The sequence below is a fragment of the Serratia quinivorans genome (genome assembly GCF_052113645.1).
GTDB lineage: Bacteria > Pseudomonadota > Gammaproteobacteria > Enterobacterales > Enterobacteriaceae > Serratia > Serratia quinivorans_B.
Window position 1 is genome coordinate 284,334 of the sequence record NZ_JBIEIU010000003.1, and the last position, 57,671, is coordinate 342,004.

At 58.0% G+C, this 57,671-nt stretch carries 45 protein-coding genes (2 of these 45 cut by a window edge); 28 read left to right on the forward strand and 17 right to left on the reverse strand.

What is annotated here, in order from left to right:
- Together parE and ACGS9J_RS08690 are read left to right on the forward strand one after the other, a co-directional pair.
- A protein-coding gene (parE, locus tag ACGS9J_RS08685; protein ID WP_442230532.1) for a DNA topoisomerase IV subunit B crosses the window boundary here: on the forward strand, nt 1-366 show its 3' portion. Its footprint begins 1,530 nt before the window's first position; 366 of the gene's 1,896 nt are visible here — the last part of the coding sequence; its start codon lies off the left edge, out of view; the stop codon is at nt 364-366.
- A gap of 84 nt (nt 367-450) precedes the next feature.
- Nucleotides 451-1,347, forward strand: a complete 897-nt coding sequence (locus ACGS9J_RS08690) for a LysR substrate-binding domain-containing protein (RefSeq protein WP_442230533.1) — start codon at nt 451-453, stop codon at nt 1,345-1,347.
- A 26-nt stretch (nt 1,348-1,373) separates the two neighbouring features.
- On the opposite strand, the gene ACGS9J_RS08695 is transcribed toward ACGS9J_RS08690, so the two are convergent.
- Both ACGS9J_RS08695 and ACGS9J_RS08700 read right to left on the reverse strand, forming a co-directional pair.
- The gene (locus tag ACGS9J_RS08695; RefSeq protein WP_442230623.1) at nt 1,374-1,682 is read right to left on the reverse strand and encodes a putative quinol monooxygenase; all 309 of its coding nucleotides are present in this window, start codon (nt 1,680-1,682) and stop codon (nt 1,374-1,376) included.
- A gap of 33 nt (nt 1,683-1,715) precedes the next feature.
- Nucleotides 1,716-2,297 carry an NAD(P)H-dependent oxidoreductase gene (locus tag ACGS9J_RS08700; protein ID WP_442230534.1) on the reverse strand — a complete coding sequence of 194 codons (582 nt, stop codon included), beginning with the start codon at nt 2,295-2,297 and terminating at the stop codon, nt 1,716-1,718.
- 316 nt (nt 2,298-2,613) lie between these two features.
- On the opposite strand from ACGS9J_RS08700, the gene parC reads away from it, so the two are divergent.
- From parC to ftsP, 3 genes are all read left to right on the forward strand, one after another.
- Nucleotides 2,614-4,887 carry a DNA topoisomerase IV subunit A gene (parC, locus tag ACGS9J_RS08705; protein ID WP_442230535.1) on the forward strand — a complete coding sequence of 758 codons (2,274 nt, stop codon included), beginning with the start codon at nt 2,614-2,616 and terminating at the stop codon, nt 4,885-4,887.
- A 234-nt stretch (nt 4,888-5,121) separates the two neighbouring features.
- Nucleotides 5,122-5,856: a 1-acylglycerol-3-phosphate O-acyltransferase gene (locus ACGS9J_RS08710; RefSeq protein WP_442230536.1), complete on the forward strand. Its 735-nt coding sequence runs from the start codon at nt 5,122-5,124 to the stop codon at nt 5,854-5,856.
- A 132-nt stretch (nt 5,857-5,988) separates the two neighbouring features.
- A complete protein-coding gene (ftsP, locus tag ACGS9J_RS08715) occupies nt 5,989-7,404 on the forward strand; it encodes a cell division protein FtsP (protein WP_442230537.1) in 1,416 nt (471 codons plus the stop codon).
- On the opposite strand, the gene ACGS9J_RS08720 is transcribed toward ftsP, so the two are convergent.
- The gene (locus ACGS9J_RS08720; protein ID WP_442230624.1) at nt 7,401-8,318 is read right to left on the reverse strand and encodes a LysR family transcriptional regulator; all 918 of its coding nucleotides are present in this window, start codon (nt 8,316-8,318) and stop codon (nt 7,401-7,403) included. The genes ftsP and ACGS9J_RS08720 overlap by 4 nt on opposite strands.
- Before the next feature lie 151 nt (nt 8,319-8,469).
- On the opposite strand from ACGS9J_RS08720, the gene xapA reads away from it, so the two are divergent.
- The gene (gene xapA / locus ACGS9J_RS08725) at nt 8,470-9,291 is read left to right on the forward strand and encodes a xanthosine phosphorylase (protein WP_442230538.1); all 822 of its coding nucleotides are present in this window, start codon (nt 8,470-8,472) and stop codon (nt 9,289-9,291) included.
- Nucleotides 9,292-9,372: 81 nt separating this feature from the next.
- Entirely contained in the window at nt 9,373-10,632 is a 1,260-nt protein-coding gene (locus ACGS9J_RS08730) for a nucleoside permease (protein ID WP_442230539.1), read from the forward strand.
- 37 nt (nt 10,633-10,669) lie between these two features.
- On the opposite strand, the gene ACGS9J_RS08735 is transcribed toward ACGS9J_RS08730, so the two are convergent.
- On the reverse strand, nt 10,670-11,557 hold the full coding sequence (locus tag ACGS9J_RS08735) for a PfkB family carbohydrate kinase (RefSeq protein ID WP_442230540.1): 888 nt from the start codon (nt 11,555-11,557) through the stop codon (nt 10,670-10,672).
- A 182-nt stretch (nt 11,558-11,739) separates the two neighbouring features.
- Between ACGS9J_RS08735 and ACGS9J_RS08740 the strand changes: the two genes are divergently transcribed.
- Nucleotides 11,740-13,905 (forward strand): YgiQ family radical SAM protein, encoded by a 2,166-nt coding sequence (locus ACGS9J_RS08740; RefSeq protein ID WP_442230541.1) that lies wholly within the window; start codon nt 11,740-11,742, stop codon nt 13,903-13,905.
- Between the two features lie 63 nt (nt 13,906-13,968).
- On the opposite strand, the gene ACGS9J_RS08745 is transcribed toward ACGS9J_RS08740, so the two are convergent.
- Both ACGS9J_RS08745 and ACGS9J_RS08750 read right to left on the reverse strand, forming a co-directional pair.
- A complete protein-coding gene (locus ACGS9J_RS08745; RefSeq protein WP_442230542.1) occupies nt 13,969-14,574 on the reverse strand; it encodes a transglycosylase SLT domain-containing protein in 606 nt (201 codons plus the stop codon).
- A 37-nt stretch (nt 14,575-14,611) separates the two neighbouring features.
- Nucleotides 14,612-15,814: an ROK family protein gene (locus tag ACGS9J_RS08750; protein ID WP_442230543.1), complete on the reverse strand. Its 1,203-nt coding sequence runs from the start codon at nt 15,812-15,814 to the stop codon at nt 14,612-14,614.
- 107 nt (nt 15,815-15,921) lie between these two features.
- Between ACGS9J_RS08750 and ACGS9J_RS08755 the strand changes: the two genes are divergently transcribed.
- The 11 genes from ACGS9J_RS08755 (at nt 15,922) to ACGS9J_RS08805 (ending at nt 29,954) form a co-directional block, all read left to right on the forward strand.
- Nucleotides 15,922-19,212, forward strand: coding sequence for a DUF5107 domain-containing protein (locus ACGS9J_RS08755; protein WP_442230544.1), 3,291 nt, complete (start codon nt 15,922-15,924; stop codon nt 19,210-19,212).
- Between the two features lie 18 nt (nt 19,213-19,230).
- Nucleotides 19,231-20,652, forward strand: a complete 1,422-nt coding sequence (locus ACGS9J_RS08760; RefSeq protein ID WP_442230545.1) for a sugar porter family MFS transporter — start codon at nt 19,231-19,233, stop codon at nt 20,650-20,652.
- A gap of 157 nt (nt 20,653-20,809) precedes the next feature.
- Nucleotides 20,810-21,799 carry a substrate-binding domain-containing protein gene (locus ACGS9J_RS08765; protein WP_442230625.1) on the forward strand — a complete coding sequence of 330 codons (990 nt, stop codon included), beginning with the start codon at nt 20,810-20,812 and terminating at the stop codon, nt 21,797-21,799.
- Nucleotides 21,800-21,813: 14 nt separating this feature from the next.
- Nucleotides 21,814-23,337: a sugar ABC transporter ATP-binding protein gene (locus ACGS9J_RS08770; RefSeq protein ID WP_442230546.1), complete on the forward strand. Its 1,524-nt coding sequence runs from the start codon at nt 21,814-21,816 to the stop codon at nt 23,335-23,337.
- A gap of 30 nt (nt 23,338-23,367) precedes the next feature.
- On the forward strand, nt 23,368-24,351 hold the full coding sequence (locus tag ACGS9J_RS08775) for an ABC transporter permease (protein WP_442230547.1): 984 nt from the start codon (nt 23,368-23,370) through the stop codon (nt 24,349-24,351).
- A 51-nt stretch (nt 24,352-24,402) separates the two neighbouring features.
- Nucleotides 24,403-25,461 carry a zinc-dependent alcohol dehydrogenase family protein gene (locus tag ACGS9J_RS08780; protein WP_442230548.1) on the forward strand — a complete coding sequence of 353 codons (1,059 nt, stop codon included), beginning with the start codon at nt 24,403-24,405 and terminating at the stop codon, nt 25,459-25,461.
- Between the two features lie 14 nt (nt 25,462-25,475).
- Nucleotides 25,476-26,363 carry an aldose 1-epimerase gene (locus ACGS9J_RS08785; RefSeq protein ID WP_442230549.1) on the forward strand — a complete coding sequence of 296 codons (888 nt, stop codon included), beginning with the start codon at nt 25,476-25,478 and terminating at the stop codon, nt 26,361-26,363.
- 146 nt (nt 26,364-26,509) lie between these two features.
- On the forward strand, nt 26,510-26,821 hold the full coding sequence (locus ACGS9J_RS08790; RefSeq protein WP_442230550.1) for a PTS sugar transporter subunit IIB: 312 nt from the start codon (nt 26,510-26,512) through the stop codon (nt 26,819-26,821).
- A gap of 87 nt (nt 26,822-26,908) precedes the next feature.
- Complete coding sequence (locus tag ACGS9J_RS08795; protein WP_442230551.1) at nt 26,909-28,228, forward strand: PTS sugar transporter subunit IIC; 1,320 nt, start codon at nt 26,909-26,911, stop codon at nt 28,226-28,228.
- Nucleotides 28,225-28,554 carry a PTS lactose/cellobiose transporter subunit IIA gene (locus ACGS9J_RS08800; protein WP_099063311.1) on the forward strand — a complete coding sequence of 110 codons (330 nt, stop codon included), beginning with the start codon at nt 28,225-28,227 and terminating at the stop codon, nt 28,552-28,554. Before ACGS9J_RS08795 ends, ACGS9J_RS08800 begins: the two co-directional genes overlap by 4 nt.
- Entirely contained in the window at nt 28,551-29,954 is a 1,404-nt protein-coding gene (locus tag ACGS9J_RS08805; protein WP_442230552.1) for a GH1 family beta-glucosidase, read from the forward strand. The genes ACGS9J_RS08800 and ACGS9J_RS08805 overlap by 4 nt, the downstream gene beginning before the upstream one ends.
- 150 nt (nt 29,955-30,104) lie before the next feature.
- On the opposite strand, the gene dkgA is transcribed toward ACGS9J_RS08805, so the two are convergent.
- Together dkgA and yqhD are read right to left on the reverse strand one after the other, a co-directional pair.
- Nucleotides 30,105-30,929, reverse strand: a complete 825-nt coding sequence (gene dkgA, locus ACGS9J_RS08810; protein WP_442230553.1) for a 2,5-didehydrogluconate reductase DkgA — start codon at nt 30,927-30,929, stop codon at nt 30,105-30,107.
- 285 nt (nt 30,930-31,214) lie between these two features.
- Nucleotides 31,215-32,378, reverse strand: coding sequence for an alcohol dehydrogenase (gene yqhD, locus ACGS9J_RS08815; RefSeq protein ID WP_442230554.1), 1,164 nt, complete (start codon nt 32,376-32,378; stop codon nt 31,215-31,217).
- A gap of 224 nt (nt 32,379-32,602) precedes the next feature.
- Here yqhD and ACGS9J_RS08820 point away from each other — a divergent pair, with 224 nt between their 5' ends.
- Nucleotides 32,603-33,490 (forward strand): AraC family transcriptional regulator, encoded by an 888-nt coding sequence (locus ACGS9J_RS08820; protein WP_442230626.1) that lies wholly within the window; start codon nt 32,603-32,605, stop codon nt 33,488-33,490.
- Nucleotides 33,491-33,509: 19 nt separating this feature from the next.
- Here ACGS9J_RS08820 and ACGS9J_RS08825 read toward each other — a convergent pair whose 3' ends face one another.
- On the reverse strand, nt 33,510-34,538 hold the full coding sequence (locus tag ACGS9J_RS08825) for a zinc-dependent alcohol dehydrogenase family protein (protein ID WP_442230555.1): 1,029 nt from the start codon (nt 34,536-34,538) through the stop codon (nt 33,510-33,512).
- A 108-nt stretch (nt 34,539-34,646) separates the two neighbouring features.
- Here ACGS9J_RS08825 and ACGS9J_RS08830 point away from each other — a divergent pair, with 108 nt between their 5' ends.
- The gene (locus ACGS9J_RS08830) at nt 34,647-35,567 is read left to right on the forward strand and encodes a LysR substrate-binding domain-containing protein (protein WP_442230556.1); all 921 of its coding nucleotides are present in this window, start codon (nt 34,647-34,649) and stop codon (nt 35,565-35,567) included.
- 27 nt (nt 35,568-35,594) lie between these two features.
- Here ACGS9J_RS08830 and ACGS9J_RS08835 read toward each other — a convergent pair whose 3' ends face one another.
- Together ACGS9J_RS08835 and metC are read right to left on the reverse strand one after the other, a co-directional pair.
- Entirely contained in the window at nt 35,595-36,257 is a 663-nt protein-coding gene (locus ACGS9J_RS08835) for a DedA family protein (RefSeq protein ID WP_442230557.1), read from the reverse strand.
- 154 nt (nt 36,258-36,411) lie between these two features.
- Nucleotides 36,412-37,608 carry a cystathionine beta-lyase gene (gene metC, locus ACGS9J_RS08840; protein ID WP_442230558.1) on the reverse strand — a complete coding sequence of 399 codons (1,197 nt, stop codon included), beginning with the start codon at nt 37,606-37,608 and terminating at the stop codon, nt 36,412-36,414.
- Between the two features lie 458 nt (nt 37,609-38,066).
- Between metC and exbB the strand changes: the two genes are divergently transcribed.
- The 4 genes from exbB to ACGS9J_RS08860 all read left to right on the forward strand — a co-directional run bounded on the left by exbB (nt 38,067) and on the right by ACGS9J_RS08860 (nt 40,156).
- A complete protein-coding gene (gene exbB, locus ACGS9J_RS08845) occupies nt 38,067-39,038 on the forward strand; it encodes a tol-pal system-associated acyl-CoA thioesterase (protein ID WP_442230559.1) in 972 nt (323 codons plus the stop codon).
- 3 nt (nt 39,039-39,041) lie between these two features.
- Nucleotides 39,042-39,464 carry a TonB system transport protein ExbD gene (gene exbD / locus ACGS9J_RS08850; protein WP_020828649.1) on the forward strand — a complete coding sequence of 141 codons (423 nt, stop codon included), beginning with the start codon at nt 39,042-39,044 and terminating at the stop codon, nt 39,462-39,464.
- Nucleotides 39,465-39,602: 138 nt separating this feature from the next.
- On the forward strand, nt 39,603-39,863 hold the full coding sequence (locus tag ACGS9J_RS08855; RefSeq protein WP_442230560.1) for a type II toxin-antitoxin system ParD family antitoxin: 261 nt from the start codon (nt 39,603-39,605) through the stop codon (nt 39,861-39,863).
- Nucleotides 39,863-40,156 (forward strand): type II toxin-antitoxin system RelE/ParE family toxin, encoded by a 294-nt coding sequence (locus tag ACGS9J_RS08860; RefSeq protein WP_442230561.1) that lies wholly within the window; start codon nt 39,863-39,865, stop codon nt 40,154-40,156. Before ACGS9J_RS08855 ends, ACGS9J_RS08860 begins: the two co-directional genes overlap by 1 nt.
- A 48-nt stretch (nt 40,157-40,204) precedes the next feature.
- Here the strand turns inward: ACGS9J_RS08860 and ACGS9J_RS08865 are convergent, their stop codons facing one another.
- The 6 genes from ACGS9J_RS08865 to ACGS9J_RS08890 all read right to left on the reverse strand — a co-directional run bounded on the left by ACGS9J_RS08865 (nt 40,205) and on the right by ACGS9J_RS08890 (nt 47,535).
- Nucleotides 40,205-41,023: a shikimate 5-dehydrogenase gene (locus tag ACGS9J_RS08865; RefSeq protein WP_442230562.1), complete on the reverse strand. Its 819-nt coding sequence runs from the start codon at nt 41,021-41,023 to the stop codon at nt 40,205-40,207.
- A 36-nt stretch (nt 41,024-41,059) separates the two neighbouring features.
- The gene (locus ACGS9J_RS08870) at nt 41,060-42,103 is read right to left on the reverse strand and encodes a substrate-binding domain-containing protein (RefSeq protein WP_442230563.1); all 1,044 of its coding nucleotides are present in this window, start codon (nt 42,101-42,103) and stop codon (nt 41,060-41,062) included.
- Between the two features lie 21 nt (nt 42,104-42,124).
- Complete coding sequence (locus ACGS9J_RS08875) at nt 42,125-43,534, reverse strand: sucrose-6-phosphate hydrolase (protein WP_442230564.1); 1,410 nt, start codon at nt 43,532-43,534, stop codon at nt 42,125-42,127.
- Entirely contained in the window at nt 43,534-44,904 is a 1,371-nt protein-coding gene (locus ACGS9J_RS08880) for a sucrose-specific PTS transporter subunit IIBC (RefSeq protein WP_442230565.1), read from the reverse strand. The genes ACGS9J_RS08875 and ACGS9J_RS08880 overlap by 1 nt, the downstream gene beginning before the upstream one ends.
- Nucleotides 44,905-44,969: 65 nt before the next feature.
- Nucleotides 44,970-46,376, reverse strand: a complete 1,407-nt coding sequence (locus ACGS9J_RS08885; protein ID WP_442230566.1) for a carbohydrate porin — start codon at nt 46,374-46,376, stop codon at nt 44,970-44,972.
- A 229-nt stretch (nt 46,377-46,605) separates the two neighbouring features.
- Nucleotides 46,606-47,535, reverse strand: a complete 930-nt coding sequence (locus tag ACGS9J_RS08890) for an aminoimidazole riboside kinase (protein WP_442230567.1) — start codon at nt 47,533-47,535, stop codon at nt 46,606-46,608.
- A gap of 581 nt (nt 47,536-48,116) precedes the next feature.
- Between ACGS9J_RS08890 and ACGS9J_RS08895 the strand changes: the two genes are divergently transcribed.
- The 3 genes in view from ACGS9J_RS08895 to ACGS9J_RS08905 are tightly spaced (at most 10 nt apart) and all read left to right on the forward strand, a layout consistent with a single transcriptional unit that may run on beyond the window.
- On the forward strand, nt 48,117-49,832 hold the full coding sequence (locus ACGS9J_RS08895) for a ShlB/FhaC/HecB family hemolysin secretion/activation protein (RefSeq protein ID WP_442230568.1): 1,716 nt from the start codon (nt 48,117-48,119) through the stop codon (nt 49,830-49,832).
- A 10-nt stretch (nt 49,833-49,842) separates the two neighbouring features.
- The gene (locus ACGS9J_RS08900; protein WP_442230569.1) at nt 49,843-50,373 is read left to right on the forward strand and encodes a toxin-activating lysine-acyltransferase; all 531 of its coding nucleotides are present in this window, start codon (nt 49,843-49,845) and stop codon (nt 50,371-50,373) included.
- A gap of 10 nt (nt 50,374-50,383) precedes the next feature.
- Nucleotides 50,384-57,671: the 5' portion of a hemagglutinin repeat-containing protein gene (locus ACGS9J_RS08905; protein WP_442230570.1), read on the forward strand. Its footprint extends 2,660 nt past the window's final position; 7,288 of the gene's 9,948 nt are visible here — the first part of the coding sequence; the start codon lies at nt 50,384-50,386; its stop codon lies beyond the right edge, outside the window.

The following is a 57,671-nucleotide window of genomic DNA, read 5'->3' on the forward strand; positions in this document are numbered from 1 at the left end:
TTCAGTTCGGTGGTGAAGGGCGGCCACGTGTATGTGGCGATGCCGCCGTTGTACCGAATCGACCTCGGCAAAGAGGTTTACTACGCGCTGGATGAAGAAGAAAAAGCCGGCGTGCTGGAACAGTTGAAACGCAAGAAGGGCAAGCCTAACGTTCAGCGCTTTAAAGGGCTGGGCGAGATGAACCCACTGCAACTGCGTGAAACCACGCTCGATCCGAATACCCGCCGCCTGGTGCAATTGACGGTGAGTGACGACGACGTGGATCAAACGCTGGCGATGATGGACATGCTGCTGGCCAAGAAGCGTTCTGAAGACCGCCGTAACTGGCTGCAGGACAAAGGCGATATGGCCGAGCTCTCTGTCTGATCGACTGTCAGGCCCGGCGTCCTTGCCGGGCCTTCTTCCCGCAGGGGCGCTGCGTGCGGCACCCGATCACTCTGGGCGGAATGCATGAAAATCACCCTCGAAGAATTACTGGCTTTTACCACCGTCGTTGACAGTGGCTCCATCACTGCCGCCGCCGAGCAGCTCGGCCAGACCACCTCAGGCATCAGCCGCGCACTCAGCCGGTTGGAAAAAAAGCTCGATACAACTTTGATGCGCCGCACCACGCGTCGGCTGGAGCTGACCGAAGAAGGCCAAAACTTTCTCAACCACGCGCGCGAAATTATCCACTCGGTGGAGAACGCCGAAGAGCAAATGGCGTTGCGCAGGCTGATCCCGGCCGGCAAACTGCGGGTCAATGCCGCCGCCCCCTTTATGGAACACGTGATCGTGCCGCTGGTGGCCGGTTTTCGGCAAAGTTACCCGCAGATTGAGTTGGAGCTGAATACCGATAACCTGATTATCGATCTGCTGGAGAAGCGCACCGATATTGCTATTCGCATTGGCGCACTGCGGGATTCGACCATTCATGCCCGCCTGTTGGGTGCCAGTCGCTTGCGTATTCTCGCCAGTCCGGACTATCTTGCGCGTTACGGTACCCCGGGCAGCGTGGAAGCGCTGCGCGATCACTGCTTGCTCGGTTTCACCCAGCCGGAGTCGCTTAATCTGTGGCCGCTGCGCTATCAGCAGGCACAGCATTTCGCCATCACTCCGACCCTGTCGGCCTCCAGCGGTGAAACCTTGCGCCAGTTGGCGTTGCGGGGGGAAGGAATAGTGCAATTGGCTGATTTTATGACGCGTGACGATCAACGTGCAGGGCGGCTGGTGCCGTTGCTGGAGCAGGATACGCTGGATGTGCGCCAGCCGATTAATGCGGTTTATTACCGCAATACCCAGCTGGCGGCGCGTATTACCTGTTTTCTGGACTACGTCAGTGCGCATATTGATGCGCAGACATTGTAGGAGCCGTCTGGCGGCCCCAGCAGGTCTTACAGGGCGTTACCCAGTACGTGAATGGTCACGCCCAGCACGCTGTCTTTGATGGTGTCACGGTGCCGGTGCATGTGAGCGATATCCAGGTGTTTTTCCAGATGTGCCTGGCTGGCCCATTTTTCCATCATAAACACCGAGTCCGGCGACAGTTTCTGCCATGGCGCCTGAGTGTGGCTGTCGATCATCGGCGTATATTCGCTACAGCCGTCTTCTGCCAGTACCAGCGGGACCAGCTTCTCAATCGCCTTCAGCACCGTTTCACGGTGGCCCGGTTTGGTTTTGATTTCTGCAATTACGGTGATCATCATTACCTCATTGATTAACGTGCATCGTACCAGTTAAGCAAAAATTTCTGTCAGATGCGCGCGATAACGTGCGATGTCGCTGTCGATATCCGGTTGTTTAATCACATCATTACAGATAAAGGTCGGCAGCGCATCCATCCCCAGGAACTGATTGGCCTTATGGAAATGCAGATACACGCCGTCAACGCCGACGCCATGGAAGAATTGGTCGGGGTCGGTAAAGGCTTCCAGGGGGGCGTTCCAGGTCAGGCTCAGCATGTATTTCGTGCCCTGGATCAGGCCGCCGGAGCCGTATTTCTTGCCGGCGTCGGAGCGGGTGCGGCCATCGCTGGCGTACAGGCTGCCGTGTCCGGCGGTGAACACTTCGTCGAGGTATTTTTTCAGGATCCAGGGCTCGCCCATCCACCAGCCAGGCATCTGATAAATCACCACGTCAGCCCACAGGTATTTTTGTACCTCGGCTTCGATGTCGTAACCGTCGTCGACCACGGTGACCTGTACCTGGTGTTGCACATCGCGCAGGAAGCTTTCCGCCACGTCGCTCAGAGTTTGGTTGAGTTCGCCGTTGGAATGGCCAAACTGTTTTTTAGCATTGATAATCAGGATATTGCTCATCTTTCACGGCTCCTGTCAGAAGATAAAATAGGGGATGTTCTCCGCAGCAGGCGCGGGAAACATTTCGCTGACAAGGAGTGTAATCGTTAGCAATGCAAGTAAAAATGCGATCCAGCGCACAACAGTGTTGACTCTGAGTCAATAAATGCGCCGCTGGATAGCGCTATTTTGCATAAAATCGACCTATGCAGCGGCTTCACCGGATGATTGCTGCGCCACCTGTGACAGCTACCCTGCTGATGGGGTACTATCGCAGGCAGAATCAACCCTTTGTCGTCCAGGGATTGCCAAGCCACGGTCTGAGGATAATTGAGTAATGAGTGATCTGACTCATGACGGTGTAGAGCGTTTACCGCTGCACACATTCACTGAAAACGCCTATCTGAACTATTCCATGTACGTCATCATGGATCGGGCGTTGCCGTACATCGGTGACGGTTTGAAGCCGGTACAACGCCGCATCATCTACGCCATGTCGGAACTGGGGCTGAGCAACAGCGCCAAATTCAAAAAATCCGCCCGTACCGTCGGTGATGTGCTGGGTAAATACCATCCGCACGGCGACAGCGCCTGTTATGAAGCGATGGTCTTGATGGCGCAGCCATTCTCTTATCGCTATCCGCTGGTAGACGGCCAGGGGAACTGGGGTGCGCCGGACGATCCGAAATCCTTCGCAGCGATGCGTTATACCGAATCGCGTCTGTCCAAATATGCGGAAGTGTTGCTGGCCGAGCTGGGTCAGGGCACCGTTGACTGGGTACCGAACTTCGACGGCACCCTGCAGGAGCCGAAGATGTTGCCGGCGCGTCTGCCCAACATCCTGCTGAACGGCACCACCGGCATTGCCGTGGGCATGGCGACCGATATCCCTCCGCACAACGTGCGTGAAGTGGCCGCCGCCGTGGTGGAGCTGATCGAACGGCCGGGCGCTTCGCTTGAAGACCTGCTCGAGTTCGTGCAGGGGCCGGACTTCCCGACCGAAGCCGAGATCATCACGCCGCGCGACGAAATTCGCAAAATTTATCAGAATGGCCGTGGTTCGGTGCGTATGCGCGCCGTTTGGAAGAAAGAAGACGGCAGCGCGGTGATCACCGCCTTGCCGCACCAGGTTTCCGGCGCCAAGGTGCTGGAGCAAATTGCCAGCCAGATGCGCGCCAAAAAACTGCCGATGGTTGAAGATCTGCGTGATGAATCCGACCACGAGAACCCAACGCGGCTGGTGATTGTGCCGCGCTCCAACCGTATCGATCTGGAGCAGGTGATGAACCACCTGTTCGCGACCACCGATCTGGAACGCAGCTACCGTATCAATATGAACATGATCGGTCTGGACAACCGCCCGCAGGTTAAAGGGCTGGTGGAAATCCTGACCGAGTGGCTGGCGTTCCGTCGCGACACGGTGCGTCGTCGCCTGAACTACCGCCTGGAAAAAGTGCTGAAACGCCTGCATATCCTGGAAGGTTTGCTGGTCGCGTTCCTCAATATCGATGAAGTGATCCACATCATCCGCAGTGAGGACGAGCCCAAGCCGGTGTTGATGGCGCGTTTTGGCATCTCCGACACCCAGGCCGAAGCGATCCTCGAGCTGAAACTGCGTCATTTGGCGAAGCTGGAAGAGTTCAAGATCCGCGGTGAGCAGGATGAGTTAGCCAAGGAGCGCGATCAACTGCAGGCGCTGCTGGCCTCCGAACGCAAGCTGAACACCCTGATCAAGAAAGAGATCCAGGCCGATGCGCTGGCCTATGGCGACGATCGCCGCTCGCCGATTACCGAGCGTGCGGAAGCCAAGGCGATGAGCGAGCACGACTTTGTGCCTTCCGAGCCGGTGACCATTGTTCTGTCTGAAATGGGCTGGGTGCGTAGCGCCAAGGGCCACGATATCGATCCAAGCGGCCTGAGCTACAAGGCCGGTGACAGTTACCGCAGTGCAGCGCGCGGCAAGACTAACCAGCCGGTGGTGTTTATCGACTCCACCGGTCGCAGTTACGCACTGGATCCGCTGACGCTGCCTTCGGCCCGCGGGCAGGGCGAACCTTTGACCGGCAAGCTGACACCGCCGCCGGGTGCGACCATTGAGCAGGTGCTGATGGCCCCAGACGACCAGAAATTGCTGATGGCTTCCGACGCCGGTTACGGCTTCGTCTGTACCTTCAACGATCTGGTGGCGCGTAACCGTGCCGGTAAGGCGATGATAACCCTGCCGGACAATGCCAAAGCGCTGGCACCGATGGAAATTCACGGTGACGATGACATGCTGTTGTCGATCACTGCCGCCGGACGCATGCTGTTCTTCCCGGTTGCCGATCTGCCGCAGCTGTCGAAGGGCAAGGGCAACAAGATTGTCTCTATCCCGTCGGCACAGGCCGCCTCCGGTGAAGACAAACTGACATGGCTGTTCGTGTTGCCGCCGCAAACCTCCGTGACCCTGCATGTGGGTAAACGCAAGCTGACGCTGCGTCCTGAAGATTTGCAGAAGTTCCGGGCGGAACGTGGCCGTAAAGGCACCTCATTGCCACGCGGCTTGCAGCGCATCGATCGCGTAGAGATCGACGCCCCTGCACGAGCGCCGACGGGCGACAGCGAAGAGTAACCCTGAGGGAATAGCAAGCGGGCGCAGCATATTGCGCCCGCTTTTTTTCACGCCAGCGTCAATTATTTTCAAATAGTTAACATTTCTCTGCATAAAATTATTGTGCGTATCGCCGGCTGGCGGGAAAATAGCAAAAAAATGCAGGGCATGTTTTCGGCCCCTGCAATCAAAGAATGAGTAAAGGGATCTGCGCAGCGCTTCAGGCTGCGTCGGCAGTGTGCTAATGAGGTTGTTATGTTATTAATTTTGCGTGCCATTCTTGCCACTCTGTATTGTATTTTGGTGTGCATCTTCGGTTCTATTTACTGTTTATTCAGCCCACGTGATCCCCGCCATGTGGCGACGTTCGGTCACCTGTTTGGCCGCCTGTCCGGGTTATTCGGTCTGAAGGTGGAAATTCGCGTACCGGCCGATGCGGCCAAAAATGGCAATTGCATTTACATTGCCAACCACCAGAATAACTACGATATGGTGACGGCCGCCAAAGCGGTACAGCCGCGCACCGTGACCGTGGGTAAAAAAAGCCTGCTGTGGGTTCCGTTCTTCGGCCCGCTGTATTGGCTGACCGGTAACCTGCTGATTGACCGCGATAATCGCGCCAAAGCGCACGGCACCATCGCTCAGGTAGCGGAACAGTTTAAAAAACGCGATATTTCGATCTGGATGTTTCCTGAAGGCACCCGCAGCCGCGGGCGCGGGCTGATGCCGTTTAAAACCGGCGCATTCCATGCGGCTATCGCCGCCGGGGTGCCAATTGTGCCCATCTGCGTTTCCACCACCAGCGGTAAAATTAATCTTAACCGTTGGAATAACGGTCATGCGATCGTCGAAATGTTGGAGCCGGTCGATATCAGCGGTTATGGTAGAGAAAATGTGCGTGAGCTGGCAGCCCATTGCCACGAGCTGATGCTGGCGAAAATCGCCGAGCTGGATGCGGAAGTCGCCCAGCGCAACGCAGCCGGAAAATAATATTCCTACCGGCTTCAAAGAATGAACTTTTAAACGGCACCCAATGCCGTTAACGCCGGGGCTCCTGCTAATCTGATTAACAGGAGCCCGGTCTTTGCATACGGTTTAGTCATTGCTTTTCATGGAGAAAATATGTCACTCAGTCGACGTCAGTTTATTCAGGCATCGGGCTTGGCGCTGTGCGCGGGAGCCGTGCCGCTGAGGGCTGAGGCGAGCGGAACGCAGACCCCATTACCGATCCCCCCGTTGCTGGAATCCCGCCGTGGCCAGCCGCTGTTTTTAACCTTACAACGCGCCCACTGGGCATTTATGGATAACCGTAAAGCGTCGGTGTGGGGCATCAACGGCATGTACCTTGGGCCGACGGTGCGGGTTTACAACGGCGATGACGTTAAGCTGATCTACAGCAACCGCCTGCCGGAGCCGGTGGCGATGACCATCAGCGGCCTGCAAGTCCCGGGGACGTTGGTCGGTGGCGCACCCCGCATGATGTCTCCCAACGTTGACTGGTCGCCGGTGTTGCCGATCCGCCAGAACGCGGCGACGTGCTGGTATCACGCCAGCACGCCCAACCGCATGGCGCCGCATGTCTACAACGGTTTGACCGGGCTGTGGCTGGTTGAAGACGAAGTCAGCAAGGCGCTGCCGTTGCCGAACCACTATGGCGTCGATGACTTCCCGTTGATCATCCAGGACAAACGGTTGGATAACTTCGGCACGCCGGAATACGATCCGCCGTCGCAAGGGGGCTTTGTCGGCGATACGCTGCTGGTTAACGGCGTGCAAAACCCGTATATCGAAGTTTCCCGTGGTTGGGTGCGCCTGCGCCTGCTCAATGCTTCCAACTCCCGCCGCTATATGCTGCAACTGAGTGACGGCCGACCGCTTAACGTGATCGCCAGCGATCAGGGATTCCTGCCTGCGCCGATCGCGGTACAGCAGCTTTCGCTGGCACCGGGCGAACGTCGCGAAGTGCTGATCGACATGTCAAAAGGCGATGAAGTGACGATTACCGCCGGCGAAGCCGCAGGCATTATGGATCGTCTGCGCGGCCTGTTTGAGCCCTCGAGCATCCTGGTGTCTACCCAGGTACTGACGCTGAAACCGACCGGATTGTTGCCGCTGGTAACCGACAATCTGCCGATGCGCCTGCTGGCGGATCAACTGCTGGACGGCAGCGTCAGCCGCACCCGCGAATTCCGTTTGGGCGACAGCCAGGCCGGGATCAACGGGGCTGTCTGGGACATGAACCGCATTGATGTGCAAACTCAGCAGGGCAGTTGGGAACGTTGGAATATCCATGCGGATACGCCGCAGGCGTTCCACATCCAGGGCGTGCAGTTCCTGGTGAAACGCGTTAACGGCGCACAGCCGATGGCGGAAGATCGCGGCTGGAAGGATACCGTGTGGATCGACGGCGACGTTGAGCTGCTGGTGTACTTCAATCAGTCCACCTCGGAACACTTCCCGTTCCTCTACTACAGCCAAACGCTGGAAATGGCGGATCGCGGCAGCGCCGGCCAGTTCATGGTGCAGCCGGCGCTTTAAACTCCCCCGGCACGGTTCTGAGAGGGCGTACGCAGCATCTCCAGAAAGGCCTGCACCACCGGCGTCGCGCTGTCGGCATGATAAATGGCGTACAAATCCGCTGACGGCGCCTGCTGCAGCGGGCAGAAACGCACGCCGGGCCAGGGGATACGGCCGTAGCTGTCCGGCAACAGCGTAATGCCATAGCCTTCGGCCACCAGCGCCATCAGGGTTTGCGGTTCGTTGACCTGATAGGCGATATCCGGCTTGAAACCCTGCTGCAGACACAGATTGTGCAGATACAGCCCCAGGCTGGCCTCATGGGGCGGCAGCACGATGAATTTTTCATGCCGCAGCGCCGCCAGAGGCAGGCTTTCCGCCTGTGCCAGCGGATGGTCGAGCGGCAGCACCAGCGCAATGTTCTCCCGTGCCAGCAACTGGCAGGCCAGCCCCGGCAATATCTGTTCCCTGGCTTCTCGCCAGACGCCAATATCAATATGACGCTTTTGCAGCGCCGTTATCTGCTGGCTGGGCGTGAGCTCGTTCAACGCCCAGGTGACGTTGGCCGTTTGCCCGGTAAAGCGCTTCAATGCCGGTATCAGCCCGCCCCACACCGACGTGCCGACCATGCCAATCACCATATGGCCCGCTTCGCCACGCCCCAACTGTTGCACCTGATTCAGCGCATGCCCGGCCTGATCCAACAGCATCTCTACGTTGTGGAACAAGGTGCGGCCCGCCAGCGTCAACGCCATTGAGCGGGTGGTGCGTTTGAACAGCTCGACGCCCAGTTGGCTCTCCAGCTCCTTGATGTGTTTGCTGAGCGGAGGCTGGGAGATATTCAGCCGCAGCGCGGCCTGGGTGAAGTTCATCTCCTCCGCTACCACGCGGAAATAGTGTAGCAGGCGGAAGTTGATCCGGCTGGGATCCGGCAGTGGCTGGGGCTGTTTTAGGTTGATGATGGCCTCCTGGTGCGAGCAATTTATAGGTGAATGGAATAAATCAGCCGCCAATAATGTATTGGTCGCCGGTGCGCATCGCTCTCTACTATGGGGATTATTTCACCCTTCCACAGAAGAGAATACTATGTTTAATCAAGAAGATGCTTTTTCCTGTGCTGAAACTGTCCGCGCCCGCCTGCCGGGCTTCCAACCGCGAGCGGCTTTGATTCTGGGCTCCGGACTGGGGGCGCTGGCGGAGGTGATGACCGATACCCTGACCATCGACTACGCCGAGCTGCCGGGCTTCCCGGTCAGCGGCGTGGTGGGGCATGCCGGGCAACTGGTTGCCGGCTGGTTGGAAGGCGTGCCGGTGGTGTGCATGAAAGGCCGCGGTCACTACTATGAAGGGCGCGGCATGCAGGTAATGACCACCGCCGTGCGCACCTTCAAACTGCTGGGCTGCGAATTCCTGCTGGCGACCAATGCCGCCGGTTCGCTGCGCCAGTCGGTGCCGCCGGGCAGCCTGGTAGCACTCACCGATCACATCAATTTTATGCCTGAGTCGCCGCTGGTTGGCGATAACGACGAGCGTTTCGGCCCGCGTTTCTTCAGCCTGGCCAACGCCTACGATAGCGAGCTGCGCGGCCAGTTGACGCAGGTGGCGCAGCGCGTGGGCATTCCACTGGCCGAAGGGGTATTTGCCGCCTACACCGGGCCTAACTTCGAAACTCCGGCGGAAATCCGCATGATGCAAACGCTGGGCTGCGACGTGGTCGGCATGTCTATCGTGCCGGAAGTGCTCTCGGCTCGTCATTGCGGGCTGAAAGTGCTGGTGGTCTCCGCGATGACCAACTACGCCGAAGGGCTGTCCGATACGCCGTTGTCCCATGAGCAAACGCTGAGCTGTGCGGCGCTGGCGGCGGAGGACTTTATGCGCCTGATCCGTGAGTTCTTCAAAACGCTGTAACGCTGCAAATTCCCCCGCGGCAGGGTACAGGGACCTCGCCGCGTGAATCATCGTTTTAATCAGAATAATAAGGTGATGGTGATGGCAATAAAAACGCGACTGAAGGTAATGGTTTTTCTGCAGTTTTTTATTTGGGGCGCCTGGCTGGTCACACTGGGATCTTACATGATTAATACCCTGCATTTCAGCGGTCTGCAGGTGGGCATGGTGTACAGCGCCAAAGGCGTCGCGGCGCTGATTATGCCGGGGTTGGCAGGGATCCTTGCCGATCGCTGGATCCGGGCTAATTACCTGTATGCGCTGTGTCATCTGTTCGGCGCGCTTGCACTGTACTGTGCCGCCCAGGTTGAGCAGCCGATGGTCATGTTCTGGGTCATGCTGTTCAACGCCATGGTGTATATGCCGACGATTTCGCTTTCCAACGCCATTTCCTATTTCTGCCTGGAGAAGCACGGTTACGACACGGTGAAAGATTTTCCCCCGGTGCGGGTGTACGGCACCCTGGGCTTTATTGTGGCGATGTGGCTGATCGGTTTTAGCCGAATTGAACTTAGCAATATGCAGCTGTATCTGGCTTCCGGCGTATCGCTGCTGCTGGCCTGCTATTCTCTGACCCTGCCGAATTGCCCGACCAGCAAAATGGAAAAATCGAAAAGTTGGTTCAGCGTGCTGGGGCTGGATGCGCTGGTGCTATTCCGCCAGCGGCGTATGGCGCTGTTTTTCCTGTTTGCCATGCTGCTGGGGGCAGCGCTACAGGTCACCAACACCTTCGGCAACCCTTTCCTGCATGATTTTTCGAGCAACCCGTTGTATCAGGACAGCATAAGCGTCAGATACCCGGCGGTGCTGTTGTCGCTGTCACAAATCTCCGAGGTGTTCTTCATCCTCACTATTCCGTTCTTCCTGCGCCGATACGGCATCAAACAGGTGATGCTGATCAGCATGGCGGCCTGGACGCTGCGCTTCCTGTTCCTGGCCTATGGCACCCCGGTCGGTTTTGGCTTCGTACTGCTGCTGCTTTCGATGATCGTTTACGGCTGCGCCTTTGATTTCTTTAATATCTCCGGGGCTATCTTCGTTGAGAAAGAGGCCGATCACCGCATCCGCGCCAGTGCGCAGGGGTTGTTTATGACCATGGTGAACGGTATCGGTGCTTATCTGGGGGCGATAGCCAGCGGCGAAGTGGTGGATTTCTTCACCCACGACGGCGTAAAAGACTGGCAGAGCATCTGGCTGATCTTCGCGTTGTATACCTTGGTGCTGGGGATTATTTTTGCGCTGACCTTCAACTACCAGCACCGGCCGGAGGAGTACGATGGGCCGGTACAGCGAGCGCATTAGAGAAAAGGAGATGGGCGCGCGGAGCGCCCATGTTGCGTCAAGCGTCGGGGAAACGCTGTTGCAACTGTTGCCAGTCCGGCGCGCCGCTGGCGCCCTGGGTTGCCACCACGCAAGCGGCCACGCGGTTAGCCAGATCGACCGCCTGCGGCAGTGGCCAACCGGCAGAGATCCCGGCCAACAAACCGGCGCAGTGGGCATCGCCCGCCCCGAGGGTGTCGACGACGTCCACTGGATAAGCGGCCACTTGCAGCGGCGGGGTATCGCCAGTGCAAATCCAGACGCCGTCGTGGTCCAGCCGACAGATCAGCGTAATATTGTGCGCGGCGGCAAACTGCTGGGCCAGAGTGAGCGCATCGCCTGCGCCGCAGAGCGTGACCACTTCATTTCGGTTCAGCGTCAGCAGGCTGTGGCTGTCGCTGAGCATGGCGAAGAAATCTTCATCCAACTGAGCGATGCCCGGGCCGGGATCAATCAGTCGCCACTGGTCGAAGGGTAAGCGCGTTAGCCATTCGCGCACTGCCTCGCCGCTTTCTCCGGCCAACTGCTCGCCGCTGATGTAAATCAGCGTGTCTTCCATCAGGGGCAGAGTGCCTAATTGGGCTTTATTCCACTGGGTTTCGCAGCCGGGTTCGATCACCGACAGCGGCTCGCCATTGGGCTGCATCTGTGCCAGGCGGCGGCCGTTGTCCATTTGGCCATGGCGCAACAGCACCGGCAGATCCATATGCTCCATTTCGGCTTCAATCGCCGCGCCCGATACCCCATTGCCGACCGGCATGCCGTTGATCACCGGGACCTGCAGGCGTCTCAGCGCCCGCGCTACATTAAACGCGCAGCCACCTATTTTTTGCTCCTGTGTCAGCGTCACTTCAACGATAGCGCTGCCCAGGGCCAGAATCGGTTTTACTGCCAAAAACTCATTCATTGATGTCCTCCGCTGTCGGCCGGTGGGCCGAACAGAATGCGCTATGATGACCGCGCAGGCGCGTGGAGTCGAGGGATAAGCCCGCGATGATGTGGTGAAGGGGTGAAATAACCATGCTCTTTTTGTCACTAGTGCGTATAATCGCCGCCCGGCGATTAATTAACCTGTGAAAGAGCACCAGAATGAGCACTACCAGCCTGATCCAACCCGATCGTGAATTGTTTTCCTACAAGCCTTATTGGGCCGAATGTTATGGCACCGCGCCGTTCTTGCCGATGTCGCGTGAAGAGATGGATCAACTGGGCTGGGATAGCTGCGATGTGATCATTATCAGTGGTGACGCCTATGTCGACCACCCGAGTTTTGGTATGGCAATCATCGGCCGCATGTTGGAAGCGCAGGGCTTCCGCGTGGGTATCATTGCGCAGCCGGACTGGAGCAATAAAGAAGATTTCATGCGGTTGGGCAAACCGAACCTGTTCTTCGGCATCACCGCCGGCAACATGGACTCGATGATCAACCGTTATACCGCCGATCGCAAACTGCGCCACGATGATGCCTACACCGCCGGCAACGTGGGGGGCAAACGCCCGGATCGCGCGACACTGGTTTACAGCCAACGCTGCAAAGAAGCTTATAAAGACGTGCCAATCGTGCTGGGTGGCATCGAAGCCAGCCTGCGTCGCATCGCTCACTACGATTACTGGTCAGATACCGTGCGCCGTTCGGTGCTGGTGGACTCCAAAGCCGACATGCTGATTTACGGCAACGGCGAGCGCCCGTTAGTGGAAGTGGCACACCGCCTGGCCGCCGGCGAAAAAATCAGTGAGATCCACGATATCCGCAATACGGCGGTGATGCGCAAGGGCGCGTTGCCGGGTTGGACCGGCGTGGATTCTACCCGTCTGGACAAGCCGGGCCGCATTGAACCTATTCCTAATCCTTACGGCGACGATCTGCCGTGCGCCGACGGCGGCAAACCTGAGCCGGAAGCCAAGCCGGTCACCGTGCGCGCAGCCAAGCCCAGGCCGTGGGAAAAAACCTACGTGTTGCTGCCGTCTTTTGAAAAGGTGAAGGCCGACAAAGTGCTGTATGCGCATACCTCGCGTATTCTGCACCATGAAACCAACCCAGGTTGTGCCCGCGCGCTGATGCAGTCGCATGGCGACCGTTACGTGTGGATCAACCCACCGGCGATCCCGTTGACCACGCCGGAAATGGACAGCGTATTTGCCCTGCCGTACCAGCGTATTCCGCATCCGTCCTACGGCAAGGAAACCATTCCGGCCTATGACATGATCCGTTTCTCGGTAAACATCATGCGCGGTTGCTACGGCGGCTGTTCATTCTGTTCGATCACCGAGCACGAAGGGCGCATCATCCAGAGCCGTTCGGAAGACTCCATTATTCGTGAAATCGAAGAGATCCGTGACAAAGTGCCGGGCTTCACCGGGGTGATCTCCGATTTGGGCGGGCCGACCGCCAACATGTACATGCTGCGCTGCACCAATCCGCGCGCTGAGCAGACCTGCCGCCGCGCTTCGTGCGTGTATCCGGAAATCTGCACCTACATGGACACCAACCACGAGCCGACCATCAAGCTGTATCGCCGTGCACGTTCGCTGGAAGGCATCAAGAAAATCCTGATCGCGTCTGGCGTGCGTTACGATCTGGCGGTGGAAGATCCGCGTTATATCAAAGAGCTGGCCACCCACCACGTTGGCGGTTACCTGAAGATTGCTCCGGAACATACCGAAGAAGGCCCGCTGTCGAAAATGATGAAGCCGGGCATGGGTAGCTACGATCGGTTTAAACAGCTGTTTGACCATTATTCCAAGCTGGCGGGTAAAGAACAGTATCTGATCCCGTATTTCATCTCCTCGCATCCGGGCACCCGTGATGAAGACATGGTGAATCTGGCGCTGTGGCTGAAGAAAAACCGGTTCCGTCTCGATCAGGTACAGAACTTCTATCCTTCGCCGATGGCTAACTCCACCACCATGTATTACAGCGGTAAAAACCCGTTGAGCAGAGTGGGCTATAAGAGTGAAGATGTGGTGATACCGAAGGGCGATCGTCAGCGTCGTCTGCACAAGGCGTTGCTGCGTTATCACGATCCGGCCAACTGGGCGATGATCCGTACCGCGCTGGAAGAGATGGGCATGAAGCACCTGATCGGCAGCCGTCGCGAGTGTCTGGTGCCGGCACCGAGCATTGACGAACAGCGCGAAGCCAAGCGCTTGCAGCGTCATACCCGCCCGGCGCTGACCAAGCATACCGACATTACCCGTCAGCGTACGCCGTCCAATAAGCCGCCGCGCAAGCCGATTCGCAACAGCAAACCCTAACGGTTACGCCGTACGTGTAAACAAAAGGAGAACCCCAGGGTTCTCCTTTTTTGCGTTTGAAAATCAGAGCTGCTCGTAGGCCGCTTCTACTTTCATCAAGTGGCGCGGTGCCTGCGGGGCCGGGTGATATTTGCGCACATGCCAGTTAAAGGCTTCCGGCGACAGGCTGTTAATCATCGAGATGGCTTGCTGACGGTTGCTGGAGAAGGTCCGCAGCAGCGCACCGGTGCCGTTGACGTAGGCGATGATGGTGGCATAACGCAGCGTGACAGGATCGTCGATGCCTTTAAGCTGTTGTTTTTGCAGTACGGCCAGATAGGCGGCACCGAGATCGATATTGGTATCAGGATCCAGCAGATCGTCGTCGTCCGGGCAGCCGCTTTTCCCTTTGTAGCGGTAGGCGTCACAGCCGGCGGTATCGGCTTTCAACTGCATCAGGCCGATCGCGTTGGAGCGGCTTATCGCCGCCGGGTTAAAGCCGGACTCCACCTTGATCATCGCGGCGATCAGTTTTTGATCGACATCGTATTTATCCGCAGCATCTTCGATCGCATCGTCAAAGGCGTGAGCATCATAACTGGTACGCGGTTTTTTGCTGGAACAACCGGCCAGGATCAGCATCAGGCATATCACGCCTGCGCGCGACCAGAGTCGTAGGGTGGGTTTCATGGTGCTCCGTATTGTTTTTGCTGGGATAAAGTCGGCATCATAGCATCTCCGTCAGCGCCTGTTCGACATACAGATAGCCAATCCCCATCACTTGCTGCGCACGCGTCAGTTGGCCAAAGCCGATATGCGTGGCCTGAGTCTGGATCTGGTCGTGACGGTCGAAGGGGTTGAACCCGGTCTGGCTGATGATGGTCTCCAGCCAGGCCTGACCGAACCCACAGCTGCGGCCATACAGGTAAATACGGTTAATATTTAAGATATTAAGGAAGTTATACAGGCTCAGGCCAATCGCCTGAGCGGCACGTTGCACCAACACCTGCAACGCCGGATCCCCCTGATGATAGCGGGCGATCAGCTCGGCGGTGGTGGGGGTTTTAAGCCTTTCGCCTTCGGGTTGCGCTCTGGGGGTGACCTTTAGCTGGATGCGCGCCTTTTTCTTCAGTGCCGACAGCGAGGCGATGGTTTCCAGACAGCCGTAACGGCCGCAGGAACACAGGCTGCCATCGGGATCGACAATGGTGTGGCCAATCTGCCCGCTGCCGAACAGGCTACCCCGATAAATCTGCTGGTTAATCACAAACGACGAGCCGATGCCGTAATCGACGTTAATCACGCAAAAGTCCTGCGCATTGGCGTTATTTTGCCACTTTTCCGCCAACCCCAGCATCACGCAGTCGTTATCCAGTAAAACCTCGGTTTTTAGCCGTTCTTCCAACAGGTATTTTATCTCTACCGGGCCTTCCCACGGGGCTTGTGGCATACGCTGCGACACCCCGGTCAGCGGATTTACCTGCCCGTGGATCGACAGGGCAATCTTCAGCGGCATGCCCTGTTGCCGACTGTGCAGATGGTAGATTTGTACCATTTCCTGCAGCATCGCCTGCGGCGTGGTGGCGACGATCGGTTGCGGGGTGAAGTCGCTGCACGGCGTGATCAGGCCATCCACCACGATACTTTCGATCAGATAGGGCGAGACGTTCAGGCACAGGATCCGTTGCCCGGCGGCGGCGATGCGGTAACTGCCACCCCCGAGGCCACGGCGGTGCAAATTGTGGGGATCATGCTCCACCCGCTGTTCTTCCTGCAGTTCGTCGAGAATTTTGCCGACGGCGGGAATAGACAACTGCGAAAGCCGTGCCAGCGTCGATTTGCTGGCGACTTTTTCCCGATACAGCAGCGCGCACAGCACCCGTTTATTAAAATTGCGCACCCGTTGGTTATTCAACCCTTGCAATGCCATTCATTAAACCCCGTTTACTGTATTGCGTGATGGTAGCGCGTAAAGTAGCCGATTCTGTCATCTAGACTGCCTGAAACGCAACCTTCAGTATTTTTAGTGAGGAAAACATGCACGGGACAGTCAAGGTTTGGCAAGAGCAGATTGAATTACCCACCTACGGCACGGGCGAGCAGGACCCGCATCCGATGTTCCTGGAAAATCGCGTCTATCAGGGATCGTCCGGCGCGGTTTATCCCTATGGCGTCATTGACACCCTGAGCGGTGAAAAATCCCTGCGTCGCTATCAGGCGGTGTATCTGGAAAACGACTACCTGCGCGTGATGCTGTTGCCGGAGCTGGGCGGGCGTATCCATCGGGCTTACGACAAAGTGCAGCAGCGCGATTTTGTCTATCACAACGAGGTGGTGAAACCGGCGTTGGTAGGGCTGCTGGGGCCGTGGATCTCCGGGGGGATCGAATTCAACTGGCCGCAACACCACCGTCCTACCACCTACATGCCGGTGGACTGCCAGATCCAGCAGCAGGATAACGGCGCACAGACTGTTTGGTTGGGGGAAGTGGAACCGATGCGTGGGTTGCAGGTGATGGCCGGTTTCACGCTGTATCCCGACCGCGCGCTGATCGAAATCAGCGCCAGGATTTTTAATGCCAACCCGACGCCGCGCCATTTCTTGTGGTGGGCCAACCCGGCAGTGAAAGGCGGAGACGATCATCAGAGCGTGTTCCCGCCGGATGTCACCGCCGTTTTTGACCATGGTAAGCGCGATGTCTCTTCGTTCCCGATTGCCACCGGCACCTATTACAAGGTGGATTATTCGGCCGGTGTGGATATTTCGCGCTACAAGAATATCCCGGTACCGACGTCTTACATGGCGCATAAGTCGGACTATGACTTTGTCGGCGCTTACAGCCACGCTGAGCAGGGCGGTTTGCTGCACATCGCCGATCGCCATGTGTCGCCCGGCAAGAAGCAATGGAGCTGGGGCCACGGTGAGTTTGGCCAGGCCTGGGATCGCAATCTGACCGACAGCAACGGTCCGTACATTGAGCTGATGACCGGGGTTTACACCGATAACCAACCGGATTTCACCTGGCTCGATGCCTACGAAGAAAAATGCTTCGTGCAGAATTTCCTGCCTTACAACACCTTGGGCATGGTGCAGAACGCCAACACCCGTGCGGCGCTAAAACTGGAGAGCGACGGGCGGCAACTGGTGTGGGGGCTGTATGCGGTCTCACCACTGATACAGCACCGGTTGGTGATCCGCAGCGACAGCGACCAGCAACTGCTGCTCGACCGCCGTGTTGATCTCACCCCTGGGGCTGCGCTGCTGGAGACCATGACCGGCGATTTCCCCGGTCGCCTGACCATTGAATTGCAGGACGCCCAGGGCCGCAGCGTACTCAGCTATCGCCAGCATCAGGCGAGCGAAAGCACCGAATTGCCGCAGCCTGCAAAAGCGCCACTGGCGGCAGAACAGATCGCCAGCGCCGATGAAGCCTGGTTTATCGGCCAGCATCTGGAGCAATATCATCACGCCAGCCGTTCGGCGTTCGATTACTACCAGCGCGGGCTGGTGCTGGATCCGCTCGATTACCGCTGCAATCTGGCCCTGGCGACGCTGGAATATAACCGCGCCAATTTTAAACGCGCCATTGCCTATGCTGACGATGCGTTGGCACGCGCTCATCATCTCAACCGCAATCCACAGTGCGGGTTAGCCAGCCTGATCCGCGCCTGCGCCCTGGAACAATTGGGCGACGACAGTGCGGCCTATGAAGATTTTTACCGCGCTATCTGGAGCGGCAATGGCAAGCCGGGCGGCTTCTATGGCCTGGCGCGGGTGGCGGCGCGGCGTGGGGATCACCAGCAGGCGCTGGAATTGTGTGAAAACAGCCTGAGTGTTAATGCCGGCCATTATCCGCTGATCGCGCTGAAGGCGCTGCTGTTGCAACGGCTGGGCAGAGGGACGCAGAGTCTGGACTATATCGATGACCAACTCGCCGCCCGTCCGCTGCATTACAGCCTGTATTACCTGCGCTATGCGCAAACCCACGACGCCGTTGATTTACAGCGTCTGCGTGCGGTGACCGGGTGTCGCGGGATCAATGCGTTGGCCATCGCCGGCCAACTGCGTGAATGGGGAGCCAAAGAGCAGGCGATTGAGTTACTGACATTGTTGGATAGCCAGGAAACTTTGCCGCGCTATCTGTTAGCCAGCCTGCGTAAAGGTGCGGTGAGTGACGAGGAATACCAAGGGTTGTTGGCGCAGGCGCGCGACAGCTTTACCCAGCAGGTCCGTTTCCCCAATACCCTGACCGAAGTGCAGATGCTGAGCCAACTGCCGGAGTGCGATTTTGCGCAGTACCTGCTGGCCTGTTTCCATTACAGCAAGCGCAACTACCCGCAGGCGGTGGCGCTGTGGCAACAGTGTGTGGAGCGGCAACCGACATTCGCCGACGCCTGGCGCAATCTGGGTATCTACGCCTTCAATAAGCTCAAACAGCATGATGTAGCACTTGCCCACCTGCAGCGGGCCTTCGCCTTGCAGCCTGATGACGCTCGTCTGCTGTTTGAACTGGATCAACTGAACAAACGCCTCGGCACCACCCCGGAACAGCGGCTGACTCTGTTGGAACAATATTTGCCGGTGGTCGCCCGACGGGACGACCTTACCGCCGAACTGCTGAGCCTTTATAACCAGTGCGATCGCTTGAGTGACGCGCAACGCATCCTGCAACAGCGTGAATTCCATCCGTGGGAAGGCGGCGAAGGCAAGGTGACCGGCCAGTATCTGATCAATCTGCAGCGGCAGGCATTTCAGGCACTGCAACAGGGGGAGCCACAGCAGGCGCATGATTTGCTTCAGTCGGCGTTGCACTACCCACCCAATCTGGGAGAGGGGCGGCTGGCGGGGCAAAGCGATAACGATATCTACTATTGGCTGGGTATCTGCGCCGCCCGACAGGGAAAACTCGACGCGGCCGCCGGCTACTGGCAACAGGCCTGCGATGGCCACAGCGACCTGACGGAAAGCCGCTACTACAACGACCAACCGGTGGATTACTTGTTCTATCGCGGTATGGCGCTTAAGCAACAGGGGCAGTCGGCACAGGCCGAACAACAGTTCACCCAAATGCAGCAATGGGCAAGCCAGCAGTCTGAGGTGTCGCCTGGCGCCGATTTCTTCGCCGTATCGTTACCGGATCTGATGGCGTTGGACAACGACCTGCAACAGGCGCATCAACAGCACTGCCTGTTGGTGACGGCATTAGCGCAATTGGGCTTAGGGCAGTTAACGGCGGCGCAGCAGACGTTGAGCGAGCTGCTGGTGGTAAATCCTGCGCATGACAAAGCGCGTTTATTCAGCGTACTGGCCGAGGCTTTAGCCAACTGACGCCGCAAGGGGACCAATGTGACGAATAAACTGAACATGCCCTATGTCTGGACTATCTGCCTGGTCGCCGCTTGCGGCGGCCTGCTGTTCGGCTACGACTGGGTGGTGATAGGCGGGGCCAAGCCCTTCTACGAGGCTTATTTTGGCATCACCGATCCCGCGCAATCCGGCTGGGCGATGAGTTCGGCGCTGGTGGGCTGTATTTTCGGCGCGGTGATCTCGGGCCTGTTATCGGATCGTTTTGGCCGCAAGCTGCCGCTGGCGATTGCCGCTTTAACCTTTGTGATCTCGGCCTGGGGCACCGCAGTGGCCACCAGTTTTGATGCCTTTATCCTTTACCGCATTGTCGGCGGGGTTGGTATTGGTTTGGCTTCGGCGCTGTCGCCGGTGTATATCGCCGAAATCAGCCCGGCGGCGCAGCGAGGTCGCTTTGTTGCGGTGAACCAATTAACCATCGTGATTGGGGTGCTGGCGGCGCAGTTGATCAACCTGTTGATCGCCGATCCGGTGGTGGCCAATGCCGGTCAGGCGGAACTGCTGGCGAGCTGGAACGGACAGGTCGGCTGGCGCTATATGTTTGGTGCCGAGCTGGTGCCGGCACTGGCTTTCCTGCTGCTGATGCTGGCCGTGCCGGAGTCGCCGCGTTGGTTGGCGAAGGTCGGCCGCCATGAGCAGGCACAGAAGGTATTGCGGCGGATCGGCAATGAAGGCTATGCGGAGCAAACGCTGGCGGAAATCCGCCATACGCTGGACAAGGACAGCAGTAAGGTGCCGCTCAGCGCGCTGTTACGCAGCGATGTGCGACCGGTGCTGGTGATCGGCATTGTGTTGGCGGTCTTCCAGCAGTGGTGCGGCATCAATGTGATCTTTAACTATGCGCAGGAGATCTTCGCTTCGGCAGGGTTTGATATTAACGATACGTTGAAGTCGATCGTCGCCACCGGGTTGATCAACCTGATCTTCACCTTGCTGGCCTTACCGCTGGTGGATCGCATTGGTCGACGCCGGCTGATGTTGATCGGTGCCTGCGGATTAACGGTGATCTACCTGCTGATGGCCGCGGCTTACGCCTATGGTTTGCTGGGCTTGCCGGTCCTGCTGCTGGTGTTGGTCGCCATTGCTATCTATGCCGTCACGCTCGCCCCGGTGACCTGGGTGCTGCTGTCCGAAATCTTCCCCAACCGCATTCGCGGCACGGCGATGGCCGCAGGTACCTTTGCGCTGTGGGTAGCCTGTTTTGTTCTGACCTATAGCTTCCCGTTGCTGAATGCGGCATTGGGCGCGGCGGGCAGCTTCCTGTTGTATGGCGCGATTTGCCTGGCCGGAATGGTGTTCATCTACGCCAGAGTGCCGGAAACCAAAGGTATTACGCTGGAGGCGCTGGAAGAGCAACTCAGCGCAGCAGGCGTTACCGCCGCCAGGGAGAAAGAGTTTACTTAACCCTGTTTAGTTTAATGCGTGATCCTGTGGCGGTAAGTAATCAGCTTGATCATTTAGTGTAATGAGTCTGTGCTCCGCCTGATGGCGAACAGCGGTAAAGCCCTCAGGCGGGATAATAAAAATAGGCAGCAAGAGGTTAATCAACATTAACTGGAGAATAACGATGTTGCTAAAAAAAATAAAACACGTGCTGTTAGCCATTACCGGGGGCCTGATTATTTGCAGTGCAGGCGCACAGGCTAAAAATGACAAAACCACCCTCGGCGCTATTTATCTCGATACCCAGGGGTATTACGCCGGGGTCCGCTGGGGCGTGCAAGACGGCGCCGCCAGGGACAAGGGGAAAATCGAAATCATAGAAACCAATGCGCAGGGGGATGTTTCTAAAGAAAGTTCGTTTATCGATACCATGATTGCACGCGACGTGAATGCCATCGTGCTCTCTGCCGTTTCGGTCAATGGCAGCGTGCGGGCTATCAAACGCGCCAACGAAGCGAATATTCCGGTGATTTGTTACAACACCTGCATTAACGAGAAAGGCGTGGATAACTATGTTTATGCCTATCTGGTGGGTGATCCCTATGAGTTTGGCAAAAAGCTGGGCAATACCGCCGCCGATTACTTTATTGAAAAGAAAATAACCGAACCGGCTATTGCGGTCATCAACTGCGAAGCTTTCGAGGTGTGCGTCCAACGGCGTAAAGGTTTTGAGGAGGCGCTAAAAGCGAAAGTGCCGGGCATGAAAATCGTCGCCAATCAGGAAGGCACCGTGCTGGATAAGGCAATCTCTGTCGGTGAGAAACTGTTGATCTCCTCCGGAACCGTCGATGCCATTTTCGGCGAGTCCGGTGGTGCCACGCTCGGCGCGGTTAAAGCCGTGCGTAACCAGAACAAGGTCGGTCAAACGGTGGTCTTCGGCTCGGACATGACCACCGAAATCGCGCAGGAACTGGTAAATCGTCAGGTTCTGCAGGCGGTGGTGGATATCTCTGGCAAGAAAATGGGGGCGTTGGTCTTTACTCAGGCGATGAACGCCATCAACCACCGGCCGGTCGGTCAAAAGGTGGTGCAGGTGCCGATCGATCTCTACGCCTCGTCGCAGAGTGCCACTGATTGGTTGGCCACTCATAAAGACGGTTTACCTTAATGTCGGTGACTCCCATGAGCGACAGGGCCTTAAACGAAGTGGCGCAACAACCGGTGGTGGCCCGCATTCAATCCGGGCATAAACGTTACCCGGGCGTGGTGGCGCTGCAAGATGTGAATTTTACCCTGCGCCGCGGCGAGGTGCGTGCCCTGCTGGGGAAAAACGGGGCGGGCAAGTCCACGTTGATCCGCATGCTGACCGGCAGTGAGCGGCCGGACGCCGGGCAGGTCTTTATCGGCGACCAGTTGCTGGAGGGGCCAGAGGCGCTGTTGACCCGTCGGGCGGGTGAGCTCGGCGTGCGGGCGGTGTATCAGGAGTTAAGCCTGATACAGGACATGAGCGTGGCGGAAAACCTGTGTCTGGGCGCCTGGCCGCAGCGCGCTGGAGTGATCGACGCGCAGGGCATGATGACGCAGGCACAGCTTGCGCTGGCGCTGCTCGGGGTGGATATCGATCCCCAACAATGGGTCCGCGATCTCAGCCCGGCGCAGCAGCAACTGGTGGAGATCGCCCGGGCCTGTCAGGGGGATCCCAAAGTGGTGATCCTCGACGAGCCGACCAGTTCGCTGGCCAACGCCGAAGCCGATCTGGTGGCGGCAGCGGTGATGCGCCTTTCCGCCGCGGGGATTGCGGTGGTGTATGTCAGCCACCGAATGAATGAGATCCGGCGGCTGGCGACGTCCTGCACCATTATGCGCGACGGCCGCGTGGCCGGTGACGTGGTGCTGGACAACACCTCCACCCAGCAAATAGTCGATCTGATGCTGGGCCATCAGGATCATCACACGCAATCGGTGACGGCTCCGGCGGGTGGCGAAACGGTGTTTGAGGTAAGGCAGTTATCGCTGCCACCCAAATTGCGGCAGGTCAGTTTTGAGCTGCGGCGCGGTGAAGTGCTGGGCATTGCCGGGTTGCTGGGGGCAGGCCGCAGTGAATTGCTGAAAGCCATTGTTGGCCTGACGCCGTTCAGCGACGGCGAACTGGTGCTGGACGGGGAGACGCTGCTCTCCCCGAAGTACGCCGAAATGCTCAAACGCGGTATGGCTTACACGCCGGAAAACCGGAAGGCGGAGGGCATCATGCCGTTGCTGGGCGTGGATGAAAATACCGTGATGACCGACAGCCGTTCGGTAAGTCGCTTTGGCGTACTGAACTGGCCGAAGATTAAGCAAGCAACCTCGACGATCGTCAGCCGCATGCGGGTGAAAACCGCGCAAACCGACACGCCAGTCATGACGCTCTCCGGCGGCAACCAGCAGAAGGTGGTGATTGGGCGCTGGGTTTACGCCAGAAGCCGGATCTTGCTGCTGGATGAGCCGACGCGCGGCGTGGATGTTGAAGCGAAAAACCAAATCTATCGCATTGCGCGTGAACTGGCGGCGGAGGGGAAAAGCATTATTTTCGTGTCGAGCGAAGTGGAGGAGTTGCCCCAGGTTTGCGACCGGATCTTATTGTTGCAGCAGGGAACGATAGTGAAGGAATTTATCTCACCCGTGGACGTTGAACAACTGATGTCTGAAGTGCTGATGATCCAATAATTCTGCCCGAACGCGAAGGCATCGGAGGTAATGACAATGTCCACATTGGTACCGGAAGTAAAAATAGCCAAAACCCGCAAATTATCGAAACACGCCAATGAGCTTGGCCTGTTGGCGATTATTGTTGTGCTGTATCTGGTATTTTCCATTTATGCCACCGGGTTTATTTCTCTGAATAACCAAATGAATATTCTACGCGATGCCGCCACTATCGGTATTGCCGCCTGGGCCATGACGCTGATTATTATTTCCGGCGAAATCGACGTCAGCGTCGGCCCGATGGTGGCCTTTATTTCGGTGATCCTGGCTTATTTAATGCAATACCAAATCCCGCTGCCGTTCGCGCTGATATTGGCCCTGTGCCTGGGGGCGGCGTTGGGGTCGGTCGCCGGGGTGCTGCGCGGTAGGTTCAACGTGCCGAGCTTTGTCGCCACGTTGGGATTATGGAGCGCATTGCGCGGCATGGGGTTGTTTATGACCAATGCCTTGCCGGTACCGATCGACGAAAACGCGGTGCTGGACTGGTTGGGCGGACAGGTGTTGGGGCTGCCGGTTTCGGCGGTGATCATGCTGATCCTGTTTGTGGTCTTTCAGTTTATCAGCAAGAAAACCGCCTTTGGCCGCTCGGTGTACGCCATTGGCGGCAATGCCAGTGCTGCTCAACTGTGCGGGATTAACGTCAAACGCATTCGCGTGCTGCTATTCACCCTAGCCGGTTTACTGGCCGCCGTCACCGGTATTCTGCTGGCGGCGCGTTTGGGCTCCGGCAATGCCGGGGCGGCCAGCGGCCTGGAATTTGACGTGATTGCCGCCGTCGTGGTGGGCGGCACGGCGTTGTCCGGCGGGCGCGGATCGATGCTCGGCACCCTGCTCGGCGTACTGGTGATCACCCTGATTGGCAACGGCTTGGTGTTGCTGGGAATTAACTCCTTTTTCCAGCAGGTGGTCAGAGGGGTGATTATCGTTCTGGCGGTGCTGGCCAATATTATTGTGATGCAAAAGAACAGTAAGTAATAGCCTCACAGGTCACGAAAAATAACGCATTAAATCTGGAAGGAAAATAGTATGGGAAAAATGTTGGCGGCTTATTTACCCGGAAACGCCACGGCAGAATTGCGCGAGGTGGATATTCCACAGCCGGGCATTGGCCAGGTATTAATTAAAATGAAATCGTCCGGTATTTGCGGCAGCGATATTCATTATATTTATCATCAGCACCGTGGTACGGCGGCCGCACCGGATCAGCCTTTGTACCGGGGATTTATTAACGGCCATGAGCCGTGCGGCCAGATCGTCGCGCTGGGGGCCGGCTGCCGCCACTTCCGCGAGAACGACCGCGTGCTGGTTTACCATATTTCCGGCTGCGGCTTTTGCAGTAACTGTCGCCGCGGCTATCCCATTTCCTGCACCGGTGTGGGCAAGGCCGCCTATGGCTGGCAGCGGGATGGCGGCCATGCTGATTACCTGCTGGCAGAAGAAAAAGATCTGATCCATCTGCCGGAGTCGCTCAGCTATGAAGACGGCGCTTTTATCTCCTGCGGGGTCGGCACGGCTTATGAAGGCATTGTGCGCGGCGAGGTGTCCGGCAGCGATCACGTGCTGGTGGTGGGACTGGGCCCGGTCGGCATGATGGCGATGATGCTGGCGAAGGGACGCGGGGCAAAAACGGTGATTGGCGTCGATGTTATCCCGGAACGTTTGGCGACCGCGAAACGGCTGGGGCTGATGGATCACGGTTTTTTGACCGGCGAGGGCGTGACGGAGCGCATTCGCGAATTGACCGCGGGCGGTGCCAACGTCACCCTCGACTGTTCCGGCAATGCCAAAGGGCGCCTGCTGGCGCTGCAGGCCTCTTCGGACTGGGGAAGGGTTGTCTACATCGGTGAAACCGGCAAGGTGGAGTTTGAAGTCAGCGCAGACCTGATGCATCACCAGCGGCGGATCATCGGCTCCTGGGTCACCAGCCTGCACCATATGGAAAAATGCTGCACCGATCTGCACGACTGGAAAATGCATCCGCATCAGGCCATTACCCACCGCTTTAAACTCGAGCAGGCCGATGAAGCTTATGCGCTGATGGCTTCCGGGCAGTGCGGCAAAGTGGTGATTAACTTCGCCGATTAACGTCTGGGGGCACTATGGCACTGTTTAGTTTGGATAACGGCTTCGTCTCGCTGGTGGTGTCCTCGTTGGGCGGCAGCGTATTGAAATTTACCGCACAGGGGCCGGAGGGCGAGATCCCGCTGCTGCGGCCTGCGACAGTGAGTGACGCCACGCCGGCGCTGCAATCGGGGTGCTTTCCTCTGGTCCCTTTCGGCAATCGGGTCAATCAAAACCGCTTCAGCTTCGAACAACAAGACTACCGGCTCAGCGCCAATACCGACTGGGATCGGCACTATCTGCATGGCGACGCCTGGCTGCAGCAATGGGAATGTGTTGAGCAAGGTCCTGGCCTCATCCACCTGCGTTATCAGCATGCGGATGGCCCTTACTGTTACCGGGTAGATCAGTATTTCACCCTGCATCAGTACCAACTCAGTATCGAATTGGCGGTGGAGCACACCGGCGAAAGGCCAATGCCCTATGGGTTGGGTTGGCATCCGTACTTCCCGTTAACGGAGCGCACTCAGATACAGGCCTCCGCCGGGGCCTACTGGCTGGAGGCCGAAGACTGGTTGGCGGGCGAGTCGACGGCACTGACCAAGGAGATGGATTTCACCCGGCCTGGGCCGTTGCCGCGCCATTGGGTGAATAACGGCTTCAGCGGCTGGAACGGCGAGGCGCTGATCCAGTGGCCGGAGCAGGGGGCCCGGTTACGGATGAACACTCAGCCTGCTTGCCCGGTTTATTTCCTGTTTGTCTCGGATCCCGCGTTCGATCCGGGTTATCAATTCGACTTTTTCTGCCTGGAACCCATGTCTCACGCCGCCAACGGCCATAATATGGCTGGCCTCGGCGGGCTGCGCCGCCTGGCCAAAGGGGAGCGGTTCACCCAGACTATGCTGCTCAGTTATTCAGCCGATTAAGTCCGAAAATTAAAATTCGGATCTCCTTCACAGAACCCGTTTAAACCCTGTAACCGGTTACTGAAACCGGTTGCGGTTTTTTCGTTTTTGAAACCATACTCATTCTTCAACTGAATCATTTGTACCTATTAATGGCAGGAGAACGGATGAAAAAAATATTCTTATGCTGCGCCGCCGGGATGTCGACCAGTATGGTGGTGAATAAAATGAAAAAGTCTGCTGAAGAGCAGGGTATTGAGGTTGATATTATTGCCGTCGGCCTGGAGGAATTTGAATCCACGCTGGCGAATTACCAATGCTGCCTGCTGGGGCCACAGATTAAATATAAGCTGGCCGATTTTAAAAAGATTGCCGACAGGGAAAATAAACCGATAGCGGTGATAAACAGCATGGATTACGGCATGATGCGCGGCGATAAGATTCTTGCCGAAGCCTTACAGATGATCGCACAACACTGATCCCGCCTGGGGCCGCCGGTATCAGCCTGTTTGCGCCGGCTTTCCCGTCCTGTGACCTTTGACTCAGAACATCCCGAGGGTTGAACCATGAGTATCAGCCAGGCCGCATTTAATTTTATTGAAAACCGCATCAGCCCGATAGCCGGGAGATTATCGACCCAGCGACATATTATGGCGATCCGCGACGGCTTTATTTCCGCCATGCCGTTTATGATTGTCGGTTCATTTTTACTGGTATTTGCCTACCCGCCTTTTTCCGCCGACAGCAGTTGGGGAATAGCCCAATGGTGGCTGGGCGCGGCGGACAAACATCAGGTCGCAATTCTCACCCCGTTTAATATGACGATGGGGGTGATGTCGATCTATATAACCGCTGCCATTGCCTACAACTTAGCGCAGAGTTATAAGCTTGATCCCTTTATGGCGGCGATGTTGGCCCTGATGTCGTTCCTGCTGGTTGCCGCGCCGCAAAGCGAAAAAATGTTGCCGACCGCAGCCCTGGGCGGCGTGGGGATCTTCACCGCCATTCTGGTGGCGATTTACACCACTGAACTGATCCGCTTTCTCAAGGCGCACAATATCGGCATCTCGCTGCCGGAACAGGTGCCGGCCAAGATCAAGCAGTCGTTCGATCTGCTGATCCCGATCCTGGCGGTGGTGATCACGCTGTATCCGCTCAGCCTGCTGGTGCAGCACCAATTCAACCTGCTGTTGCCGCAGGCGATCATGGCGCTGTTCCAGCCGTTGATTTCCGCGGCGGATTCGTTGCCGGCGATCTTGCTGGCGGTGCTGATCGGCCATCTGCTGTGGTTCGCGGGCATTCACGGCGCGGTGATTGTTTCCGGCATGCTGCAGGCGTTCTGGCTGACCAATCTGGGTATCAACCAGGACGCGTTGGCTGCCAACCAACCGATGCCGCACATCTTTATGGAGGCCTTCTGGACCTTCTTTATCGTGATCGGCGGGTCCGGTGCCACCTTTGGGCTGGTACTGCTTTATCTGCGTAGCCGTTCGGCTCACCTGCGTTCGATCGGCAAGCTGAGCCTGGTGCCGAGCTGTTTCAACATCAACGAACCGGTGATCTTCGGCACGCCGATCGTGATGAACCCCACCTTCTTTATCCCGTTTATCACCGCACCGATCGTCAATTCGATCATCGCCTATGCGGCGGTGAAACTGGATCTGATCGGTCGGGTGATCTCGGTGGTGCCCTGGACCGCCCCGGCACCGATTGGCGCCGCCTGGGCCACCGGTTGGGATTTCCGCGCGGCGCTGTTGGTCCTGCTGTTGGCGGCGGTTTCGGCGTTGATCTACTACCCGTTCTTCAAAGTCTATGAGCAACAGTTGCTGGATCAGGAAGTGAGCGAAGCGGAGCAGATTGAACAAACACAAGGAGTTACCGAATGATCGACATGGAAACGGCGGTAATGGAGCTGATCATCAACGCCGGTGAGGCGCGCAGTTGCGCCATGCAGGCGTTGTACGCGGCGCGTAAGTATCAGTGGGATCAGGTGGATATCCTGCTGGCGGAATCGCAATTGGCGGCGAAGCGCGCTCACGCCACCCAGACCGAACTGATCGGTTTTGACGAGGGGGAAGGCAAGCTGCCGGTCAACCTGATCATGGTGCATGCGCAAGACCACATCATGAATGCCATGCTGGCGCGCGATCTGGTGGAGGAACTGGTGAGAATTTATCGATTACTGGAGCAAAACGGGGTGCAAAACCAATGAGCGTATTTCCGAAAGACTTTCTCTGGGGCGCGGCGACCGCGTCTTATCAGGTTGAGGGCGGCTTTGATGCCGACGGCAAAGGGCTGTCCAACTGGGATCTGTTCTCGCATCTGCCCGGCACCACTTATCAGGGCACTAACGGCGACGTCGCGGTCGATCATTATCATCGCTTCCGTGAAGATGTGGCGCTAATGGCTGAACTGGGGATGCAGACCTACCGATTCTCGATCTCCTGGCCACGGCTGTTGCCGCAAGGGCGGGGAGAAGTGAACGAGGCCGGGATCCAATTCTACAGTGATCTGATCGACGAACTGCTGAAACACAATATCAAACCAATGATCACCCTGTACCACTGGGATCTGCCGCAGGCGTTGCAGGATGAGTTTGGTGGTTGGGAATCGCGTGAGATCGTCGAGGCTTTTGATGAATATGCACGCCTGTGTTACGCGCGTTTTGGCGACCGGGTTGAGCTTTGGTCCACCTTCAACGAAACCATCGTGTTTATCGGCATGGGCTATATCACCGGAGCGCACCCGCCCAAACTGACCGATCCGAAAAAGGGGATTCAGGCCTGTCACCATGTGTTCCTGGCTAATGCCCGTGCGGTAAAAAGCTTCCGTGAAATGAAGATCAACGGCCAGATCGGCTTCGTCAACGTGTTGCAGCCGAACGATCCGATCAGCGATTCGCCGCAGGATCGTCGCGCCTGCGAGATCGCCGAAGGGATCTTCACCCACTGGCTGTACGATCCGGTGCTGAAAGGGGAATACCCGGCAGAGCTGTTGGCGATGGCGCAGCAGGCTTTTGGCGTGCCGCATTTCGCTCCGGGGGATGAGGCGTTACTGAAAGAGAATATCGTCGATTTTATCGGCCTGAATTACTACAAACGCGAAATGGTGGCACACAACGACGACGTGGACGGTTATGCCATCAACACCAGCGGGCAGAAGGGCAGCGGGCGCGAGTTGGGCTTCAAGGGGCTGTTTAAACAGGTACGTAACCCGAACGGCGTCTACACCGACTGGGACTGGGAGGTTTATCCGCAGGGGCTGACCGACGCCATTGGACGCATCGTCAAACGCTACGGCAATATCCCGATCTACATTACCGAGAACGGGTTGGGGGCCAAGGATCCGATCGTCGAGGGTGAAGTTCGCGATCAACCGCGCATTGATTACCTGCGCGATCATATTCAGGCGATCGGTGCCGCGATCGAGCAGGGTGCGGATGTCCGTGGTTACTACCCGTGGTCGTTTATCGATCTGCTCTCGTGGCTCAACGGCTATCAGAAACAGTACGGCTTTGTGTATGTCGATCACGACAACAATTTGGCACGCAAGAAGAAGCAGAGCTTTGGCTGGTATCAGCGGGTGATCGCCACTAACGGCGAACAGTTGTAGCGGGGAATAAAACAGCCCTCTCCAGAGGAGAGGGCTGTTAAGAGCTAAACCTGTAGGGGTCGAACATGTTCGACCCGATTTAACCCATTGATTATGTTATCGGGCGCGGCATGCAGCGCCCCTACCATTAAACAACAGGGCTGAGTCATATTACAGTGAGTCCGGATCCGGCCCCAGACGGTTGCCGATATCCAGTTTGGCAATAGCGCCCAGTTCGTCTTTATCCAATTTGAAATCAAAGACTTCGAAGTTTTCACGAATGCGCGACGGCGTGATCGATTTCGGGATCACGATCAGACCGCTGTCCAGGTGCCAGCGCACCACGATCTGCGCCGGGGTCTTCTCGTATTTTTCCGCCAGGTCTTTGATCACCGGTTGGTCGAATACCCCTTCGCCGCCCTGTGCCAGCGGGCTCCAGGATTCGGTCGCGATATGGTGCGTTGCGTTCCAGGCGCGCAACTGGCGCTGTTGCAGCAACGGGTGCAGCTCAATCTGGTTGATCACCGGTGCGATATTGGTTTCATCCAGCAGGCGCTGCAGATGCGGAGTGTGGAAATTACAAACCCCGATGCTCTTGACCAACCCCTGCTCGCGCAGTTTGATTAACCCGCGCCAGGCATCCACGTACTGATCCTGCTGCGGTTTCGGCCAGTGGATCAGATACAGATCCACGTAATCCAGCTTGAGTTTTTCCAGGCTGGTTTCCAGTGCGCCTTGCGGATCGCCCTGATCGTCATTCCACAGTTTGGTGGTGATGAACAGCTCGTCGCGGGGTATTGAGGCGGATTGCAGCGCGCTGCCAACCCCTTCCTCATTCTTGTAGATCGCAGCGGTATCAATCGAGCGATAACCCACCTCCAGCGCTTTAAGCACTGCCTGGGTGGTTTCTGGAATACTCGCCTGCCAAACGCCGAGACCCAACTGCGGCATCAGATTACCATCGTGGAGTTTGATGATGGGTTGTTGCGTTGTCATGCGTATCTCCTTGTCAACGGATTGCCCAGTGCTGCACTGCATGCACCGGAAACGGCTATTAATAAATTCTAGTTGGCAAATTGGGCGAGTGCTGAGTTTGCTAACCAAATTCCAACGGTTTCGGGATAGGGCGGCTACAGGTCATGTTTTCTCCCATGGATTAACGAGATGATGTCATGCGAAGCGATCGGCAGCGCAGAGATAGCGCTGAACTGCGCCCGATGATCGGTCGGGCGCAGGAGAGAAGTCGAAACTAAAGCCTAGCAGGAAAAACGGGGTTTGCGATTAACGCGCCGCCTCATAAATACGCTGGCTGACTTCCAGAGTGATGTCCTGATGCTCGCCCAGTGCGGTCATGCCGTGCTGATGCAGCTTATCAAGCAGTGCCGGGATAGAGCTGCCGTCGAGCTGATAATCCGCCATACGGGTGGGCACGCCCATTTGTTCGAAGAAAGCACGCGTGGCGGCAATGGCACCGTCGATGCGGCTGTCTTCGCTGCCGTCGCGCAGACCCCAGACGCGCTCGGCGTACTGCAGCAATTTTTCGCGTTTCTGCGCTTTTTTCTCGATCAGCAGTGCAGGCAGCACAATCGCCAGCGTCTGGGCATGATCCAAACCGTGCATCGCGGTCAACTCGTGGCCCAGCATATGGGTTGCCCAATCCTGCGGTACACCGGCACCGATCAGACCGTTCAACGCCATGGTGGCGCTCCACATCACATTGGCGCGTACGGCATAGTTTTCCGGCTCGGACAGCGCACGCGGGCCATCTTCCAGCAGCGTCAGCAGCAAGCCTTCGGCAAAGCGGTCTTGCACCTTGGCGTCGACCGGGTAGGTCAGGTACTGCTCAATGGTGTGGACAAAGGCGTCGACCACGCCATTGGCGATTTGACGCGGCGGCAGGGAGTAAGTCACTACCGGATCCAGTACCGCGAACAGCGGTTGCACGTGTGGCGAGAAGAAGTGCTGCTTGTCGCCGCTGCTTTTACGGGTGATCACCGCACCGCTGTTGGATTCAGAACCGGTGGCCGGCAAGGTCAGCACGCAACCCATTGGCACTGCGCCTTTGATTTCACTGCCCACGGTTTTCAGGATGTGCCATGGATCGGCATCCGCCTGATAGTGGGCCGCCGCGGCAATGAATTTGGTGCCGTCAACCACCGAACCGCCGCCGACGGCCAGCAGGAAATCGATATTTTCTGCACGTACCACCTCGACCGCTTTCATCAGCGTTTCGTAGGTTGGGTTAGGCTCAATGCCGGAGAACTCCTGCACGGTGCGGCCCGCCAATGCGGAATAAACCTGATCCAGCACGCCGTTTTTCTTCACGCTGCCGCCACCGTAGGTGATCAGAATGCGTGCGTCGGCAGGGATCTGCTGTGCCAGCCCGGCGATTTGGTCTTGGCCGAACAGGATTTTGGTGGGGGTATGAAGAATAAAGTTTTGCATGGGTAATGTCTCTTCTCTGCATGGGGCAAGCGCCGTTGGCGCAAAATATCTGAGGTGTATTGTCAGTAACTTGGCCCAACATCACAATGCACATTCCTGCCCGAGTCTTGCCTATTTCTACAAAGCGTTGTAGAAAAGTAGAGTTTTAAACTATTATTTATGCCGAATTGTTCTTAATGTAAGAGGGTGTTTCCGTGAGCGAAATCGATGAACTGCGCGGCCGCATGGCGCGCCAGGCGGCTTGTTTTGCCGAGAGTAACGGTTACACGCCTTCGCCGGTGCCGCAGGTGAAAATCCTCTACGTTGATCGCCATTGCCCGCGCCAGCCGGTGATGTATGAGCCGGGCGTGGTGATCATTTTCCAGGGGCATAAGGTCGGTTACTGCGGTAACCGGGTCTTTCAGTACGATCCGCGCAATTATCTGCTGATGACGGTGCCGTTGCCGTTCGAATGCGAAACCTTTGCCAGCCCTGAGTTGCCGCTGGTGGGGCTGGCGGTGAATATCGACAGTCAGATGCTGCAGGATCTGCTGATCGACATCGGTGATGACGACTACCTGATGAAACCGCGCAGAGAAAGCAGTGGGGTGAACCTGGCCGAGCTGTCGGAAGAGTTGCTGTGCGCCACCGAACGCCTGCTGGACGTGATGGCCAAACCGCTGGATGCGCGCGTGCTGGGGCCGCAGATTGTGCGCGAAATTCTCTACCACGTGCTGCGTGGTGCCTGTGGGGCATCATTGCAGGAACTGGTTAACCGCCACACCCACTTCAGCCAAATCGCCAAGGCGCTGCGACGCATCGAGCACCAATATGCGGACAGCCTCAACGTTGAGCAGTTGGCGGGGGAGGTGAATATGAGCATCTCGGCGTTTCACCATAATTTCAAGGCGGTGACCAACACCTCGCCGCTGCAATATGTGAAATCCTATCGCTTGCACAAGGCGCGGTTGTTGATGGTGCACGACGGCTTGAAGGCCAGCACCGCTGCGATCCGCGTCGGCTACGAGAGTGCTTCGCAGTTCAGCCGCGAATTCAAACGTTTCTTCGGCGTGACGCCGAGCGACGAAGTTGCCCGACTGCGCGATAACCCGCCTTTAATGATGGAAGGCTAAGCCCGCAGCCAGGCGGGGGTCAGCGCGTCAGCACGATTTTGCCAAATGCCCCACGTTCGAGGTGATCGAGCGCCTGCGGCAATTGGTCAAAGCGATAACGCTGGTCAATCACCGGCTGCAAGGCATTGATGTCCACGGCCCGCACCAGATCCTCCAGCGCCCGGCGGTGGCCGACGCCAATCCCCTGAATGACCGGCGATTTCAGCAACAGCGGCCCTGCAGGAGCCGAGACTTCGAAACCTTCCAGCGCCCCGATGACCGAAATGCGTCCTTGCACCGCCACGGCGCGTACCGAGTTGCCGAGATTAGGGCCGCCCACGGTATCAATCACATGGTCGATGCCGTGATCCCGAGATAACCGGTACACCTCTTCGACCCAGTCGCCATTCAGGCGGTTAATGCCGTGATCGGCACCCAGGGCTTTGGCGCGCGCCAGTTTCTCGTCACTGCCGGAGGTGACATAGACCTCGGCACCGAGCAACTTGGCGATCTGCAGCGCGAACAGCGCTACCCCACCGGTGCCCTGCACCAGCACCGATTCCCCGGCGTGCAGGTGGCCCCGTTCAACCAGCGCGAACCAGGCGGTCAGCCCGGCACAGGGCAGGGTGCTGGCCTGCGCATCGTCCAGCGACGTGGGCGCGGCCGTCAGCCAGTCCTCGTGCAGCACCACGTATTCCGCCAGCATGCCCTGATAAAAACCGCCCAGCGTGCGGTACGGCGGGGTGCGTGCATTGCCGTACGGTTTTTGCAGGCCATCGATCCAGCCGGGGCTGAAGGTGGAAATCACCCGCTCGCCGGGCTGAAAACGGGTGACGCCGACCCCAATGGCATCAACTTCACCGGCCATGTCGGAGGCGGGCGTAAAGGGCTGCGGCAATTCCAGCCCCATGCCGGTTTCGATCACCAACTTATCGCGGTAGTTGAGCGATACCGCATTCACTTTCACTCTGATCTCATGCGGTCCCGGTTGCGGAATGTCGCTTTCGTTCAGTTGCAGGTGCTGACGCCCCAGGGCGTCCATTGTCCAGCGTTGCATTGTTTCGGCCATGATTGACTCCAAAGTCAGCGATAAACAGACCTGCTGATATTATCGTTGATTAGGGTTCGCCAGTGGCGATAAGATTTCCTTTGATTGTTTCTTTCAGGGCTACAAAACATGACCGATCGATTGAACGGCATTTCGGTGTTTGTCACTGCGGTGGAGGCGGGCAGTTTTGCGCTGGCGGCCAGCCGGTTGCACCTATCGCGTTCGGCGGTAGGGAAAACCATTGCCCGGCTGGAACAGCGGTTGGCCGTGCGCCTGTTTCACCGCACCACCCGCAGTCAGAGTCTGACCGACGATGGTGCGCTGTTTTACGAACGCTGTCTGCGCGCACTGGAGGAGATCCGTACCGCAGAAACGCTGCTGGAGTCGGGCAAGCAGCAGGTCAGCGGCAGGTTGCGGGTGTCGATGCCGGTGTTATTCGGCCGCATGTGCATTGCACCGCTGTTGACCGGCATGGCGCGCGAACATCCTGGACTGGAGCTGGAGTTGTCATTCAACGACCGCGTGGTGGATTTGATTGAGGACGGTTTCGATCTGGCGATCCGCAACGGTGCGCTGGTCGGCAGTAACGGGCTGGTGGCGCGGCGCATTGGCGACCACCGCATGACGTTGTGCGCAGCACCGGATTATCTGTTGCGCCGCGGCGAACCCAAGACTCTCGAACAGTTGGCGCAGCATGACGCGGTGACCTACATGCGTGCCGGCGTAGTGCGTCACTGGTTGATCCTGGATACCTGCGGCAAAGAGCAGGAAGTCATACCGAATAAACGACTGCAAATGGATGACCTGCAGGCGATTGCGGATGCCACGGTAGCGGGGTTTGGCATTGCCTGGTTACCTTGCTGGCTGGTGCGAGAATCGTTGTTGAAAGGGGAGTTGATCAGGTTGATGCGCGATCGGCCCGGTAGGTCATTCGAGACTCATGCGCTATGGCCGCAAACGCCGCATTTGCCGTTGAAGGTTCGATTGGCGGTGGATACGCTGGTGAGCAAGTTGCCCCCCAGCCTGGCGTTGGTTGAAAAATCCCTGTAGGGGCGGCGGTTGCCGCCCGTCAGAACATCAGGAAGAAGCGGCGCGTTTTTTACGCCAGATAACCAACATCCCCCCCAGCAGGCCAACCAGCAGCAGCACCAGCGGCAGGATCATCAGCCCGGTCATCACCTGGCTCTCGTAGCGTTTCACCAAAGGGATCTGGCTGAAAGCGTAACCGAGGCCGACCACCGCACCCACCCAAATCACTGCGCTTAGCCAGTTGAAGAACTGAAAACGGGTGCTGTTCAGGCCCGAGATCCCGGCCATGGTGGGCAGCAGGGTGCGAACAAACCCCAGAAAACGGCCAATCACCAGCGCCATCAGGCCATGGCGGTTAAACAGGTTGTGCGCGCGTTGGTGATACTGGGCGGGTAATTGCAGCAGCCAGCCCTTGACCAGATTGGTGTGGCCCAACCAGCGGCCTTGCAGGTAGCTCAGCCAACAGCCCAGGCTGGCCGCGACGGTTAAAATGATCAGCGTTGGCACAAAGGCCATCACGCCTTTGGCGATCAGTGCGCCGGATAACAGCAGCAGGCTGTCGCCGGGCAAGAAAGAGGCTGGCAGTAGTCCGTTTTCTAAAAATAGAGTGGTGAAAAGCACCGCATAAACCACCCAAATTACGCTGGGATCGGCAAGGGCAATGAAGTCCTGCTGCCAAAGCGCATGAACAATCTCTCGTAATACATCCATTATATATCCTGTTGCATACCGGTTGCGCCTGGCGTCAGGTTATCCAGGGCGCCGTGTTGGCCGTATCTGACAGTTACCCGGCTAGTGTAACGCTAATAGCTTAAGCACACATTAAACAAGGCGAATAAAGTTGCCGGTGCAAACAGGCGATATGTCATTGCGCGTGGGTGATGCGGTCGAACCCGGCGGCGAGGTCGGCGATCAGATCCTGCACGTTCTCCAGGCCGATATGCAGGCGCACCAGGGTGCCGGAGAAGTCGATGCCGCCCGCCGGACGAATGGCTTCCAGTTCCTCCGGTTGGTTAGCCAGGATCAGGGATTCATAGCCGCCCCAGGAATAGGCCATGCTGAAGTGGCTGAAGTTGTCCAGATACTGGGCTAACTGCGTGTCGCTCAGACGCTGTTTCAGCACGAAAGAGAACAGGCCGTTGCAGCCGCTGAAATCACGGCGGTAAAACTCATGGCCCTTGCAACTGGGCAGCGCGGGGTGATTGACCACGGCTACTTCCGGTCGTTCGGCCAGCCAATTGGCGACTTCGATACTGCTTTGCTGGTGCTGTTTCAGGCGAACGCCCAGCGTGCGCAGGCCGCGGCTGGCCATATAAGCGGTATCGGCGTCGACCATCTGGCCCATCAAATAAGAGTATTCGCGCAGTCGGTCCCAACAGCGTGGGTTAGCCACGGCGGTGCCGAGCATGTAGTCGGAATGGCCGATAATGTATTTGGTGCCGGCCTGAATCGAAATGTCGATATCAAAATCCAGCGCCTTGAACAGCACGCCGGCCGCCCAAGTGTTATCGATCATGATCACCACCTCAGGTGCCACGGCGCGAATGGCTTGCACCATCGCCGGGATATCCTGGATCTCCATGGTGATTGAACCCGGGGATTCGAGGAACACCACGCGGGTATTGGGTTGAATCAGCCCGGCGATATCGGCGCCGATCAGCGGGTCGAAATAGGTGGTTTCCACATTCATGCGGCTCAGAATGTGGGTACAAAAGTCCTGCGTCGGCTCATACACCGAGCCGGTCATCAGCAGGTGATCGCCCGCGCCGACAAAGGACAAAATGGCGTTGGAGACCGCCGCCGCGCCGCAAGGATAAAGCACACAGCCAGCACCGCCTTCCAGTTCGACCATCGCATCCTGCAACGCGAAGTGGGTCAGGGTGCCGCGTCTGCCGTAAAACAGTTCGCCATGGGCGCGCTTGGCAGTGGCGTCTTTTTTGGCCGCCACGGAGTCAAATACCAGTGAAGAAGCACGTTGGGTGACAGGGTTGACGGAGCCCTGGGTGTAGCGCTTGCTGCGCCCGGCACCAATCAGGGTGGTTTCGATGTTTTTAGACGTCATAGGAACAGGCTCACCTTTGCTGGATCTTCACGGGCCATTTGCGATAGCCCTTACGTTAGCATGACCTATAATAGCCATCCAGACGTTTTAACATCCAAATGTAGAAACGGCTATAATCTTCTGCTCAATGCCGCTCTCGCACCTCATCGTTCTGTCTGGCGGCGATAACCAAGAGAGTTTATCGGTGAGCCTGAGATGTAACAGTAAAATGCGGCAAAACCCCCGACTTTGTTGCAGCCCTGTGCGGTAAAAGTGACGAAATAGCCCTATAAAGGGCACACATAGGGGCGAACAGGCGGCGAATGGGTTAGTGAAGGAACCTTAAGTGCGGCACAAGGGTGATTTTCCCGATTATTTGGTAAATAATAATGAGAACTACTATCAATCCCTGATTGGTTTGATATGATCGCACGCTGAATTATTCCTCAATTTTGATCGGTAACGGGTGGAGGCACAGCGTGAAAACGGCTGGCAAGCATTTAAATCAAGGATCGTTCGGTCAGGGCCGGGCGCAATGGGGCCAGGCATTCGGCCGTGGTCTGATAGCTTCAATGGTATTGGTGGTGGGTCTGGCCGGCAGCGCTCAGGCGGCCCCGGCGGCTAATCCGGCCGTTACCGAAAGCGTGGCTCCGGCCACCGCACCTGCTGCGGCAGCGCCTGAAACCCTCACTCCGGTCAATCCGCAGCCGACCATTCAGCCGCCGGAAACCCGCGGTATGGACCTGTCCGTCTGGGGGATGTACCAGCATGCGGACATCGTGGTGAAAATCGTGATGATTGGCCTGGTGCTGGCGTCTATCGTCACCTGGACCATCCTGTTCTCCAAAGGCAGCGAACTGTTCCGCGCCAAGCGCCGTCTGCGCCGCGAACAGCTGGCGTTGGCCAATGTCCGCTCGCTGGACGAAGCGTCCGAACTGGCGCAGAACTTCTCGGACGAAAGCATCAGCTCAGTGTTGCTGAATGACGCGCAAAACGAGCTGGAACTGTCGGCGGCGTCCAACGACAACAACGGCATCAAGGAACGTACCGGTTTCCGTCTGGAGCGTCGCGTCGCGGGCTACAGCCGTAACATGGGGCGTGGCAATGGCTTCCTGGCGACCATCGGTGCCATTTCGCCGTTTGTCGGCCTGTTCGGTACCGTTTGGGGCATCATGAACAGCTTTATCGGTATCGCCCACTCGCAAACCACCAACCTGGCCGTGGTGGCCCCCGGCATCGCAGAAGCGCTGCTGGCCACCGCACTGGGCCTGGTCGCCGCGATCCCGGCGGTGGTGATTTATAACATCTTCGCCCGTGTGATCAGCGGTCACCGCGCTCAGGTTGGCGACGTAGCGGCGCAGGTGCTGCTGCTGCTGGGCCGCGATTTGGATCTGGCCGCCACGGCGGAAGCCAAACGCTCACAGCATTCACACCAACTGCGGGTGGGGTGAGTTATGGCGATGCGCTTAAATGAAGATCTGGACGACAGCGGCGAACTGCATGAAATCAACGTGACGCCGTTTATCGACGTCATGCTGGTGCTGTTGATCATCTTTATGGTGGCCGCGCCGCTGGCAACGGTAGATATCCGTGTCGATCTCCCGGCGTCCTCCGCCAAACCTCAGCCGCGTCCGGAAAAACCGGTGTTCCTGTCGGTGAAAGCGGATAAACAGCTCTACGTTGGCGAACAAGCGGTCAGCGCAGATCAGCTGACGTCGGTGCTGGATCAACGAACCCAGGCGAACAAAGAGACCACCATCTTCTTCCAGGCGGACAAGAGCGTGGACTATGAAACGCTGATGAGCGTAATGGATACGCTACGTAAAGCCGGTTACCTGAAAGTGGGGCTGGTGGGGATGGAAGGCACCGCCAAGTAGCGGGCTGATATCACCTACGGTTAGAAGGGCGCTCAGGCGCCCTTTTTTATTGGCTGAGTTTTGTACAAATACTTGACGTGCCGTCGATAAATGAAAATACTAATAGATAGTAATTAACACTACTTTCCGGAGTCGGCCATGCCAACCAGCATTGCTTTAAGCCCTTATTTTGAAAAGTTCGTTCATGAGCAAATTGACAGCGGGCGCTATGGCAACGTCAGTGAAGTGATTCGGGCGGGTCTGCGCCTGCTCGAAGAACATGAGCGAGCGATGAAAATTGAAGAGCTGCGAGTGGCCACTGCACAGGGAATTGAAAGTGGTGAGGGAGTCCCGGCGGAAGAGGCGTTTACGCGTTTGCGGGCTAAATACCAACGGATGGTGGATAACGGAAGTGACTAATGGGGCTAACAATATCGCCGGCGGCGATATATGACATTGAAAGTATTGGCGACCGTATTGCGCAGGAAAATCCGGTCCGCGCACTGAGTTTCATTGCTGAATTGTATAGCCAATGCCAGCGTATCGGTGAGTCACCGCAAGCCTATCAAAAGCGCCCTGAACTTGGCCGGGACGTCAGGATTAGCGCCTATGGAAAATACCTTATCGTTTTCACCGCGCTACAGCCTAATGTCAGGATCGAGCGCGTATTCCACGGTGCGAGAAATATTTTGCGTCTGCTGGCCCACCGTTAAAACGTTAGGCCTGACCAAGCGGTTCGGCCCTAACGTTTACGTCCCTGTTTAACCGCGAGCGTGCGCCGCCGCGCGGGCGATTTGCTCATCGGTAGGGCGTACGTCGGTATAGAGCACAAACTGCTCCAGCGCCTGTAACGCAATCACTTCTGCGCCGGTAATCACTCGTTTGCCGTGTTCGCGCCCGTAGCGAATCAGTGGGGTTTCCGCCGGCAGCGCCACCACGTCGAAGACGATGTTTGCCGCATCGACAGTGGCGGGCGTGAAGGCCAACTGCTCCGCTTCAGCACCGCCGGCCATGCCAATTGGCGTTACGTTGATCACCATCTCCACCTTTAGCTCACCGACTTCGGCCTGCCACTGATAGCCGTACGCGCTAGCCAGAGCCTGTCCTGCCTGCGGATTGCGGGCGATGATATGGCCGTTTTTGAAACCGGCGTCACGCAGCGCGGCGGTGACCGCTTTCGCCATGCCGCCGCTGCCGCGCAGGGCAAAGGAGGTTGCCGCCGGGATTTGGTGCTGGGCCAGCAGTTTGGCGATGGCGATATAATCGGTGTTATAGGCCCGCAGAAAACCGTCGTCATTGACGATGGTATTGACCGACTCAATCGCCGTGGCGGAAGCGTCCAGTTCGTCGAGGAAAGGGATGCAGCTCTCTTTGAACGGCATGGAAACCGCGCAGCCGCGGATCCCCAAAGCCCGTACGCCGCCCACCGCCGCCTGAATATCCTGGGTGGTGAACGCCTTGTAGATAAAATTCAGATCCAGTTCCTGATACAGGTAGTTATGGAAGCGGGTGCCGAAGTTGCCGGGGCGACCGGCCAGCGACATGCACAGCTGGGTATCTTTATTAATCTCACGGCTCATGTGGAGCTCCTTAAGCGGGAAAAGAAAAACCTGAAATCAGGGCTGGCCGAGCAGTGCCTTCGAACCGGCGTGACGCCAGTGGATGCTGCCCGGCAGGTAGAGCGCGTTCTGCTCCAACGGCCGCTCGTCAATCAGTGCGCTGACCATGTCGAAACTGTGTTGGGCCAGGGCGCGGCAGTCCTGTGCCACCGTGTCGATTTTCAGCGTCAGGCCATCGAACAGGTAGTGATCGTCGAAGCTGCACAAATGCAGATCGCTTTCCATCAGCTGGTGTTGGTTCAGGTAGCGCAGCACCCCTTCCAGCAGGCCGCAGGCGGCGGTGAACAGGGCCTTGGGCGGACGGCCCAGCTGTGCACACAGTTGGGCGAACATCTCGTAGCCGGAGCTGGGATGATAATTGCCGTTGATGATCCATTCCGGTTTACACACCACCCCGGCGCGTTCAAGGCCGAGCTGAAAACCGGCTAACCGATCGCGGGTTGGCGAGATACGGGGTTGCCCACCCAGGAAATAAAACTCGTCCGGATGCTGGCGTGCGACGTTTTCCACCAGCGTGGCGGTCGAGGTCAGTGAGTCGGTGATCACCAGCGGCAGGTCGGAGCCGGTGATCAGGCGGTCCATCTGCACCACCGGCAGGCTGGCGTTAATCTTTTGGTATTCCGCATCGTTGAGCTGGCTGGAGGCGACAATCAGGCCATCGACCTGCCGCTGCACCAGGCTGTTCACCGCCATCATTTCCTGCGCCGGGTTCTCGTCGGTGCAGGCGATCAGCAACTGCAAACCGGCCTCGCGGCACAGGGTTTCCAGCTCGCGTGAAATCACCGCAAAACCGTAGTTGGTCATTTCCGGCACCACCAGCCCCAGGGTGTGGCTGCGGGAAGAGCGCAGCGAACGGGCGTGGAAGCTGGGCTGGTAATGGTGCTCGCCGGCCAGCGCCAGGATGCGATCGCGGGTGTCGTCGGACACCCGGTACTCCTTGCTGCGGCCATTAAGCACCAGGCTGGCGGTCGATTTCGACACGCCGGCCAGTGCGGCAATATCACTGATGGTTATGCGTTTATTTTTTTTCACTGACGGCATCTGAATTCATCAAAGGATGCGTCATTCTAGCATGCATGGCGTCAGCGACCAGTGCTCGAGCGCCAGCGGCGCATTGCCGTTCAGGCGCAGCAAAGGTTGCGGAGCGGGGAAGTAGCGCGAACTCATGGTCGCTTCGCCGTGGTTGATAAAAATCTCCACGCTGGAACGGTCAAACAGTATCTGCAACCGGGTCAGATTACCGCGCCAGTAACGGTGTTCCGGCTGCCCATTGCGCAGGTTGTTGCGCGTCAAACGCAGCACGGCACCATCCCACTCCAGGGTCATCGCCCCGCCAAAGTCGGCGTTGAATGCGCCGTTTGGCGTCAACAGCAGTTCCGCGCTGTCGACAGGCCAGCAGGGGGCGTCGTCGGCCGTGCCCTGCCATTGGCGGTTTTCGCCCCGCAGCTGTTGCAGTTCACGCACCGGCCGTTGGTAGAGCTTGCCGTTATGCAGCGACAGCTCGCGAGGGCAGGTCAGAATATGGATCCAACCAGACTGCCGGGTCGGGTGGCAATCCTCGTCTTGCTCCGGTACGCCCATCCAACCGACCAGCAACCGACGGCCGTCTTCGGCCAGGGTGGTTTGCGGCGCATAGAACTCGAACCCGGCATCTAACTCGTGGAATTCCTGATGTTCGAAAGTGGCCCGCCGATAATCCAGCTTGCCGGTAAAATAGCCCGCCTGATAAAGGTTGAGGTACTGTTCGGCTTCTGCCGCCAGCCCTTGCGGACAGCAGATCAGCACCTCGGTGCCGTCCAGCGTGAACAGATCCGGGCATTCCCACATATAACCGAAATCACCGAGACCGTTCAGCTGCGAACCGGCGATTTCACCCAATAGCTGCCAGTTGCGCAGTTCGGCGGAGCGCAGCAGCAGCACCTTGCCGCGATCCTGCAAGTCGCGGGCGCCGAGCACCATGTACCAATCATCCTGATGGCGCCAGACTTTCGGATCGCGCACGTGGCCGCTATAGCCCGGCGGCAGCGGCAACACCGGCCCAAGTTTGTCATAGCCGCCTTGCGCATTCTCTTGCGCCAGACACTGGTAAGCGGTGCGCGAGCCGTCGGGGTATTTTACGTTGCCGGTATACGCCAGCATGATTTTGCCGTCCGCTACCACCGCCGAGCCGGAATAACAGCCATGGCTGTCGTAACAGGCCCCCGGCACCAACGCCACCGGCTGGTGCTGCCAGTGGACCAGATCCGTCGATTGCCAGTGGCCCCAGCATTTGTTGCGGTGATCGCAGCCCAACGGGTTCCACTGATAGAACAGGTGATAAACCCCGTTATGCTGGATAAAGCCGTTGGGATCGTTGAGCAGCCCGACGCTGGGCGCCAGGTGCCACGCCGGGCGGTGCGGATCGCGCAGCGCCTTGGGCATGCCGCTCATGAGCGCCTGAACGGCCTGTTTCATCAGGTTCAGTTCTTCCATTATTCACTGTCCGTTTTATATTTCAGCAACAACGAGAGGGTAAAGGCGCTGCCAAAGGCGATCACCAGACCAATGATATAGCTCACCAGCGAACTGGCCTGCACGATTGCCATCCCCGGGATCGCCGTTAGCCCGACGGCGTTCATGCCGACATGATTGGCCACCACCCAGGCTCCCCCGAGCGCACCGCCCGCCAGCGCCGCCAAAAACGGCTTAACAAAGCGCAGGTTGATACCGAACAGCGCCGCCTCGGTAATGCCGAGCATGGCGGAAAAGGCCGAAGGCACTGCAATGGCTTTGATCTTGGCATCGCGGGTTTTGAAATACACCGCCAGACAGGCGCCGCCCTGGGCGATGTTGGCCATCGACCAGATCGGCAGCAGGAAATTAACGCCGATGTTCGGGTTCCCGAGCAACCCGGCTTCGACGGCGTGGAAACTGTGGTGAATGCCGGTGATCACGATGGCGGAATACAGGCCGCCGAACAGCAAACCGGCGAACCAACCGGCGTGGGCGATCAGCGTGCTGAGGACAAAGGAAATGCCGTCACCCAGCGCGCGGCCGGCGGGGCCGATAAACAGCATGGCGACGAAACCGGAGATCACCACCGTCAGGAAGGGGGTCAGGATCAGATCCAGCGCATTGGGGATCACTTTGCGCAGCTGTTTTTCCAGTACGCTCATAAACCATACCGTCAGCAGCACCGGGAACACCGTACCCTGATAGCCGATCATGGCGATCTCCAGCCCGAAGAAGTCCATGGTATGGAAACCACCGGCCACGCCCCAGGCGTTGGTCAGCGCCGGGTGGGTCAGAATGCCGCCGAGCGTGGCACCCAGATAGGGGTTACCGCCGAATTCACGTGCGGCGGTAAAGCCGATCAGGATTGGTAAAATGATGAACGCCGCCGAGCTGAACATGTCCAGCATCACAAACACGGCGCTGTTGGCATCGGCCCAGCCGTAGGTTTTCACCATGCCGAGCAGGCCCATCAGCAGGCCGGAGGCGACGATAGCCGGAATGATCGGCACGAAGATGTTCGACAGCAGGCGGGCGATACGCTGCAGCGGGTTAAGTTTTTTAGCGGCGATATCGGCGGCTTCAGACTTGCTGGATTCGTTGACGCCGGCCGCCTTGATAAATTCCGCGTGCACCTTGTTGACCAGCCCGGTGCCGAAAATCACCTGGATCTGCCCGGCGTTGTTAAAGCAGCCCTTCACCCCGTCCAGCTTGCCGATCGCCACCTTGTCGACCAGGCTGTCATCCACCAATACCAGGCGCAGGCGCGTGGCGCAGTGGGCGGCGCTGGCGATATTTTCTTTGCCGCCGAGCAGCGGCAACAGCGCGTTGGCGGTTGCGGTAATGTCCATGTTCACTCCCTTAATAAATAAAAATGCCGCCGCGGTTTTTCGCGGCGGAAATCAGCCCATCAGCGTCAGAAGAAGTACTTGAATCTGGCACGTACGCCGTAGCGCTGGTCGTTGTTGGCGTTGGCAATCTTGTTATCAGCATTGGCCTCCAACATCGAAACGTAGGCTCCCAGGTACAGATTGAAATTCTTCATATTCATGATGTTAGGTATTTGGTACGAGGTATGAATGGTATGAATGTCATATTTGCCCGGCTCGCTGAGCGGGTTATTGATGTCGGCCGTCATGCCGGCAGTATTGAACTCTTTGATATTGTTGTGGGCGTAGATATAACCCACTTCAAAACGACGCCACAGCACGTTGACCCCGGCGGTGAAGTCCTGCTCGCCGGAGGCGTCAAGATAGGCGGTGCTCAGGTTGGCGACCACGCCGTTGTCCGGATGGGCGACGGTGTTGTTCCAGCTGAGGGTCATGCCGTAGCCGTTGCGTTTGGACTGGTCGACGAATTGTCCCTGATTGTCATGGTAGCCGTAGGCATTGTTGACCACGTTGCTTTCCATCGCCACCGCCGCGCTGAGCTGGTCCTTTTTCCAGGCGATCACCGGCCGCAGGTAGGCGACATTTTTCTTATTATCCAGACTGTTGCCGTGGTAGGCATCATCCTGGAACAGTGAGGTACCGTCCTCCACCAGCGTATTCAGTTCGAAGTAGAAGTTGCCGGCGTACTTGCTCAGCATCAGATTGCCGCCGCTGCTGCTACGGCCGCGGCCTTCTTTCATCATGTAGATATAACCGAAGCCGTCGGCGTACAGATCGTTGGCGGTATTGCCGGAATACTGGATGAAGGTGTCCTGATTGAGCGGGAACATGTCGTAGGCTTCAAAGCGACCAATCTTGGTTTGCCAGTTTTTTTCGTTACCGAAGAAGAAGGCGGCATCGTCGAGGTTCATTTTGCCGGTCATGTCTGCCAGCGGTTGCACGCTGAAACCAGAAAAGTTGCCATCCGGGTTGCGGCGATAACCGTCCACGCCGACCAGTATGCGACCGTTGATATCCCACTTTTCTTTGTTACCGGGCTTCCAGTCCTTGTTGTCGCTGCCTTTCAGCGACGTCAACTGGCCGCTGCGGCTGGCGCCGTCCAGGTTGAATTCGACGTCGCCGTACAGCTTAAGATCGGTTAAGCCGGTGAGCTTCAGGTTGCTGGCCGGTGCGGCGTGGGTTTCCAGCGTTGCGGTGCGCTGCGCTACCTGCACGGTTTGCCGCTCGGTATTGGCGGTGCGTTGCTCCAGCTGTTGCGCCTTGCGTTCTGCCGCCGTAGCGCGCGTTTCCGCCTGGTTCGCCCGTTGTTCGGCCTGTTGCAGCCGCTGTTCCAGTGCATTCAGACGCGCTTCAATACTGTCGTTAGCGCCAGCTGCCGCAGAGGTAGAGATGAGAAGCCCTGTAGTGATGGCCAGATAGCTGAGTTTTTTCATGATTGTCTATCATCCGGGAAGGTTGTTATTATTTTTTGCTAAATTGCTAAACCGGTTTTTCAGGATGAAAGATAGTGAGTTGAAGGACGACTGGCAATCAAGTTTGCTAACCCGATTCAGCTATTGTGATCGAGTCCGCAAATTGTGCCTGAACAGGCAAGGGTGAATGTGGCCCCGATATTGTTCGTTTAATCTCGGGTCTTTCGGGGCCAGTTTTACGGTGGGCAGGTCAGCGACGAAGGAAGGCCCGGAGCTCGTCGGCATGCGGCAGCGCGGTCATCGCACCTTTGGCGGTAGTCGCCAATGCGCCACAGGCCTGAGCCTGGGCGATCACCGCCGGCCATTGTTCTTCCTGTGGCAAAGCGCCGATCTGCGCCAGGGCCGCCAACAGGCCGGCGACAAAAGCATCACCCGCGCCAGTGGTGTCGACCGGGGTGATCATCGGGGCGCGGAAATGGCGGATCTGCTTGCCGTCATGTACGCAGACGCCATTGCCGCCCAGCGTCACCAGCAACAAACGCAGCGGGTAGCGTTGCATCATCCAGTCGACAGCGCTCTCTAACTCACCGATATTGCTGATAAAAATCAGTTCTTCCTGCGAGATTTTCACCACATCCGCCAGCAGCAACGCTTTTTGCAGGCAGGTACGCAGCGCTTCCGGTTGACGCCAGACCTCTTCACGAATGTTCGGGTCAAAACTGACCCAGCCGCCGGCGGCCTTGATGTCTTCCATGGCGGTAAAGGCGGTGCTGCGGCTGGGCTCCTGCGACAGAGCGATAGAACAGACGTGCAGCCATTCATCAGCTTTGAAATCAGGCAGATCTTCAGGCTGCAAGAACAGATCGGCACTGGGACTGACCATGAAAGTGAAGGAGCGCTCGCCCGCCAAATCAAGATCCACCACCACAGTGGAGGTGTGATGATCGGGATCTTGCGACATATGGCGAATGTCCACCTGTTCTTCACTCAGCACCTGTTGCAGAAAGCGGCCGAAGCTGTCCTGGCCGACCCGGCCGATAAAGGCGCTGTCGCCCCCCAGACGGGCAATGCCGACTGCCACATTGGCGGGCGCGCCGCCAGGGCACTTGAGATAACTGTTTGAATTTTCAGGAACCAGATCGACGACTGCGTCACCCAGCACCCATACGCGATTAACCATGTTCAATCCCTTTCTTCACCCGTGTCAGATGGCGAGCTAAAATAGAAGAACCGGTTTAGCATTGCAACGAAAGAATCTGCTGCAGGTGGGGCAGAGGTAGCCGATCACCCGGGGAAGTGACGGGGGTGGGAGAATAAGTTATAGCGATTACGAATAAGTAACACGTTGACAAATATAATTAAAAATCAGTGCGGCGATTAATGAAGGAGCTAATTGAGATCGCTAATTAATAAAGGCATCTGGCGCGTTTGAAATAGGAAGTTTCCTAAAGATTTTACGTTACTCGGCATGAATACCGCCGTGATGAATAATTGCATTCTTCAGATGCAATTATTCATTGAACTTAATGTTAACTAAAATAAAAATATTTTAAATTTATTTAAAAACATAATGTTATGCGTTGATTTTGACTTGATTTCAGAGCGGATTTATTAGCGTCAGAGAGTATTCTTATTCAGCATTTTGTTATCCGGCGCCCATTGCAAACCAAAATTAAGTTGATTGTGTGCTAGCCGTGAGCATAATGTTCGCGTTTATTTACAATTCTTATCTTTTATTTGTCTTTCGACAGGGAAAAAGTAATGCGCCACTCCGCTTACTCTTCGCTCAGCCTTGCTGTGCGCAAGGGCTGTATTCCATTTGGCTCCGTTGTCTTGCCGCTGTTTATATTCAGCCAACCGCTGCTGGCGGCAACATCAAACAGCGAACAGCTGATCATACAGCAGCAGCGGCAAAAGGCGCTGGAGCAGCAACTGACACCGCCGACGCCGGATGTGCGCTTGTCTCCGCCTTCGTCCGGTTTTGGCCGCATTGCTTTCCCGCAGGAAAAACCCTGTTTCCCTATCGATCAGGTCGTGTTGAGCGGCCAGGACAAACTTCCCCATTGGTTGCCGTTGCAGCGCATTGCCAATCAGGCGCAGGGCCGTTGCCTGGGCGGGCAGGGCATTAACCTGCTGATGAGCACCCTGCAAAACCGGCTGGTGGATCACGGCTATATCACCACCCGCGTGCTGGCGCCGACGCAGGATCTGAAAAGCGGCAAGCTGCGGTTAGTGGTGGTACCAGGCTATGTGCGGCAGGTGAAACTGACGCCGGACAGCGGCCATTACATTCAGCCTTACAGCAGTTTCCCGGCCCACGCGGGCAACCTGCTGGATCTGCGCGATATCGAACAGGGGCTGGAGAACTTGCAGCGCCTGCCGACGGTACAGGCCAATATGGAAATCGTCCCCGGCGAACAGCCCGGCGAAAGCGACATTGCCCTGAGCTGGAAGCAGGAACGCATGTGGCGCATTGGCGCCTCGCTGGATGACTCCGGCACCAAGAGCACCGGGCGTTATCAGGGCGGTTTGACGCTGTCGCTGGATAACCCGTTCTCGCTCAGCGATCTGTTCTATATCTCCGGCTCTACCGATCTGCAAAACCAGGGCGGCAAGGGGTCCAAGAACATTACCGGGCACTATTCGGTGCCGTTTGGTTACTGGATGGCCGGGGTGACCGCCAACAGTTACGACTACCACCAGACCATTGCCGGACAAAATCAGGATTACCGTTACAGCGGCAAGAGCAAGAACCTGGATTTCCAGCTCAGCCGGGTACTGCACCGCAACGGCAGCCAGAAAACCACGCTGACCTATGACGTGCTGGCGCGCGAGTCCAGCAACTACATCAACGATACCGAAGTAGAAGTGCAGCGTCGGCGCACCTCCGGCTGGCGTTTGGGGCTGCAGCACCGCCACTACATTCAGCAGGCCACGCTGGATGCCGGCATCAGCTATCAGCGCGGCACCCGTTGGTTCGGCGCATTGCCTGCGCCGGAAGAGACCTTTGGCGAGGCCACGGCACTCAGCAAAATTGTGCAGCTTAACGCCCAGCTCGACGTGCCATTCAGCCTGTTCAGCCAGGACTTCCGCTACAACGTGCAATACCAGCGCCAGATCAGCGATACGCCACTGACGCCGCAAGACCAGTTTGCCATTGGCAACCGTTGGACGGTGCGCGGCTTTGACGGTGAACGCACCCTGAACGCCAATCACGGCTGGTTCGTCCGTAACGATCTGGCCTGGCGTACGCCGTTGCAGGGGCAAGAATTGTACCTCGGCGCCGACTACGGCGAAGTGGGGGGCTACGGCTCCGACTACTTGGCCGGTCAGCACCTGGCCGGTGGCGTGGTGGGCCTGCGCGGCTACGCCTTCAAGGTCGGTTACGATCTGTTCGCCGGTGTGCCTTTCTCCAAACCTGATGGGTTCCGCACCAGCCCGGTCACCCTGGGCTTTAACCTGAGCTGGAACTACTGAGGGCACGACCATGCGCATAGGCGAATACGATATCAGGGCGCCGCTGATCCTCGGCGGTAACGACAGCGAGGCGGAAGCCTTTGGCGCTGCGGTATGGCTGTGGATGCATTCGCCGATGCACCGCGACGCGCCGTTGCACAGCCTGCCGACGCTGCTGCTGCCGATCATCAAGCGGCAACAATATGTGTTGGCATCACACCAGGATCAGCCGGTGTTTTTCCTCAGCTGGGCCTGGATGAATCAAGAGGCCGAGGCGCGTTATTTGACTCAGCCGGCGGTAAATATGCAGGAAAATGACTGGAACAGCGGCGATCGTCTGTGGTTCTGCGACTGGATAGCGCCCTTTGGGCACACGCGCGAAATGCGCAACCTGATCGCACGGGAAATCTTCCCGCACCTGTGCATGCGGGCGCTGTATCACCGCGGAAGCCAGCGTGGAAAGCGCGTAGTGAACTTCAAAGGCGCGCAGGTCAGCCATCAGCAAGCGCAGCAATGGTGGACGAACCACCCGTTAGCCGTCGCGCCGTCAGACATTCAATAAGGACATTGCCATGAACAAGAACCTGTATCGTATCGTTTTCAACAAAGCGCGTGGCATGCTGATGGTGGTGGCGGATATCGCCCGCTCCGGTCATGCCGGGTCTGCTCGCTCATCGGGTCTGGGCCATACTCTGAGCCAGTGTATCGGCAAGATGAACGCCGTCAGTTTCAGCCTGCTGATGGCGCTGGGGGCGATTCAGCCGGTGCAGGCGGCAATTATTGCCGATGGCAATGCGCCGGGCGGCCAGCAGCCGACCATCATCAACAGCGCCAACGGTACGCCACAGGTCAATATTCAGACGCCAAGCGCCGGTGGGGTTTCCCGCAATACCTACAGCCAGTTTGACGTCGACAAGCAGGGCGTCATCCTCAACAACTCCCATAAAATGACCCAAACCCAACAGGGCGGCTGGGTCGACGGCAACCCGTGGCTGGCGAAAGGCGAGGCCAAGGTGATCCTCAATGAGGTCAACTCCCGCGATCCCAGCCGTTTGAACGGGTATATCGAGGTCGCCGGGCAGCGTGCTCAGGTGGTGATCGCCAACCCGTCCGGCATTACCTGTAACGGTTGCGGCTTTATCAACGCCAACCGCGCCACCCTGACCACCGGTCAGGCGCAGATGAACAACGGCAACCTGACCGGCTTTAACGTCGAGCGTGGCGAAGTGGTGGTTGAAGGCGCCGGTATGGACAGTTCGCGCCAGGATTACACCGAGATCATCGCGCGCTCGACGAAGATCAACGCCGGGTTATGGGCAAACGATCTTAAAGTCACCACCGGGCGCAACAAGGTGGATGCCGCGCATCAACAGATCGACAAACAAAGCGACGATCCGGCCACCCGCCCGCAACTGGCGGTGGACGTGGCCAAGCTCGGCGGTATGTACGCCGGCAAGATCCGCATGATCGGCACCGAAACCGGCGTCGGGGTGCGTAACGCCGGTAATATCGGCGCGCAGGCCGGCAGCGTGGTAGTCACCGCCGATGGCCGTATTGAAAACAGCGGTAAAATCAGCAGCGGCAGTGATATGCAGTTGGCCTCGAAAGGCGGCGTCAGCAACAGCGGTTCGTTGTTCGCGGCGGGCCATGCCGACGTCAGCAGTGACGGCGAAGTGCAAAACAGCGGCTCCATCGCGGCCCGCAATAATGTGCGCGTACAGGCAGCCAGCCTGAACAGCAGCCAAGGCAGTACGCTGGCGGCCGGTGTGCAGCAGGATGGCCGGCTTGGCGGCAGCGGCGAACTGGCGTTAACCACCCATGGCAAACTGACCGCACAGGGCCAAAATCTGGCGGCAGGCAACCTGCGCGCCACTGGGCAGGGCGTGGACATCAGTGGCAGCCGTACCGCGGCTACCCAGGCCACGCTGGATGCCGGGGCCGGCGATTTGACCACGGCTAATGCGCAGGTTGAAGCCACGCAACAGCTGACCGCCAGCAGCGGCAAGCTGTTCAACAATGACGGCGGCAAGCTGGCGGCGAACAAGCTGGCGCTTAACGCGCATGACTTATCCAACCGCAAGGGGGAGATCACCCAGCTCGGCGAAGACAATCTCCGGCTGAACCCTCAGGGCAAACTGGATAACACCGGCGGCCGTATCGCCAGCAATGGCAATGACTTGACGCTGGACGCCGGTTCGATCGACAACCAGGGCGGGCAAATCGTCCATGCCGGTAAAGGTGCACTGGCGGTGAATACCGCTCGCTTGCAGGGCGATGGCGGCAAACTGCTGTCCAACGGCCGGCTCAGCATGCAGGGCGGCGATTACGTGCTGGACGGCGGCACCACTTCGGCGCAGCAGATCGCGCTGGATGCCGGTAGCCTGTCTAACCGCAATGGCCAACTGGTGCAGAGCGGCAAGGGTGAGATGCGCCTCAATACCCGCGAGGGGATCGATAACCAGGGCGGCCAACTGGCGGCCAACGGCAACGTGACGTTAAACGCCGCACGGCTGAACAACCAGAACGGCAAAGTGATTGCTGCGCAGGACGGCAGCCTGAAGGCACAGGTCAGCGGCGCGGTCGATAACCGACAGGGGCAACTGGCGGCCAGCGGCCATACTCAGTTGCAGGCGGATAAGCTGGATAACCGCAAAGGGCTTGTTTCCGCCGCGACGGGCAACGCAGAGGTTGCGGCACGACAGGCGCTGGATAACCGCGGCGGCCGTATCGAGGCCAGGCAGGCTCTGCAACTGACCGGTGCCGGACTGGAAAATCAGGCCGGGCAGGTGGTGGGCGGCGCGCTTTCGCTGGCGCTGGGCAAAGGCGCGTTGAACAACCAGCAGGGCGTCATCGCCGCCTCCGGCGATCTGGGCCTGAGCAGCGGTGCGCTGACCAATGACGGCGGCTTGCTGCAATCCGCCGGCAACATGAATCTCGATACCCAGGGCGCGGCATTGAGCAACCGCCTGAGCGGTGAAACCGGCGGCATCCTCAGCCAGGGGACGCTGACGATCCACAGCGGTGCGCTGGACAATACTCAGGGCATGCTGGTGGGCGGTGGTGCGACCGATCTGTCCACCGGTACGTTGGATAACAGCCAGGGCACATTGGTTGGCAAGCAGAAGCTGAATATCGACAGCCTGGCGCTGACCAACGATGGCGGCCTGCTGCAGGCGGGCCTTGATGCGCGTATCGATACTCACGGCCAGGCCCTGAGCAACCGCGACAGCGGCAAGAATGGCGGTATCAGCAGCCTGGGCAAACTGGCTATCACCAGTGGTGCCGTGGATAACCAGGCCGGCTTTATCGCCAGTTCGGGTGACCTGCAACTGCATGGCGAGCAACTGGATAACCGCCGTGGCACGCTGGCTTCAGAGAAGCAGCTGGCGGCCATGGCCCAGGTTATCAATAACCAGGGCGGGGCGATTAAATCCGGCCAGGATATGACGCTGAATGCCAAAGATTTGCTGGATAACAGCAATCTGGGAGTGATTGGCGCAGGCAAAAATCTGCAGCTGGACAGCGACAATCTGGTGAACAATCAGGGCACTTTGGTCAGCGCCGAGGCGGCGAAGATTAACTTCGGCCTGCTGGAAAACCGGGGTGGCCAATTGGCGGCCCAGACGGCACTGGAGCTGCACGGCAATAGCCTCAATAACAACGATGGCGGCCTGATCCAGAGCGGTGAAGGCTTGGATCTGACCGTCGATCGGCTGACCAACGTCAACAGCGGCGACAAAGGCGGCATCACCAGCCAGGGGGCAATGAACCTCACAACCGGCGTGTTCGATAACGGCCAGGGCCTGGTGATTGCCGGTAAAGACCTGCAGTTCGACGCCGAGGCGCTGCTGAACGGCGGCGGCAAACTGGTGGCGCAGCAGGCATTGGTGCTGAACACCACCGGCGCGGGCGGCCTGAATAACCAGGGTGGACTGGTGCAGTCGGGCGCGGAGATGCGTGTCGACACCCACGGCCAGCGGCTGGATAACCAGAACGGTACCTTGCACAGTCTGGGCGAACTGCAGCTCAGCGGTGGCGATGTCAATAACCAGGGCGGCACGCTGGGAGCCAAGGGCGACTTCACCCTGGCGGCGCTGGCGCTGGACAACAGTAACGGCGGTCGGATTATCGGCGAACAGGCGGTCCAACTCGCCAGCGCCGGTCTGGACAACCGCAACGGACAAATTCAGGCGGTCGGCAACCTGTTGCTGGACAGCGCGCAGGGGGTGATCGACAACGCCCTGGGGCTGATCCGCAGCGGCGCCACCGTGACGCTTAATGCCCTGCAATTCATCAACGACGGCACTCAGGCGGAAAACAAAGGGCTGGAAGGCCAAGCCGTGGCGCTGAACACCGGCTCGCTGAGCAACCGGGGCGGCAGCATTCTGGCTAACCAACAGCTGACCATCACCAACGGCGGTCAGTTGGATAACAGCGGTGGTCAACTGGCCGCCAGCGAAAACCTGCAGTTGCAGGGGGCCGCGCTTAACCTGCTGAACACCGGCGGAACCGTCAAGGCCGGCAAGCTGCTGGACATCAATGCCGCAGCGGTCGGTGGCGACGGGCAATTGCTGTCGCTGGGCGATATTAATCTGGTCAGCGCGCAGGGCATCAATAACAGCGGTGAGATGATTGCCAACGGCAATTTCAACTTCACCACGCCGGGCGATGTGACCAACAGCGGCAAACTGCTGGCGGGGGCCAAGCTCGATCTGCACGCCAATAATCTGTTCAATGCCGCCAGCGGTGAGATAAACGCCGGGCAAGATTGGCTGACGGTCAACGGTACCTTGACCAACTACGGCCTGATCGATGGCAAACATACGTTGATCCAGGCCAATACGCTGACCAACATCGGCACCGGCCGTATTTATGGCGATGCCATTGGTGTGCAAACCCTCACCTTTAACAACCTGGCGGAGAACGGCACCGCGGCCACCCTGGCCGGGCGCGAGCGGGTGGATATCGGCACCCAAACGCTGAATAACTACGATCACGGGTTGATCTACAGCGGCGGGGACATGGCGATTGGTGGCCAGCTTGACGCCAACCACCTGGCCACCGGCCAGGCCGCCACCCTCAACAATCACAGTTCGACCCTTGAATCTGCGGGCAGCATGGCTATTTCGGCCGGGCAGATCAACAACGTCAACGATCGTTTCAGTACCGAACTGGTCACCGTTTCCAACGGAAAAATCACCGAGTACCAGCAGTCAGGCGACCCGGTACGCTGGACGGCCGGAGAACCGGGCGTCTTCGTTGACCGCAATTCATCAGACTCGCTGTTGAACCTGAATACTCCAGGGAAAACCGGGCATAACAACGACAGATTTACGCAATACGACTACAACCGCACGGTGCAGGAAACCCAGATCAAGGAAAGCGATCCGGCCAAAATCATTGCGGGTGGTGATATGGCGATCAACGCCGGGCATCTGCTGAACGACAAGAGCCAGGTGATCGCGGGGGGTACGCTGGCGATTAACGCCGGCAGTGTGGATAACGTGACGGTGCCGGGCCAGCGCCTGACCACCGACGTCGGCGAAGTGACCAGTTACTACCGCATCAGAAAGAAAGGCAAAGATAATCAGGGGCACAACACCACGGCCTATACGCCGCCGACCACCATTCAGACCATTTCGCTGAAGCCGAGCCAGCTGATTGATCACGGGCAGGTGGCAGGTAACCCGATCGCCATTGCCCCGCTGACACCGCAGGGCACCAGTACCACCATCGGCGCTGCCGGTGGGGTCAATGCGGGGGTTACCGGCAGTGATATTTCCGCTGGAATGCAGACCATCGGCGGCGGTGCGCTGCCGGTGATCCAGGCCGTAGCGTTGCAGCCGGGCCAGCAGTTCGAAGTCGCCAACAAGGTCAATAGCCAGCAGGGCGATGCGGCGGACAGCGTGGTGCGTATCGTTGGGCCGGACACCCGTTTGCCGGACAACAGTCTGTTCAAGACCAATCCGGCGCCGGGCGGCCAGTATCTGGTGGAGACCGATCCGCGTTTCACCAACCAAAAATCCTGGCTGGGTTCGGATTACATGATTGGTAAAGCGACCAATAACCCGGACAACGTGTTGAAGCGCCTGGGTGACGGTTACTACGAGCAACGGCTGATCCGTGAACAGGTGATCAATCTGACCGGCCAGCGCTATCTGGACGGTTACAACAACGACGAAGAGCAGTTTAAGGCGCTGATGGATCAGGGGTTGGCCTTCAGCCAGCAATATAACCTGAAGGTCGGCGTGGCGCTGACGCCAGAACAGATGGGGCTGTTGACCCAAGATATCGTTTGGTTGGTGAATGCCAAGGTCACTCTGCCGGACGGCAGTCAGCAAAACGTCCTGGTACCGCAAGTATATGCCCGCATGCAACCGGGCGATCTGGACGGTTCCGGCGCACTGATTGCCGGGCGCAACGTCAACCTCAATCTGGGCGAAGGCCTGTTCAACAGCGGCCATATCGCCGGGCGTGAAGTGGTGAAACTGAGCGCCGCCAACATCACCAACGTGGCGGGCAACATTCAGGGGGCTGACGTTGGCCTGACCGCCCGCACCGACATCAACAATATCGGTGGGGTGATCCAGGGCAACAACTCGCTGCTGGCCAGCGCCGGACGCGACATCAACGCCATCAGCACCACCCGTACGGCACAGAGCGTTAACGGCGCCAACAGCTTCGAACGCACCAACATCGACAGCGTGGCGGGCATGTACGTGCAGGGGGCCGACGGCAAGCTGATGTTGCAGGCCGGTCGCGACATCAAACTGGATGCGGCGCAGGTGGTTAACAGCGGTGAGAATGGCCAAACCCTGCTGAGTGCCGGGCGCGATCTCACCCTGAATACGGTAACTACCGCTAGCCGCGACAATCTGATCTGGGACGGCGACAACAGCCTGAAACAGGGCAACAGCCAGCAGGTGGGCAGCGAAGTGGTGGGCAAAGGGGCCGTGACCCTCAACGCAGGGAAGGATATCACTGCCCATGCGGCAACGGTGTCTGCCGGCGATGCGCTGAACCTCAATGCCGGCCATGACATCAAGATCCTCAGCGGCGAGAACAGACTCGATCTGGACGAGCGCCACAAGGTGACCGGCGGTAACGGCCTGATGTCGAAAACCACCACCACCACTCGCGACACCCTGGATCGCCAGACCGTGCAGGGCAGTACCCTGAGCGGCGACAGCATTAACGTGTTGGCGGGCAACGATTTACGGGTACAGGGCAGCAGCGTGGCCGGGACTCAGGACGTGAAGCTGCTGGCAGGCAACGATCTGAGCATCACCGGCGCGACCGAAAGCAACAGTGAATTGCACCTCAAGCAGGAGAAAAAATCCGGCCTGATGAGCAGCGGTGGCATCGGCATCAGCTACGGCACCGAAAGCCTGAAAACCACGGATACCGCACAGGGGCTGACCAATCAGGGCAGCACCGTCGGCAGCGTAAACGGCAACGTCGCTCTGGGGGCCGGTAATAACCTGGCGGTGACCGGTTCCGAGCTGGTGGCCGGCAAGGACATGGCGCTGAGCGGCAAGAATGTGTCGGTGACGCAGGCGCAGGATCAGAACAGCCAAACCCACAAGGTCGAACAGAAGAAATCCGGCCTGACGCTGGCACTCTCCGGCACGGTCGGCAGTGCGCTGAACACTGCGGTAGAAACCTCGCAGCAGGCGAAATCCACCGACGACAGCCGCCTGGCGGCATTGCAGGGCACCAAAGCGGCGCTGAGCGGTGTGCAGGCGGTGCAGGCTGCGCGTTTGGCGCAAGCACAGGGCGCCGATCCGGCCAATGACAACATGGTGGGGATCAGCATTTCCTACGGTACCCAGTCCTCCACCTCGACCCAGAACAGCGGGC

Bases quoted from the DNA above. Each gene is read 5' to 3' on its own strand.
- ACGS9J_RS08710 (WP_442230536.1), top strand. From the start codon at position 5,122: ATGTTATTAATTTTGCGTGCCATTCTTGCCACTCTGTATTGTATTTTG.
- parC (WP_442230535.1), top strand. From the start codon at position 2,614: ATGAGTGATCTGACTCATGACGGTGTAGAGCGTTTACCGCTGCACACA.
- ftsP (WP_442230537.1), top strand. From the start codon at position 5,989: ATGTCACTCAGTCGACGTCAGTTTATTCAGGCATCGGGCTTGGCGCTG.
- ACGS9J_RS08805 (WP_442230552.1), top strand. From the start codon at position 28,551: ATGAGCGTATTTCCGAAAGACTTTCTCTGGGGCGCGGCGACCGCGTCT.
- ACGS9J_RS08835 (WP_442230557.1), bottom strand. From the start codon at position 36,257: ATGGATGTATTACGAGAGATTGTTCATGCGCTTTGGCAGCAGGACTTC.
- xapA (WP_442230538.1), top strand. From the start codon at position 8,470: ATGTTTAATCAAGAAGATGCTTTTTCCTGTGCTGAAACTGTCCGCGCC.
- ACGS9J_RS08790 (WP_442230550.1), top strand. From the start codon at position 26,510: ATGAAAAAAATATTCTTATGCTGCGCCGCCGGGATGTCGACCAGTATG.
- ACGS9J_RS08690 (WP_442230533.1), top strand. From the start codon at position 451: ATGAAAATCACCCTCGAAGAATTACTGGCTTTTACCACCGTCGTTGAC.
- ACGS9J_RS08795 (WP_442230551.1), top strand. From the start codon at position 26,909: ATGAGTATCAGCCAGGCCGCATTTAATTTTATTGAAAACCGCATCAGC.
- yqhD (WP_442230554.1), bottom strand. From the start codon at position 32,378: ATGCAAAACTTTATTCTTCATACCCCCACCAAAATCCTGTTCGGCCAA.
- ACGS9J_RS08740 (WP_442230541.1), top strand. From the start codon at position 11,740: ATGAGCACTACCAGCCTGATCCAACCCGATCGTGAATTGTTTTCCTAC.
- ACGS9J_RS08730 (WP_442230539.1), top strand. From the start codon at position 9,373: ATGGCAATAAAAACGCGACTGAAGGTAATGGTTTTTCTGCAGTTTTTT.
- ACGS9J_RS08800 (WP_099063311.1), top strand. From the start codon at position 28,225: ATGATCGACATGGAAACGGCGGTAATGGAGCTGATCATCAACGCCGGT.
- ACGS9J_RS08890 (WP_442230567.1), bottom strand. From the start codon at position 47,535: ATGGTTAATCGCGTATGGGTGCTGGGTGACGCAGTCGTCGATCTGGTT.
- ACGS9J_RS08785 (WP_442230549.1), top strand. From the start codon at position 25,476: ATGGCACTGTTTAGTTTGGATAACGGCTTCGTCTCGCTGGTGGTGTCC.
- ACGS9J_RS08695 (WP_442230623.1), bottom strand. From the start codon at position 1,682: ATGATCACCGTAATTGCAGAAATCAAAACCAAACCGGGCCACCGTGAA.
- metC (WP_442230558.1), bottom strand. From the start codon at position 37,608: ATGACGTCTAAAAACATCGAAACCACCCTGATTGGTGCCGGGCGCAGC.
- ACGS9J_RS08820 (WP_442230626.1), top strand. From the start codon at position 32,603: ATGGCGCGCCAGGCGGCTTGTTTTGCCGAGAGTAACGGTTACACGCCT.
- ACGS9J_RS08770 (WP_442230546.1), top strand. From the start codon at position 21,814: ATGAGCGACAGGGCCTTAAACGAAGTGGCGCAACAACCGGTGGTGGCC.
- exbD (WP_020828649.1), top strand. From the start codon at position 39,042: ATGGCGATGCGCTTAAATGAAGATCTGGACGACAGCGGCGAACTGCAT.
- ACGS9J_RS08885 (WP_442230566.1), bottom strand. From the start codon at position 46,376: ATGAAAAAACTCAGCTATCTGGCCATCACTACAGGGCTTCTCATCTCT.
- dkgA (WP_442230553.1), bottom strand. From the start codon at position 30,929: ATGACAACGCAACAACCCATCATCAAACTCCACGATGGTAATCTGATG.
- ACGS9J_RS08735 (WP_442230540.1), bottom strand. From the start codon at position 11,557: ATGAATGAGTTTTTGGCAGTAAAACCGATTCTGGCCCTGGGCAGCGCT.
- ACGS9J_RS08775 (WP_442230547.1), top strand. From the start codon at position 23,368: ATGACAATGTCCACATTGGTACCGGAAGTAAAAATAGCCAAAACCCGC.
- ACGS9J_RS08750 (WP_442230543.1), bottom strand. From the start codon at position 15,814: ATGGCATTGCAAGGGTTGAATAACCAACGGGTGCGCAATTTTAATAAA.
- ACGS9J_RS08860 (WP_442230561.1), top strand. From the start codon at position 39,863: ATGGGGCTAACAATATCGCCGGCGGCGATATATGACATTGAAAGTATT.
- ACGS9J_RS08900 (WP_442230569.1), top strand. From the start codon at position 49,843: ATGCGCATAGGCGAATACGATATCAGGGCGCCGCTGATCCTCGGCGGT.
- ACGS9J_RS08825 (WP_442230555.1), bottom strand. From the start codon at position 34,538: ATGGCCGAAACAATGCAACGCTGGACAATGGACGCCCTGGGGCGTCAG.
- ACGS9J_RS08855 (WP_442230560.1), top strand. From the start codon at position 39,603: ATGCCAACCAGCATTGCTTTAAGCCCTTATTTTGAAAAGTTCGTTCAT.
- ACGS9J_RS08700 (WP_442230534.1), bottom strand. From the start codon at position 2,297: ATGAGCAATATCCTGATTATCAATGCTAAAAAACAGTTTGGCCATTCC.
- ACGS9J_RS08780 (WP_442230548.1), top strand. From the start codon at position 24,403: ATGGGAAAAATGTTGGCGGCTTATTTACCCGGAAACGCCACGGCAGAA.
- ACGS9J_RS08865 (WP_442230562.1), bottom strand. From the start codon at position 41,023: ATGAGCCGTGAGATTAATAAAGATACCCAGCTGTGCATGTCGCTGGCC.
- ACGS9J_RS08895 (WP_442230568.1), top strand. From the start codon at position 48,117: ATGCGCCACTCCGCTTACTCTTCGCTCAGCCTTGCTGTGCGCAAGGGC.
- ACGS9J_RS08880 (WP_442230565.1), bottom strand. From the start codon at position 44,904: ATGGACATTACCGCAACCGCCAACGCGCTGTTGCCGCTGCTCGGCGGC.
- ACGS9J_RS08745 (WP_442230542.1), bottom strand. From the start codon at position 14,574: ATGAAACCCACCCTACGACTCTGGTCGCGCGCAGGCGTGATATGCCTG.
- ACGS9J_RS08875 (WP_442230564.1), bottom strand. From the start codon at position 43,534: ATGGAAGAACTGAACCTGATGAAACAGGCCGTTCAGGCGCTCATGAGC.
- ACGS9J_RS08870 (WP_442230563.1), bottom strand. From the start codon at position 42,103: ATGCCGTCAGTGAAAAAAAATAAACGCATAACCATCAGTGATATTGCC.
- ACGS9J_RS08830 (WP_442230556.1), top strand. From the start codon at position 34,647: ATGACCGATCGATTGAACGGCATTTCGGTGTTTGTCACTGCGGTGGAG.
- ACGS9J_RS08755 (WP_442230544.1), top strand. From the start codon at position 15,922: ATGCACGGGACAGTCAAGGTTTGGCAAGAGCAGATTGAATTACCCACC.